This window comes from Maridesulfovibrio pacificus (SeqCode) (assembly GCF_048612815.1).
GTDB lineage: Bacteria > Desulfobacterota > Desulfovibrionia > Desulfovibrionales > Desulfovibrionaceae > Maridesulfovibrio > Maridesulfovibrio pacificus.
Genome location: NZ_JBLZNE010000001.1, coordinates 1640514 through 1697395 on the forward strand (window position 1 = coordinate 1640514; position 56882 = coordinate 1697395).

General features: G+C 47.5%; 58 protein-coding genes (2 of these 58 cut by a window edge). 21 read left to right on the plus strand and 37 right to left on the minus strand.

All coding sequences use genetic code 11. From position 1 onward, the window contains the following. A protein-coding gene (locus ACNI23_RS07675) for a GGDEF domain-containing protein (RefSeq protein ID WP_420247678.1) crosses the window boundary here: on the plus strand, positions 1-647 show its end. It extends 1624 nt beyond the left edge of the window; 647 of the gene's 2271 nt are visible here — the last part of the coding sequence; its start codon lies beyond the left edge, outside the window; its stop codon occupies positions 645-647. A 29-nt stretch (positions 648-676) separates the two neighbouring features. Here the strand turns inward: ACNI23_RS07675 and recD2 are convergent, their stop codons facing one another. The 6 genes from recD2 to ACNI23_RS07705 form a co-directional block, all read right to left on the minus strand. Beyond that, positions 677-2869 carry an SF1B family DNA helicase RecD2 gene (recD2, locus tag ACNI23_RS07680; RefSeq protein ID WP_420247679.1) on the minus strand — a complete coding sequence of 731 codons (2193 nt, stop codon included), beginning with the start codon at positions 2867-2869 and terminating at the stop codon, positions 677-679. 179 nt (positions 2870-3048) lie between these two features. Further along, a complete protein-coding gene (recR, locus tag ACNI23_RS07685; RefSeq protein WP_420247681.1) occupies positions 3049-3654 on the minus strand; it encodes a recombination mediator RecR in 606 nt (201 codons plus the stop codon). Between the two features lie 118 nt (positions 3655-3772). After that, positions 3773-4084 (minus strand): YbaB/EbfC family nucleoid-associated protein, encoded by a 312-nt coding sequence (locus ACNI23_RS07690; RefSeq protein WP_320008753.1) that lies wholly within the window; start codon positions 4082-4084, stop codon positions 3773-3775. 68 nt (positions 4085-4152) lie between these two features. Continuing rightward, positions 4153-6081 carry a DNA polymerase III subunit gamma/tau gene (gene dnaX, locus ACNI23_RS07695; protein ID WP_420247683.1) on the minus strand — a complete coding sequence of 643 codons (1929 nt, stop codon included), beginning with the start codon at positions 6079-6081 and terminating at the stop codon, positions 4153-4155. A 107-nt stretch (positions 6082-6188) separates the two neighbouring features. Continuing rightward, the gene (locus tag ACNI23_RS07700; protein WP_420247684.1) at positions 6189-7112 is read right to left on the minus strand and encodes a branched-chain amino acid transaminase; all 924 of its coding nucleotides are present in this window, start codon (positions 7110-7112) and stop codon (positions 6189-6191) included. A gap of 233 nt (positions 7113-7345) precedes the next feature. Further along, a complete protein-coding gene (locus tag ACNI23_RS07705) occupies positions 7346-7654 on the minus strand; it encodes an isoamylase early set domain-containing protein (RefSeq protein WP_420247685.1) in 309 nt (102 codons plus the stop codon). 339 nt (positions 7655-7993) lie between these two features. Here ACNI23_RS07705 and ACNI23_RS07710 point away from each other — a divergent pair, with 339 nt between their 5' ends. The 5 genes from ACNI23_RS07710 to ACNI23_RS07730 all read left to right on the plus strand — a co-directional run bounded on the left by ACNI23_RS07710 (position 7994) and on the right by ACNI23_RS07730 (position 13074). Continuing rightward, positions 7994-9169, plus strand: a complete 1176-nt coding sequence (locus ACNI23_RS07710; protein ID WP_420247687.1) for an aminotransferase class I/II-fold pyridoxal phosphate-dependent enzyme — start codon at positions 7994-7996, stop codon at positions 9167-9169. 92 nt (positions 9170-9261) lie between these two features. Then, entirely contained in the window at positions 9262-10551 is a 1290-nt protein-coding gene (locus ACNI23_RS07715; protein ID WP_420247689.1) for a homoserine dehydrogenase, read from the plus strand. A 9-nt stretch (positions 10552-10560) separates the two neighbouring features. Continuing rightward, positions 10561-11742 (plus strand): cofactor-independent phosphoglycerate mutase, encoded by a 1182-nt coding sequence (locus ACNI23_RS07720; RefSeq protein ID WP_420247690.1) that lies wholly within the window; start codon positions 10561-10563, stop codon positions 11740-11742. Positions 11743-11744: 2 nt separating this feature from the next. Further along, entirely contained in the window at positions 11745-12155 is a 411-nt protein-coding gene (locus ACNI23_RS07725; protein WP_420247692.1) for an acyl-CoA thioesterase, read from the plus strand. Positions 12156-12288: 133 nt separating this feature from the next. Beyond that, positions 12289-13074 (plus strand): amidohydrolase family protein, encoded by a 786-nt coding sequence (locus ACNI23_RS07730; protein WP_420247694.1) that lies wholly within the window; start codon positions 12289-12291, stop codon positions 13072-13074. A gap of 30 nt (positions 13075-13104) precedes the next feature. Here ACNI23_RS07730 and ACNI23_RS07735 read toward each other — a convergent pair whose 3' ends face one another. From ACNI23_RS07735 to gpt, 9 genes are all read right to left on the minus strand, one after another. Beyond that, complete coding sequence (locus tag ACNI23_RS07735) at positions 13105-13611, minus strand: DUF2867 domain-containing protein (protein WP_420247696.1); 507 nt, start codon at positions 13609-13611, stop codon at positions 13105-13107. After that, complete coding sequence (locus ACNI23_RS07740; RefSeq protein ID WP_420247697.1) at positions 13608-14075, minus strand: pyridoxamine 5'-phosphate oxidase family protein; 468 nt, start codon at positions 14073-14075, stop codon at positions 13608-13610. Before ACNI23_RS07740 ends, ACNI23_RS07735 begins: the two co-directional genes overlap by 4 nt. A gap of 16 nt (positions 14076-14091) precedes the next feature. After that, positions 14092-14661 carry a TetR/AcrR family transcriptional regulator gene (locus tag ACNI23_RS07745; protein ID WP_420247699.1) on the minus strand — a complete coding sequence of 190 codons (570 nt, stop codon included), beginning with the start codon at positions 14659-14661 and terminating at the stop codon, positions 14092-14094. 153 nt (positions 14662-14814) lie between these two features. Further along, the gene (locus ACNI23_RS07750) at positions 14815-15312 is read right to left on the minus strand and encodes a cytochrome c3 family protein (protein WP_015852319.1); all 498 of its coding nucleotides are present in this window, start codon (positions 15310-15312) and stop codon (positions 14815-14817) included. Between the two features lie 508 nt (positions 15313-15820). Further along, complete coding sequence (locus tag ACNI23_RS07755) at positions 15821-17362, minus strand: ABC transporter ATP-binding protein (protein ID WP_420247701.1); 1542 nt, start codon at positions 17360-17362, stop codon at positions 15821-15823. 9 nt (positions 17363-17371) lie between these two features. After that, positions 17372-18292: an ABC transporter permease gene (locus tag ACNI23_RS07760; RefSeq protein ID WP_420247703.1), complete on the minus strand. Its 921-nt coding sequence runs from the start codon at positions 18290-18292 to the stop codon at positions 17372-17374. A gap of 12 nt (positions 18293-18304) precedes the next feature. Next, positions 18305-19363 carry an ABC transporter permease gene (locus tag ACNI23_RS07765; protein ID WP_420247705.1) on the minus strand — a complete coding sequence of 353 codons (1059 nt, stop codon included), beginning with the start codon at positions 19361-19363 and terminating at the stop codon, positions 18305-18307. Between the two features lie 6 nt (positions 19364-19369). Further along, complete coding sequence (locus ACNI23_RS07770; RefSeq protein ID WP_420247707.1) at positions 19370-20446, minus strand: BMP family ABC transporter substrate-binding protein; 1077 nt, start codon at positions 20444-20446, stop codon at positions 19370-19372. Between the two features lie 175 nt (positions 20447-20621). Then, on the minus strand, positions 20622-21092 hold the full coding sequence (gene gpt / locus ACNI23_RS07775; RefSeq protein ID WP_420250560.1) for a xanthine phosphoribosyltransferase: 471 nt from the start codon (positions 21090-21092) through the stop codon (positions 20622-20624). A 358-nt stretch (positions 21093-21450) separates the two neighbouring features. Between gpt and ACNI23_RS07780 the strand changes: the two genes are divergently transcribed. Both ACNI23_RS07780 and ACNI23_RS07785 read left to right on the plus strand, forming a co-directional pair. After that, entirely contained in the window at positions 21451-22533 is a 1083-nt protein-coding gene (locus ACNI23_RS07780; RefSeq protein ID WP_420247709.1) for a diguanylate cyclase domain-containing protein, read from the plus strand. 4 nt (positions 22534-22537) lie between these two features. Then, the gene (locus tag ACNI23_RS07785) at positions 22538-24466 is read left to right on the plus strand and encodes a S9 family peptidase (RefSeq protein WP_420247711.1); all 1929 of its coding nucleotides are present in this window, start codon (positions 22538-22540) and stop codon (positions 24464-24466) included. Positions 24467-24540: 74 nt separating this feature from the next. Here ACNI23_RS07785 and ACNI23_RS07790 read toward each other — a convergent pair whose 3' ends face one another. From ACNI23_RS07790 to ACNI23_RS07820, 7 genes are all read right to left on the minus strand, one after another. Continuing rightward, complete coding sequence (locus ACNI23_RS07790; RefSeq protein WP_420247713.1) at positions 24541-25863, minus strand: deoxyguanosinetriphosphate triphosphohydrolase; 1323 nt, start codon at positions 25861-25863, stop codon at positions 24541-24543. Between the two features lie 18 nt (positions 25864-25881). After that, complete coding sequence (locus tag ACNI23_RS07795) at positions 25882-26652, minus strand: substrate-binding periplasmic protein (protein WP_420247714.1); 771 nt, start codon at positions 26650-26652, stop codon at positions 25882-25884. A gap of 63 nt (positions 26653-26715) precedes the next feature. Next, positions 26716-28149: a dihydrolipoyl dehydrogenase family protein gene (locus ACNI23_RS07800; RefSeq protein WP_420247716.1), complete on the minus strand. Its 1434-nt coding sequence runs from the start codon at positions 28147-28149 to the stop codon at positions 26716-26718. Between the two features lie 12 nt (positions 28150-28161). Then, positions 28162-29118, minus strand: coding sequence for a glucokinase (locus ACNI23_RS07805; protein WP_420247718.1), 957 nt, complete (start codon positions 29116-29118; stop codon positions 28162-28164). Between the two features lie 211 nt (positions 29119-29329). After that, positions 29330-30199, minus strand: coding sequence for a motility protein A (locus ACNI23_RS07810; protein WP_420247720.1), 870 nt, complete (start codon positions 30197-30199; stop codon positions 29330-29332). A gap of 11 nt (positions 30200-30210) precedes the next feature. Continuing rightward, positions 30211-30933, minus strand: a complete 723-nt coding sequence (locus ACNI23_RS07815) for an OmpA/MotB family protein (protein WP_420247722.1) — start codon at positions 30931-30933, stop codon at positions 30211-30213. A gap of 243 nt (positions 30934-31176) precedes the next feature. After that, positions 31177-32133, minus strand: a complete 957-nt coding sequence (locus tag ACNI23_RS07820) for an MBL fold metallo-hydrolase (protein ID WP_420247723.1) — start codon at positions 32131-32133, stop codon at positions 31177-31179. 158 nt (positions 32134-32291) lie between these two features. On the opposite strand from ACNI23_RS07820, the gene ACNI23_RS07825 reads away from it, so the two are divergent. The 5 genes from ACNI23_RS07825 to ACNI23_RS07845 all read left to right on the plus strand — a co-directional run bounded on the left by ACNI23_RS07825 (position 32292) and on the right by ACNI23_RS07845 (position 37455). Next, positions 32292-32894, plus strand: a complete 603-nt coding sequence (locus tag ACNI23_RS07825; protein ID WP_420247725.1) for a Maf family protein — start codon at positions 32292-32294, stop codon at positions 32892-32894. 2 nt (positions 32895-32896) lie between these two features. Continuing rightward, positions 32897-33901: an Lcl C-terminal domain-containing protein gene (locus ACNI23_RS07830; protein ID WP_420247727.1), complete on the plus strand. Its 1005-nt coding sequence runs from the start codon at positions 32897-32899 to the stop codon at positions 33899-33901. 178 nt (positions 33902-34079) lie between these two features. Further along, positions 34080-35837 carry an AMP-binding protein gene (locus ACNI23_RS07835; RefSeq protein WP_420247728.1) on the plus strand — a complete coding sequence of 586 codons (1758 nt, stop codon included), beginning with the start codon at positions 34080-34082 and terminating at the stop codon, positions 35835-35837. A 187-nt stretch (positions 35838-36024) separates the two neighbouring features. Then, complete coding sequence (locus tag ACNI23_RS07840) at positions 36025-36780, plus strand: substrate-binding periplasmic protein (RefSeq protein WP_420247730.1); 756 nt, start codon at positions 36025-36027, stop codon at positions 36778-36780. A gap of 426 nt (positions 36781-37206) precedes the next feature. Next, positions 37207-37455, plus strand: a complete 249-nt coding sequence (locus ACNI23_RS07845) for a helix-turn-helix domain-containing protein (protein WP_420250561.1) — start codon at positions 37207-37209, stop codon at positions 37453-37455. Here the strand turns inward: ACNI23_RS07845 and ACNI23_RS07850 are convergent. Beyond that, positions 37440-37829 (minus strand): VOC family protein, encoded by a 390-nt coding sequence (locus ACNI23_RS07850; RefSeq protein WP_420247731.1) that lies wholly within the window; start codon positions 37827-37829, stop codon positions 37440-37442. The genes ACNI23_RS07845 and ACNI23_RS07850 overlap by 16 nt on opposite strands. 267 nt (positions 37830-38096) lie before the next feature. On the opposite strand from ACNI23_RS07850, the gene ACNI23_RS07855 reads away from it, so the two are divergent. From ACNI23_RS07855 to ACNI23_RS07870, 4 genes are all read left to right on the plus strand, one after another. Continuing rightward, the gene (locus ACNI23_RS07855) at positions 38097-38687 is read left to right on the plus strand and encodes a hypothetical protein (RefSeq protein WP_420247733.1); all 591 of its coding nucleotides are present in this window, start codon (positions 38097-38099) and stop codon (positions 38685-38687) included. 40 nt (positions 38688-38727) lie between these two features. Continuing rightward, positions 38728-39582: a GNAT family N-acetyltransferase gene (locus ACNI23_RS07860; protein ID WP_420247735.1), complete on the plus strand. Its 855-nt coding sequence runs from the start codon at positions 38728-38730 to the stop codon at positions 39580-39582. A 394-nt stretch (positions 39583-39976) separates the two neighbouring features. After that, the gene (locus tag ACNI23_RS07865; RefSeq protein WP_420247736.1) at positions 39977-40903 is read left to right on the plus strand and encodes a hypothetical protein; all 927 of its coding nucleotides are present in this window, start codon (positions 39977-39979) and stop codon (positions 40901-40903) included. 220 nt (positions 40904-41123) lie between these two features. Next, a complete protein-coding gene (locus tag ACNI23_RS07870; protein ID WP_420247737.1) occupies positions 41124-41744 on the plus strand; it encodes a LysE family translocator in 621 nt (206 codons plus the stop codon). 10 nt (positions 41745-41754) lie between these two features. Here the strand turns inward: ACNI23_RS07870 and ACNI23_RS07875 are convergent, their stop codons facing one another. Then, a complete protein-coding gene (locus tag ACNI23_RS07875; RefSeq protein WP_420247739.1) occupies positions 41755-42492 on the minus strand; it encodes a substrate-binding periplasmic protein in 738 nt (245 codons plus the stop codon). A 156-nt stretch (positions 42493-42648) separates the two neighbouring features. Here ACNI23_RS07875 and ACNI23_RS07880 point away from each other — a divergent pair, with 156 nt between their 5' ends. The 4 genes from ACNI23_RS07880 (at position 42649) to ACNI23_RS07895 (ending at position 44955) form a co-directional block, all read left to right on the plus strand. Then, complete coding sequence (locus ACNI23_RS07880) at positions 42649-43260, plus strand: hypothetical protein (RefSeq protein ID WP_420247740.1); 612 nt, start codon at positions 42649-42651, stop codon at positions 43258-43260. A gap of 10 nt (positions 43261-43270) precedes the next feature. Further along, positions 43271-43912, plus strand: a complete 642-nt coding sequence (locus tag ACNI23_RS07885; RefSeq protein WP_420247741.1) for a cyclase family protein — start codon at positions 43271-43273, stop codon at positions 43910-43912. 229 nt (positions 43913-44141) lie between these two features. Continuing rightward, positions 44142-44390 carry a phage regulatory CII family protein gene (locus tag ACNI23_RS07890; protein WP_015852347.1) on the plus strand — a complete coding sequence of 83 codons (249 nt, stop codon included), beginning with the start codon at positions 44142-44144 and terminating at the stop codon, positions 44388-44390. 100 nt (positions 44391-44490) lie between these two features. Beyond that, a complete protein-coding gene (locus ACNI23_RS07895) occupies positions 44491-44955 on the plus strand; it encodes a phosphatidylglycerophosphatase A family protein (RefSeq protein ID WP_420247742.1) in 465 nt (154 codons plus the stop codon). Positions 44956-45072: 117 nt separating this feature from the next. Here ACNI23_RS07895 and pal read toward each other — a convergent pair whose 3' ends face one another. From pal to gpmI, 13 genes are all read right to left on the minus strand, one after another. After that, a complete protein-coding gene (pal, locus tag ACNI23_RS07900) occupies positions 45073-45663 on the minus strand; it encodes a peptidoglycan-associated lipoprotein Pal (protein ID WP_420247743.1) in 591 nt (196 codons plus the stop codon). A 153-nt stretch (positions 45664-45816) separates the two neighbouring features. Beyond that, the gene (locus ACNI23_RS07905) at positions 45817-47190 is read right to left on the minus strand and encodes a protein tolB (RefSeq protein WP_420247745.1); all 1374 of its coding nucleotides are present in this window, start codon (positions 47188-47190) and stop codon (positions 45817-45819) included. Between the two features lie 15 nt (positions 47191-47205). After that, positions 47206-48150 carry a cell envelope integrity protein TolA gene (tolA, locus tag ACNI23_RS07910; protein ID WP_420247746.1) on the minus strand — a complete coding sequence of 315 codons (945 nt, stop codon included), beginning with the start codon at positions 48148-48150 and terminating at the stop codon, positions 47206-47208. 23 nt (positions 48151-48173) lie between these two features. Then, positions 48174-48590 (minus strand): protein TolR, encoded by a 417-nt coding sequence (tolR, locus tag ACNI23_RS07915; protein WP_015852352.1) that lies wholly within the window; start codon positions 48588-48590, stop codon positions 48174-48176. Between the two features lie 3 nt (positions 48591-48593). Continuing rightward, the gene (locus tag ACNI23_RS07920; protein ID WP_015852353.1) at positions 48594-49313 is read right to left on the minus strand and encodes a MotA/TolQ/ExbB proton channel family protein; all 720 of its coding nucleotides are present in this window, start codon (positions 49311-49313) and stop codon (positions 48594-48596) included. Positions 49314-49343: 30 nt separating this feature from the next. Next, a complete protein-coding gene (locus ACNI23_RS07925; protein ID WP_420247748.1) occupies positions 49344-50090 on the minus strand; it encodes an SIR2 family NAD-dependent protein deacylase in 747 nt (248 codons plus the stop codon). A 9-nt stretch (positions 50091-50099) separates the two neighbouring features. Next, positions 50100-50756, minus strand: coding sequence for a histidinol phosphate phosphatase domain-containing protein (locus ACNI23_RS07930; protein ID WP_420247749.1), 657 nt, complete (start codon positions 50754-50756; stop codon positions 50100-50102). Positions 50757-50765: 9 nt separating this feature from the next. Beyond that, entirely contained in the window at positions 50766-51245 is a 480-nt protein-coding gene (locus ACNI23_RS07935) for a bifunctional nuclease family protein (RefSeq protein WP_420247751.1), read from the minus strand. Then, positions 51239-52615, minus strand: coding sequence for a tRNA (N6-isopentenyl adenosine(37)-C2)-methylthiotransferase MiaB (gene miaB, locus ACNI23_RS07940; RefSeq protein WP_420247753.1), 1377 nt, complete (start codon positions 52613-52615; stop codon positions 51239-51241). Before miaB ends, ACNI23_RS07935 begins: the two co-directional genes overlap by 7 nt. Before the next feature lie 109 nt (positions 52616-52724). After that, on the minus strand, positions 52725-53039 hold the full coding sequence (locus ACNI23_RS07945; protein WP_420247756.1) for a hypothetical protein: 315 nt from the start codon (positions 53037-53039) through the stop codon (positions 52725-52727). 3 nt (positions 53040-53042) lie between these two features. Beyond that, complete coding sequence (locus ACNI23_RS07950; RefSeq protein WP_420247759.1) at positions 53043-55037, minus strand: RHS repeat domain-containing protein; 1995 nt, start codon at positions 55035-55037, stop codon at positions 53043-53045. A 189-nt stretch (positions 55038-55226) separates the two neighbouring features. Continuing rightward, complete coding sequence (locus ACNI23_RS07955; protein ID WP_015852362.1) at positions 55227-55469, minus strand: hypothetical protein; 243 nt, start codon at positions 55467-55469, stop codon at positions 55227-55229. 3 nt (positions 55470-55472) lie between these two features. Further along, a protein-coding gene (gpmI, locus tag ACNI23_RS07960; protein ID WP_420247761.1) for a 2,3-bisphosphoglycerate-independent phosphoglycerate mutase crosses the window boundary here: on the minus strand, positions 55473-56882 show its 3' portion. Its footprint extends 123 nt past the window's final position; 1410 of the gene's 1533 nt are visible here — the last part of the coding sequence; its start codon lies beyond the right edge, outside the window — the gene reads right to left on this strand; its stop codon occupies positions 55473-55475.

Sequence of the window (56882 nt, forward strand, 5' to 3'; positions counted from 1 at the left end):
CTTATGATGATGTCATAGTTACTTTGCAAGGCCAGCTTTTAGGTACTGTATCCGTGCAACGGTTGCTGGACACTCTCGCCCATGTGCAGGTTGAGATGGCTAAAGGCACCAACCCGCTCAGCGGGTTGCCCGGTAATCTTGATATTGAAAAAGAGATAGACCGCCGCATGAAGGCTAACGAGAAATACAGCATCATTTACGCCGACCTCGACAACTTCAAGGTGTACAATGACACATACGGATTCAAAAACGGTGACAAAATAATTCTTCAGATCAGCAAGATCATCGCATGGGCCAGTAAAAAACATGGCGCAAACGGTGACTTTGTCGGTCATATCGGAGGAGATGACTTTGTCATGGTTACCAAGCCTGCAAAAGCCGAACGTATCTGCAGATCGATAACCCGCATTTTCAAAAGGCTGGTCAAAAACAACTACAATGAAAATGATGCCACGAACGGCTGGATGGAAGGCAAAGGTCGCGATGGGTCCATATCAAAATTTCCACTGGTTTCCGTCTCATTAGCAATCCTCGACTGCGAACCGGATCAGCATCTCATGGAAATCGGAGAACAAGCCGCGTCCCTGAAAAAATGGGCCAAGTCAATCGAAGGAAACTGCTGGGTCCGCGAAAGACGCAGGAGATAATATTTTGATACCGCCGGAGGCATTCCAGCCTACAATAAATTCTCGTCGAAAATTTGTTTAATGCGATGCCGCAGATTGGTAAATCTTTTGCCTGCGGTCACGTTATTCAAGCCGATTGTAAAGGCCCGTTTGCTGCCGATAAGCACTGCCAGCTTGCGGGCTCTTGTCAGTCCGGTATAAAGCAGGTTGCGCTGCAAAAGCATGTAATGCTGCGAAACAATCGGCATAACCACGGCAGGATATTCGCTGCCCTGTGATTTATGTACGCTGACCGCATAAGCGAGCGTCAATTCATCCAGTTCGGAAAGCTCGTAATGCACGATATTACCGTCGAACTCGGCTGTGAGTTCATTATCCTCGGTATTGATGTACATGACCCGACCAAGGTCGCCGTTGAAGACTTCCTTTTCGTAGTTGTTGCGCAGCTGCAATACACGGTCACCAACGCGGTATTCAACAAAACCGCGCTTCAACCCTTTCCCGTTGCCGGGATTAAGCCTTTCCTGAAGCACCGCGTTCAACTTCTGGGTACCGACATCACCTTTATGCATGGGAGTCAGCACCTGCACATCAGTCATGGGATCAAGCCCGTACCGCTCGGGGATACGCTCGCAGACGGTCTGGACAATCATATCCTGAACTTTCTGGGTAGACTCCTGCGGAATCCAGTAGAAGTCTGCTTCAGGTGCATCTGCCGGATGCGGCATGGGGAATTCCCCGTCATTGATGCGGTGAGCATTGACTACAATATAGCTTTCCTGTGCCTGACGAAAAATATGGTTCAGCACAGCGCTCTGGACCTGCCCGCTTTGCAACAAATCAGACAGAACGTTACCCGGTCCAACTGACGGAAGCTGGTTAACATCACCCACAAAAATTACGCGACAGGTCAACGGCACAGCGCGAAGCACCGCAAGACAGAGCTGAGCATCAAGCATGGAAGCCTCATCAACAACCAGCACATCCGCTTTAAGCTTCTGGTCTTCATTGTAATAAAAACCGCCGTCCTCTGGAGTGAACTGCAACATGCGGTGAATGGTGGAGGCCTGACGTCCGGTAGCCTCGGAAAGCCTTTTAGCCGCACGTCCGGTAGGAGCGGCAAGCTTAATCTTCAGCCCCACTTCCTTGAGGGTCATGACCACGGCTCTGGTGATGGTAGTCTTACCTGTTCCCGGACCACCGGTAATAATGAAAAATTTATTAACGCAGGCTTCAAAAACTGCCTCACGCTGTTCATCCGAGAGTTCAAAACCAAGCTCGGACTCAACTTCGGGCAAAGCCTTCTCGACCTTCTCTCTGCTCACCGGGGAAGGATGGCTGATCAGACCATGCAGCCGATTACAAATTTCTCGTTCAAAACGGTAAAAATGCATCAAGAAAACCGCTTCATCAATATCCTGTTCCGGAAGGTTTTCCACCCGCACACGCTTACGTTCTTCAAGTGAATGAATACCTTCGCTGATCAATTCCAGATCAATGCCACCCAGCATCTTGGCTACGTCTTCAACGAGTTTGACCTTGGGCGAGAACATATGTCCGCCCCGCTCGCTCACAGAAAACAAAGAGTAAATAATGGCAGCTTCAATACGCTGAGCAGAATCAGGTGCAAACCCAAGCTTGAGGGCCATAGCATCCGCGGTTTTAAAGCCGATACCGCGAATTTCATAGGCCAGTTCGTAAGGGTTTTCGCTTATCTTATTAACAGCCTGAGCGCCGTAAAGATTGAAAATTTTAGCCGCATATGTGGGCGGCACTTCGTGGGTGTGCAAAAAGAGAATCAGATTCTTAATTTCACGCTGGGATGACCAAGATTCCTTGATCGCTTCCAATTTTTTCTTGGAGATACCTTTGATCTTGAGCAGCTTTTCCGGTTCATCATCCAGAATATCCAGCACATCAATGCCGAATGTCTTGACCATATCCGTTGCGATTGCTTCACCGATGCCTTTGATGGAAGACGATTTCAAAAAACGGATAACCCCGGCTTCAGTTGCCGGACGGACCCGCTCATAAAAATCGGCCTCGAACTGTCGACCGAATTTGGGATGCTGTTTCCAGCGACCGTGCAATTCCACGGATTCGCCGGGCGTGAGTGACCCCAGAACTCCCACAACTGTAATATGCGAAGGCTCGTCCTTGGACGCGACACGGGCTACGATATAGCCGTTCTCTTCATTATGATAAACAACTGCCCGGACTTCACCAGTAAGCGTATCTGACATTATTTGTCCTATGATATGCCTCCGGCGGCCTCGCGGGGGCGTAATTTAGACGCGCTATGCGCTTTTATTGAAAATATTTTGCCTCCGGCGGCTTAAACCATTTTCCAAAAAGGTTCAAGAATCCCAAAACGTTTTAGTTTTTTAATTGAGGCTGTTCATAAATTTGTGAGTTTTCTTATCTATAGCTTTTGACGATATTCCAGCGACTGCCGAAGTGTTTCTTTATCTGTATATTTCACTTCAGACCCGATGGGGATACCCTGCGCAAGACGGGAAAGATCAATTCCGGGGTATTTGGATTCAACCATATTCTTGATGTATGAAGCAGTCGCCTCGGCATCAACTGTGGCACCCAAAGCAAGAATAAGTTCCTTTACTTCACCCTTTGCAAGTCGCTCTTCAAGTTTCTGAAACTCAAGCTGCTGCGGTGTAACCCCATCAAGCGGTGAAAGAAGACCGCCCAACACCAGATAATAACCGCGATATAACCCCATCTCTTCGATCGCAAGCAGAGAATCCCATTCCGAAACAAGGCAAAGCTTATCATGCTCACGCTTGGGGTCGGAACAAATCCTACAAGGGCAGGTATCGGTAATGCTGGCGCACTGCTCACAGATACAAAGCTTCTCGCGCAGATCAATAACACTCTGCCCGATGCCCGTAACTTTCTCTTTGGGCATCTTCAACATGGTCAAAGCAATACGAAGTGCGGACTTAGGGCCAAGACCGGGAAGTTTCGCCAGTTCCTGCGCAACAACCCGTAACGGCTCAGGTAAATTTTCCATAAAAAATAGTTTTTCCAAATACGGACGCGAAGCCCGCTAAAAGTTTTGGAAGGGGGAGTCCAGAGGGGGAAACTTTTTACAAAAAGTTTCCCCCTCTGGTCGCCGAAGGCAAAAATAATTAGAACATGCCAGGGATGTTCATTCCGCCAGTGATGGCAGACATTTCGGACTCCATCATGGCTTTTGCTTTCTTATTAGCATCGTTCACTGCTGCGAGTACGAGATCCTGAATCATTTCAACATCACCGGACTCAACGATGGTAGGATCAATTTTAATTTCAAGCACTTCTGAAGAACCGTTAACTTTAACGTTAACCATACCGCCACCAGCGGAGCTTTCTACTTCGCGAGTCTTGAGATCTTCCTGCAGAGCAGTCATTTTGCGCTGCATAACCTGAGCCTGACGTACGAGATCATTCATACCTTTCATTATATTACTCCTTGAAATTATTAACTTGTTAATTACCACACAGGACTGCCTGACAAACGGAAGTCCTATTAAACATCTTTGCGCGGATCAATAGAAAGAATACTCGCCCCGAAGGCTTCCATCACCCTTACAACATCAGGATGGGCTTCCACCTCGTCACGAATTTCCTGTCTGCTCCTACGCTTACCCTTGGAACTGATCTGGACTTCCAGCTCAATTTCAGGGCCGAAATAATCTTTCACCATTCGTTCAATAACACCACGTGATTCGCGTCCGGCAACCTGCCCCTGATGAAAGGAGTTGGCACAGGTCAAAACCAGCTTACCGTCTATGAGCTCGCCCTTACATTTGCTCAGACCGGAAGTCGATCCGTTTGCACCGCTGTCAGCGACATATTGCAAAAAGCCCTCAAAATCACGCGGACCACCGACCGATGCCGGAAACGCAGGCTTAGCCGGAGCTGGTTCAGGAACTCGCTCCAGCGGCGGAATCGATTCCGGCGCAGGATTTTCCGATTGGGGCACAGGGGGATTTAAATCACTATCGGTCTGTAAACCTGCCGCGTCAGGAAGGGAGGAATCATCAGCTCCCATATCGTTCGTAGAACGGTTACCCGCCGGAGAACCGGATTCAGTGCGTCCCATGGGACGTCCGTTTGCCCCCATGCCCTGCGGCTGCATTCCCTGATTCTGGGGCGGAACCTGCTGCTGGGCCTGCGGCTGCATTCCCTGCTGCGGATTGTTCTGCCACGGCGGAGTCTGTCCGCTGGGCTGTTGACCCATGGACTGATTTGGCGGAGGGGTCTGCGGCGGAGCCTGATTGGGTGCTGCCGGAGCCGATTGCGGTGCTTGTTGCGGACTGGGTGCAGCCGAAGCAAGCGCACCGGCCCGTTCCATGGAAATAAGGTCGGTAAGGCTGGCCATATTAAGCAAAAGCAGCTCAAGTGCCATAGCCGGTTCGAGGCTGGTCATGACCTTACGCTGTCCGTCAACGGTCATCTGCCAGCAGGCATGGATGAATGAACGATCAAAGGTCTGGGCCCATTTCATGAACTCAGCTGCTTCCTCGGATGAAAGGCCGAGTAAAGGTACTGCCCTCTCACCGGACTGGTTGAGCAGAAACATATTCCGCCAGCAGTTACCCAGTTCACGAATGAAAAATCCAAGATCAAGTCCGCGACCAAGTACCTGCTGTACTGTATCCCCTACAGCAACCAGATCACGTCCGTGGATAGCCTGCATAAGCGTAAAAAATACATCCCGCCCGGCAAGGCCTAAGATCGAGCGGACATCTTCTTCCAGCAGTTTCTCGCTGCCCAGAGCCAATACCTGACCCAGCAGGGACATGGAGTCACGCACACTGCCTGCGCCGCGTTTGGCGATAAGATCGACAGCTCCCTGCTCAAATTCGATCTTTTCCAAATTTAAAATATGGGAAAGATGCGCGATCAGCTCATCATTGGTGAGCATCTTGAATGCATAATGCTGGCACCGGCTGATGATGGTGGCCGGAAACTTATGCGTTTCCGTAGTTGCCATGATGAAAGTTGCGTGCGGCGGCGGCTCTTCAAGGGTTTTAAGTAACGCGTTAAATGCCTGCACGGTGAGCATGTGCGCTTCATCGATGATAAAAACCTTGTAGCGGAATTCAATGGGCGCGTAACCGATATCTTCCTTGAGCCTGCGGGCGTCATCAACTTTACCGTGTGATGCGGCGTCAATCTCAACCACGTCTACACCGACACCTGCTGTAATCTGGCGACAATTGTCACACTCGTTACATGGCTCGGCGGTGGGTGCGTTTTTACAGTTCAGCGCCTTGGCGAAAATTCTGGCAATGGTGGTCTTGCCTACCCCGCGTGTACCACTGAAAAGGTATGCGGGAGCAACCTTGTCCTGCGCTGCCGCACGGGAAAGGATTGTTTTGACTGCTTCCTGTCCTGCCACTTCACCAAAAGTCTGGGGACGGTATTTTGCTGTCAGATTGGATGTACTCATAAATTAAGATGCCTTCGGCGACCCTTTTTGATGCGCTTCGCTTCTGTTAACAGATATAACAAATCAATTTTGGGGACCTGTGCATCAGGCCCCCAAACTATTAATGACTAAATTTCGTAGTAATCCAGCCAGCCTTTGTACTTGTCATTACCGCCTTTAACGGCATTAAAGTACTCTTTCTGGAGGAGAGTACCGATAGGACCGCGCTTACCTTCACCGATAACACGGTTATCAACTTCGCAGATAGGGGTAACTTCAGCAGCAGTACCGCAGAAGAAAGCTTCATCAGCAATGTAGAGTTCATCACGGGTGAAGAGCTGCTCTACTACTTCGTAGCCGAGATCGCGGGCAACCTTCATGAGACTGGCGCGTGTGATACCGGGCAATACGGAAGTAAGCGGAGTTGTTTTAATAATATTGTCTTTTACGATGAAAATGTTCTCACCGGTTGCTTCAGAAACAAATCCGGAGGTATCGAGCATGAGAGCTTCATCATAGCCGTCTTTAACAGCCTCAACCTTTGCGAGGATGGAGTTGACGTAGTTACCGCAAGCTTTGGACTTGGTCATCATGACGTTTACATGATGGCGGTTGAAGGAAGAGGTCTTAACACGGATACCCTTTTCAAGAGCTTCTTCTCCAAGGTAAGCACCCCAAGGCCATGTTGCAATGCAAACACGAATAGGGTTGGAGCCGGGATGTACGCCCATGGCACCGTCACCGATGAATACGAGGGGACGGATATAACCTTCTTTCAGGCCGTTCACTTTCAGAGTTTCAAGAATCGCATCGTGAATTTCTTCAACAGTGAAAGGAATAGTCAGGCCGAGGATTTTTGCGGAATCGAAAAGACGAACCACGTGTTCGCGCAGCCTGAAAACAGCGGATTTGCCGTCCACAGTGGCATATGCGCGAATACCTTCGAACACACCGGCACCGTAGTGCAGAGTATGGGTCAGCACATGAACCTGTGCGTCATCCCAATTCACCAATTCACCGTCAAACCAGATTTTTTCTGCTTTTTGAACCATTATGTCCCCCTAATTTTCTTCTATAAATATAAAAAGCGCAGGCAGTGTGTAAGCCCCGCTTGATAACAACAGCGAACAACAGAATAAATGAAGCTAAAAAAAAGAGGGTCCAAGGTCAAGAAGGAACGGAAAGATCAAACTCAGGAAATAATTAAAAAGCACAAAAAAGAACGCACGAAATGGACGGGAACTGACTAGCTCCCGCCCTTATATGCGAACCATCATTGACAGAATCAAACGCTTACAACCGAGTTTTCACCATCTCCGTATGGAGTTATTTCAGTGCGGTCCGGTTCGGTATCATTAAACCAGACATTGTCCCCGGCCAGATAACGGAACTGGTAGTCACGCCCGGTTTCAAGATCAACGGTCACGGTATATTTACCGCTTTTCAATTTTTTCATGGGAGTAGAACTTTGATCCCAACCATTGAAATCGCCAACCAGATGAATAGCCTCACCGTTTTCAACCTGATCCTTATCCACTTCAAACTTAACCTTGCAAACAGGTTTGCTTTTAAGGAATTTCTTGGAAAGAGCCACCGGATCCTCCTGATGGTTTTATAATTTCAAAATGTCAGTGATAAAAAAATTTCTGTTATTAATTAATCGTTATTTTTTTTTAATGTCAACATAACTCTAAAAAAATACATATAACCGTCATCTACCCAATTTGATTAATTATTCTAAAAAAGAAGTTTTTCACCCTATTATAACATGCATAAAATTCTTAGTTTTCGAATTTAATTCTGTAAAACCAACTTAATAAAACTTTTTTTCTCCATAAACATTGTCCTACACACAAATATTAGTTTTGACAGCGATGGACACCATGGTTACAAATCACCTTTAAGTTTATATTTTTATTTAGGAGTAACGACCATGGACAAGTTTCCAAGAGTTCACCGGCTGCCCCCCTATGTGTTTGCCAAGGTGAACGAACTGAAAATGCAGATGCGCCACGAAGGTGAGGACATCATCGACCTTGGCATGGGGAACCCAGACCTCCCCACCCCCCAGCACATTGTAGACAAACTGGTTGAAGCGTCGCAGAAGCCCGCCAACCATCGCTACAGCGCGTCAAGGGGAATCAAGGGACTCCGCAGGGAAATGGCGCTTTGGTACAAAAGAAGATATGGCGTTGAACTGGATTATGATCAGGAAGTGGTCGTTACCATGGGCGCCAAAGAGGGGCTGGCGCACCTGGCGCTGGTCATGCTTTCACCCGGTGATGTTGTTTTCGCACCGGACCCGTCTTATCCCATCCACCCGTACGCAAGTATCATTGCCGGAGCAGATGTAAGACGTATTCCCATCGGTGCTGACCGTGATTTCTTCGAAGATCTGGAACTGGCAATGCGCCAGACCTGGCCCAGACCAAAACTTCTGATCATCAACTACCCGCACAACCCTACCGGAGTCACTGCGGATATTCCGTTCTTTGAAAGAATCGTCGACTTCTGTAAAGAAAACGACCTGCTTGTAATTCACGACCTCGCATATGCCGACTTCACATTTGACGGCTATGAGGCACCCAGCTTCCTGCAGGCTCGCGGCGCTAAAGACGTAGGGGTAGAATTCTTCTCCCTTTCCAAAAGCTACTCAATGCCCGGCTGGCGTGTGGGATTCTGCTGCGGTAATCAGGAAATGGTACAGGCCCTGACCCGCATCAAAAGTTATCTGGACTACGGCCTGTTCCAGCCCATCCAGATTGCGGCCTGCCATGCCCTTTCCGGACCGCAGGAATGCGTTCGCGAAATCATGGATATCTATCAGGACCGCCGCGATGCACTTTGTGAAGGATTGCAGCGCATCGGCTGGGATGTAACCCCGCCCAAGGCTACCCAGTTTATCTGGGCACCGATCCCTGAACAGTTCAAACATCTCGGTTCGGTTGAATTCTCCAAGCTGCTGCTGCGCGAATGTAAGGTGGCTGTTGCCCCCGGACTCGGCTTCGGACACTACGGAGATGACCATGTCCGCATGGCCCTTGTAGAGAACAGGCAACGCATTAATCAGGCCATACGAGGCATGAAAGACCTATTTGCAAAAGGGTAAAAGATAATTATTCAAATTTCTGGCAGGTTGCGGTATAAAGCAGCCTGCCAGTTTTTTTTGAAACATTTGAGAAATGAATTAATGAGGTTTTAATGCAGACTGTTAAGCTTGCCATTGCCGGATTCGGCACTGTCGGAACCGGACTCGCCCGGATTTTGGAAGAAAACGAAGATGTGATTCTCGCCCGCTGCGGGAAAAAATTCGAAATTACATCCGTTCTAGTCCGTGACGTTAACAAAAAAAGGGATTTCCTGCCCGGACCTGAAGTAAAATTCACCGCCGACCCCGATGAGTTCACATCCAGTCCGGATGTAGACATCGTAGTGGAACTGATGGGCGGCACTACCGTGGCCAAGGAAATTGTTATCAAAGCCCTTAAAGCAGGCAAGCACGTAGTAACTGCCAACAAACATCTGCTGGCTGAACACGGCATCGAACTTTTTAATATCGCTGCCCAGAATAAAGTCGGCCTGTACTACGAATCCAGCGTTGCCGGTGGCATTCCCATCATTCAGTCCATCAAGGAATCATTGGCCGGAAACCGCATCAAATCCATTGTCGGAATTCTTAACGGAACCGCCAACTATATTCTTTCTGAAATGTCCACCAACGGTCTGGAATTCGAGACAGCACTGTCACAGGCTAAAGAACTGGGCTATGCCGAAGCTGACCCGACCTTTGATATTGAAGGCATCGATGCAGCGCACAAAGTGTGTGTGCTGACCCGCATTGCTTACGGCAAGGATTATCCACTTTCCGATCTGCCCATTGAAGGCATCACCAGAGTTGAAGGTCAGGACATCCGTTTTGCACGCGAGTTCGGTTACCGCGTCAAGCTTATCGGCGCAGTGCAGGATGTAGGCGGAAAACTGGAGGCCGGAGTATTCCCCGCACTGGTCAAATACACCCTGCTGCTTGCTCGGGTTGGCGGCAACTACAACGCCGTCCGCGTTGAAGGCAACGCAGTAGGTCCCGCATTTTTCCACGGTCAGGGCGCAGGCTCAATGCCCACCGGAAGCGCAGTGCTGGCTGACATCATGGCCCTCGCAAAGACCGACACTCCTGACAACACCGGATTCTGCAATGCTCCCATAGAGAAAGCAAACATCCTGCCCCCGGAACTGGCTACTTCGGAATACTATTTCCGCTTCACAGTTCAGGATAAAGCAGGTGTCATGGCTGCTCTTTCCAAGTGCCTTGCCGAACATAATATTTCCATTGCGCAGGCTGTGCAGAAAGGCAATCCTGATGAAAAGGACATCCCGGTAGTATTTACCACCCACAAGGCCAGCACCAAGGACGTGCACGCAGCCATCGAAGAAATCGATAGCATGCCCTTTATCACCAAGCCGACTATGTCCATGCGCATTTTAAAAGGATAGCTTTTACTTATGAAACTTCTTTTTCTCATTGCTGACGGAATGGGCGGTTGGCCCATTGAAGAACTCGGTAACAAGACCACCCTAGCTGCCGCCAATACTCCGAATATGGATATGCTGGCCGGGAAAGGTTTGATCGGTACCTGCCGGACCGTGCCCAAGGGTATGGCTCCCGGTTCCGATGTTGCCAACATGTCATTGCTTGGTTTCGACCCCGCCACCTACCACACCGGACGCGGTCCCATCGAAGCTGCTGCACAGGGCCTTCAGCTTGACCCTGATGATTTGGTCTGGCGTATGAATCTGGTTAATCTTTCCGAATTCGACGAAAGCGGAACCATGTACGACTACTCTGCCGGACACATCGGAACCGATAAATCAGTGCCGCTGGTGGAAAAACTGCAAGCCGAGCTGGGCAATGATGAATTCACTTTCTACCCCGGTATCCAATACCGCCACCTGCTGGTCCATAAAGGTGGTGCCAAGAAGATGGAAGCGGGTCTGAATATCCGCCCCCCACACGACCTGACCGACAAACCCATTGACGAAGACATTCGCGAATTCGCCAAAAGCCCGCTTATGGACAAGCTGGTCCGGGATGCAGTGGAAGTACTTGCCGATAACGGTACCAAAGCTGTATCCATTTGGCCTTGGGGACAGGGCCGACCGCTGATCCTGCCGCCTTTTGAAGAAAAGTTCGGCATGAAGGGTGCTGTTATTTCTGCAGTTGACCTGATCAAAGGACTGGGTAATGCTTCCGGCATGGAAGTGATTGACGTGGAAGGTGCCACCGGACTGGTGGATACCAACTACGAAGGAAAGGTCGAAGCGACCCTGAAATTCCTTGAGCATGGAGATTTCGTCTACGTGCATCTTGAAGGCCCGGATGAATCCGGACACATGGGCAGCGTGGAAGATAAAATCAAATCCATTGAACGCTTTGATTCACGCATTGTGGCTCCCCTGCTGGAAAAATATCCGCTCGACAAAGCCAATTACGTGATCACCTGCGACCATTTTACCCCAATTGAAACCAGAACCCACGATGAAACCCCGGTTCCCTTCATCATGACTTCGCCGCGACTTATTCCTTCCGGCGAGAAGTCATTCACTGAAGAAACAGCCGACCGGGCCGGAATCATCATCCCGGATGGACACGATTTCATGCAGTGGGTGCTGAATAAGACAAGATAATCATGAAGACTGAATTCCCGACACCGCATTCATGGCTGGCCCACAGTGTTTCCTATGGTGAAACAGATGCCATGGGTGTGGTTTATTATGCTGAATACCTGCATTTTTTTGAGCGGTCCCGTTCGCTTTTCATTCGCGAACGGGGCATGAGCTATGCCGAAGTTGAAGAGCGCGGCATCTACCTGCCCGTACGCGAAGCCAATTGCCGTTACCGTATCCCGGCCCAATATGATGACCAGCTTGATATTCAGGTAGGCATCAGTGAATGGAAACGCGCTTCCATCAAGTTCACCTACAACATCTACAAAGATGAACGCTCAACGCTAATCGCAACCGGATTCACCGAGCACGCCTGCGTAAATAAAGACGGCAGGCCGGTTCGTGTCCCGGAATGGCTACGCGAAATTTTCTAATCAAACTTTTAATCCCCACTCGAGACTCTCGTCATTTTTCCTGACTTCAGATTCCCGTGAGAGGAAATAAGCAGAGTGTGAATATTCAATATTCACACTCTGAATCAGTAATTTCAAACACGGATATATACCCATGTACTACGACGTTCATACCCATGCATTCCACCCTAAAATTGCCGACAAGGTCATCCAGCAACTCCACGACCACTACGGCATTACAGCTGTAGGCAACGGTCACCCTGAAGACCTACTGAATCGTGCTTCACGCGCAGGATTGGACAGGGTCATAATTCATACAGCGGCAACAGCGCCGGATCAGGTCATTCCTGCTAACAACTGGTCCATTGAACTGGCAAAATCAGATGAGCGCATTGTTACCTTCGGGACCATGCACCCGGATTACGCCGACCCGGAAAAAGAATTTGCACGACTGGAACGAAACGGCATCAAGGGGCTGAAATTCCACCCTGACTTTCAGGGCTTCTTTATGGATGACCGCAAATTCTACCGCATCATGGAAATGGCGCAGGACCGTTTTGTATGCATGTTCCATATCGGGGATAGACTCCCGCCTGAAAAGAACCCATCCTGCCCGCTCAAGCTTAAAAAATTGCTCCAGAACTTCCCCCGTCTTAAAGCCATCGGCGCGCACATGGGCGGCTTGTACCATTGGAAAATGGTTGCCGAAGAACTGGCAGGAATGGATGTTTATTTCGATACATCAAGCTGCCTGCCCTTCATGGATAAAAAAGTACTCTACGAAATAATCGACAGGCACCCGCGCGAACGGATTCTGTTCGGCAGCGACTACCCTTTATTTGATCCACTGGATTCAATGAAGGAATTACAGCACGCACTCAAACTGAAAGACAGCGAACTGGAACAACACATGAGTGCAGTAGAAGAATTACTCGCATAAAATTAAACGCACAGGGGGAACCTTGTGCGTTTATTCTTTTGCAGCGTGCTTACCCATGAAATAGACCACCAAATGACTGAACGGCCTGATCAAATTGAAATAAACCGGACCGGTCCAATGTTTATAATGAACGATTGTAAATACATGGTAATGGTGCAAACCGGTTTCAACTGGTTCCGAGACTACGCCGATATATCCGATAAGATGCTTATCTTCGGCAGCACCAATCCAAAATCGGTCAGCTTCAAAATCAACTGAATTAAAAAAATCCACCTGCCCGCCACGACGAAAATCATAATCAGAGACTTCAAGACCGTGATCCATGAACTCATCATGTTTCAGCCCCATCATTCTAGCCAACACGCCCCTGACTTTGTAAAGACAAGTAAGCCACCCCGGTTTATAGGCCATCAATCGGATCAGAAAATCTTCCATATCGCGACCACTGTCAAAGCCCACTCCGTAGACATGATCTGCATCAACGCAGATTTTCTCCAGTTGGGGAATTGAACTTACGATTGCTGCTGACTGACTCATGGATTCATCCTCCCTGCTTCAAGGCCTTCAATACGCAACACCTCAAATTCACGAACCATATTCATATCTTTCCAGAGTAAATCATGTCCTTTGAAAAAACGGTACATACTTACTTTACCAAGGAAATTATCAATCTCATTCTGTGTTGCTTTTCTCCTCTCCCCTGTCCGGCAAAACAGTCGCAAGGCAGACTGAGAGGGGAACCGCCCTTTCCACAATGATTTAAGCCAGAATCCAGCTCCCGGGTGAGCTGCCATAAGAGTCATGCGAGCATCGCGTTCAATGTTTTTACGCATTGTTTTGGGAAATTTTTCAAAATAATATCCCTTGCCCTCTTCTGTGAAAGAGACTGAACCAATAGGTGAAATCCGAGGGAAACCATCAGCATCCACTGTTCCGAGTGACGCATGCTTAACTTCAGCAAATAAATCTTCAACCTCATTCCATAAAATATCTGACTGCATGATACAAACTCCCATTTTATTTCGCAGGTATTTTGTACAACTCCTGCTTCATTGTTTTGAGAATACAGCTATGGTCTTCTTCCGAGATATTGACCCCCATCATTCGAACACCTAGAAACATGGAATAACTTATTTTTGAAAGCAGAACAGCCCTATCATGGTCTCCACCTACCTCTTCAAAAATGGAACGCAAATATTCAATTCGCATACCGTCAACTCGCTCAATATACTTCTGTGCAAGCGGATCATGTAAAGCCCACGCCCTGATACTTGTCTCAGTCCCTGATGGCAGCTTATGTGATTTTTCAACAATCAAATTGAAGCGTTCAACGGCATCAACGCCCTTGTCTGCTGCTTCAATACTGGCAAGCGTCCAGCCCTTCACCCAATGCTCAAGCATCCTCTCCAGAAAGTCTGCGCGATTCTTGAAGTGATGGTAAAAGGACCCCTTCGTAACTTTCAGCTTCCGGCAAAGGGCATCAATTGTTAGTTGCTGCACACTGTCAGTTTCAAGCAACTTCAATCCCGCACCAAGCAGATCTTCAGCACAATGCCGGGATTCACTCCTCTCCGTTTTCTTTGACATCCTTACCTCCATCTAACGATACCATACCGTATGGTATGTTTAAATTATACAAAACATAAAACCAAGTCAATATATAAACACAACAAAAAAGCCGTCTGTGGGGCAACCACAGACGGCTCTAGCGAACAACTTCGAAAAGTTATGAAATACTTTCTAGTTGTGTGCTCTTTCCTGCTTGGGGTGACATGCGTTGTTTGCACAAGGAGCAGTAGCGATGTCAGTCTCGCCAGCCTTGTTCATCTTCACATGACAGCCACGACAGCTGATATCACTCTGAAGGGTATGAAAAGCCTTGAAGTAAGAGTGAGGTGCTGCTTTCTGTTTCAGGTTGTCATGACAACCGGGAGCCGCACAGCTTTTGATCTGAGACTTACCGTCCCAAGTGTGGTGACACTTAGAACAGTTAACGTCCTGGTGGTCAAAGTGAGAGAATTTGACCGGAGTAAACCGGACCTGATTCAGTACTTCAGGACGTTTGAATTCGAGATTTACGGGAAACCTAACAACCAGCTCTTCGGAAACGATTTCTACCTTCTCATTACCGGATATGCTTGCAATCTCCTCACTAAGATTGCTGGTCGCAGTTGAGTACACAATTACGAGAACGGCAAAAACAACAGCCGCTCCAACATACAGAAAATTAGTCTTCATTCTATTCCTCCTCATGAAAGTCGTACCTTCCTACTCAAAATCAGGGATTATTTCAATAAAAATACGTAGATGTACATACTATGCAACGCCCTAAAACAGCGGTTTGAGGGACTACACAACACAGATTGGGAAAATTTTCACACAAGTCGTTTTTATGCAAAACTAACACAATAAACCATAAAACAACTATAACTAAGCATATAAATATAATTTTACACAGCTCAACTGACAAAAGTTATATTCAGCAACCCTAGATTTAGTAAATTTTACACAAAACCATAAGCAAAATTACCAAAATCAATATCTACTTACTTCACACTATAATCAAAAAAAACTTCACATTTTTTCTATAATGACGCAAAAACCTTCCCTGTCCTGAATAACGGACATTCATAGACGGGAATTTATACCCCGCTTTATATTCAAAACAATAAAAAGCCCCTCTTTGTTACACAAAGAAGGGCTTACAATTATTAATCGTATATTTAGATCGAAAAAAACGAAGAAGCTACTCGCGTACCCCTGCCATAAGCAGACCAATGTTATCGACTTTCGCTTTGTCGTTGACTGAGAATTCGTCCATGATCTGCCCACAGTACATTACTGCCACGCGGTCAGCCAGTTGCAATGCTTCGCCAAGGTCTCCGGTAACAAGCAGGACACCTGCCATTTTGCGGGCCTCCAGCAGTCTATTCCAGACTTCCTCAGTTGCAGAGATGTCCAGCCCCTGTGTGGGCTGTTCAGCGACAATGAGATGCGGCTGACGGTAAAGTTCACGTGCCAGCACCATCTTCTGCAGGTTACCACCGGAAAGCTGCCATGCCAGAGCTCGGATACGCCCGGGACGCACATCATATTCCTCGACCAGATCTTCAGCCACCTTGGCAGCTTTATCGTGCTGCAACAGCGGTCCTGCGGAAAATCCCTGACGCGTGGTCAAAAGCAGGTTATCCACCAGATCAAGGTTACGGGCGGTAGCAAGATCAAGACGGTCTTCAGGGATGTAAGACATGGAATTATTCCATTTCATCTCAGCAAAGAACTTCCGCCACGGCTTGCCCATGATGAAAATTGTGTCCTTGGGAGGCTTGCGCATACCGCAGACTCCTTCCACAAGCTCCTGCTGTCCGTTACCGGCAACACCGACAATGGCAACAACTTCACCCTTGCGCACATCAAGATTGATATCGCGCAGGCCGATTCCGGTCATATTCTTTACTTCCAGAACCTTCTCGCCGACCTCGACCTCTTCCTTGTCCACTTCGAGGATGACTTCCTTGCCGACCATACGGCAGGCCAGATCAGCCTTGGAAGTAATCTTATCGCGGGGAACCTCGGCATCGATATTACCACGGCGAAGAATGGCGACCTCATCGGCAATGGCCATAACTTCTTCAAGTTTATGACTGATGAAGACCACAGACTTCCCCTGACGGGTCATTGCCCAAAGAGCCTCAAAAAGACGGAAAGCTTCACGGGGAGTGAGAACCGCGGTGGGTTCATCGAAAATCAGCACCCTGCTCTCGCGATAAAGAAGCTTGAGGATTTCCACGCGCTGTTTCTCACCCATAGAAAGGGTGGAAACTTTAGCGGAAGGATCAATCTCAAGTTCGTAATCTTCTGCAAGCTTACGTACTCTTGCTTCCATCTCCTTGGGGTTGACGAAAAATCCGCCTTCCTGACCAAGCAGCACGTTTTGGGCTACGGTCATGGTATCAACCAGCATGAAGTGCTGGTAAACCATTCCGACCCCGGCTTTAATCGCGTCCTTGGAGTTGGAGAAGTCAACGCGCTTGCCGTCAACTTCGATGTATCCTTCGTCAGGACGGAAACGCCCTGCAAGCATGGACATGAGAGTACTCTTACCCGCTCCGTTCTCACCAAGCAGAGCCTTGATGCGGCCGGGATAAAGATCAAGGGAAATATTATTGTTAGCGACAACCTTACCGAAACGCTTGGTAATTCCCTTCAAAGAAATAAGCGGAGCGCAACCTTCAAAACCGGTAGCCTTCTGGCATTCGGGACGGGTGAAATCCTGATGAGAACTCATTGCTGCCACCTATCCTTCAGGCTCGATGTTGATTCCCAGATGTGCGGGAGCATTACCGCTGCGTCCGCGCATAGCGGAGAAGATCAGTACCAGAATGGTCAGGGCATACGGCAGCATCAACAGCAGGGTGGACGGAATATGGGTTCCAACAGCCTGTAAACGGAGCTGGAAGGCCATGACTCCACCGAAAAGGTAAGCACCGAAAACAGCGCGGCCCGGTCTCCAGAAAGCGAAAATAACCAATGCAACCGCGATCCAGCCTCGTCCACCGGAAAGGCCGTTGGCCCAGAGGTGGGTGTAAGCGAGGGAAAGGTAAGCCCCCCCCAGACCAATAAAAAAGCCACCGCCCAGCAAAGCAATCCAGCGCAGACGAATGGCCTTGAGTCCCACGGCTGCGGCTGCTGCAGGCTTCTCACCTACAGCTGAGATAGCCAGACCGAGACTGGTGCGGTTAATAAACAGCATAAACAGCACAGGAATCAGATAAGAAACATATACAAGTGCATCCTGCTTGAAAAATATATCCCCGATATAAGGAATGGCGGAAAGCACGGGAAAGCTGAATTTGTCGAAACCATCAGTAGCGGTACCGATATACGGAGTGCCGAGGAAGTTGCACAGCCCTACACCGAGGATAGTCAGTGCCAGACCGGAAACAACCTGATTACCGAGACAGGTAATGCAGACGAAACCGTGCAGCGCAGCCATAAATGTTCCGGCAATACCTCCGGCGATGAATCCGAGCCACGGATTTCCGGTGGTCATGGTAACAAAAAAGGCCGCAAAAGCCGCCATGCTCATCATACCTTCGACACCGAGGTTGAGCACCCCGCCCTTCTCAGTGAGAATCTCACCGAGGGTGGCGTAGAGGATCGGTGTACCGGACTGCACTGTGGCAGCCAGCAGGGGGACAATAAAACTTTCCAACATTATATCACCCGACTACTTCTTCTTAACAATCTTATATGTAACCAGCATCTGGCCCGCAAGAACGGACATAAGGATCAGACCTTCCATAATGGAACCGAATGATGCCGGTGTCTGCAGTTCAAGCTGCATATTCTCAACACCTACGCGCAGTGCTGCGAGCAGGTAGGCGGAAATACCTATGTACAGGGGGTGCAGTCTAGCAAGCCATGCAACAACAATAGCAGTGTAACCGTAACCGACCATGATGGAGGGCTGCAGCCTGTTGATGGTGGCGGAAGCTTCAATGCATCCGGCCCATCCGGCTAGTGCGCCGGAGATAGCCATAACCAGAATGGTCAGCTTTCCGTAAGGCAGGCGGGAATACATGGCGATACGCTCGCCCTCCCCAGCAACCTTGATCTCAAAACCGAGGCGGGTGAAACGCATGAACGCCCACATGGCAAAACCGGAACCGACACAAACCGCGAAACCCCAGTGCAGACGGGTCTCGCCGATCTGACCGATGATAGCACCGGGAGAAAATTCAGGGGTAACCGGAAAACCGAAACTGGCCGGGTCTTTCCATGCGCCGAACACGAGGTATTGGAGCAGCAGGATGGCAATGTAGTTTAGCATCAGGGTTGAGATAATCTCATTGACCTGCAATTTGAGCCGCAGAATAGCCGGGATATAAGCCCAGAAAGCCCCGAAGATCGCAGCGCAGATAAACATGAGCGGCATGAGCAGGAAGCCGGGCAGATCAGGAAAAGTAAGCGCGGCCCATGTTGCCCCGATTGCGCCGAGCGCAAACTGGCCTTCAGCCCCGATATTCCAGACCTGCATCCTGAAGGCTGTAGCAACACCCAGTGCACAGAGAAAAATGGGAATAGATTTTAAAAGGGCGTCTTCCAAAGCCCATGAAGCACCAAAAGACCCCTGCCAGAGCACGAGGAGTCCTTGTACAGCAGATTTTCCCTGCAATTCAAGCAGGAGCGCGCTGATCCCGAAAGATAGAACCAGAGCGCCCACGATAATAATCGGGGCGCCCCAGTTCCAGGGTTCGTCACGCTTTTGTAAGCGATAACCCAACATAAATTATTACTTGGTATTTCCGATTACGCCTTCAACAAACCACATCATACCGAGCATTTCAGGATCGGTCATGGTTTTTCCGGCCGGAACCATTTCTTTGCCGTTCTGGTCCTTGAGAGGACCTACGAAGATTGCGTTTTTGCCTTCAACAATAGCTTTCTTGGCTTCAGCAACTTTGTCCTTAACATTCTGGGGAACCATGGGACCGTAAGGAGCGATATCTACGATGCCCTGATCCATGCCCCACCACAGGGACTCATTACCCTGCCAAACGCCGTCGCGCAGCTGCTCAACAGCATTCTTGAAGAGAGGAGCCCAGTTCCAGACAGCAGCGGTCAGGTGAGCCTTGGGAGCCATTTTGGACATATCGGAGTTGTAAGCGATGGAGTATTTGCCGCGCTCCTGAGCTGCTTCCTGAGGACCGGGGGAATCCTGATGCTGAGTGATAACGTCAGCTTTCATATCCAGAAGGGAGATAGCTGCGTCTTTTTCCAGTGCAGGATCGTACCAGGTCTTGGTCCATACGACGCGAACGCTCGCTTCGGGATTAACAGCGCGTACACCGAGGGTGAAAGCGTTGATGCCGCGGATAACTTCAGGGATGGGGAAAGCTGCAACGTAACCGATTACGTTGGACTTGGTCATCATACCAGCAACAATACCGGTCAGGTAACGAGCCTGGTACATGCGGCCAAAGTAGTTGCTCATGTTAGGGGTGGTTTTGAAACCGGAGCAATGCATAAATGCGGTCTTGGGAAATTTTTTGGAAACTTTAACCATGGGGTCCATGTAGCCGAAGCTGGTACCGATAACCATGTCGTAACCTTTGCGTGCGAAGTTCAGTACTACGCGCTCGGAGTCCGGACCTTCAGCAACGGATTCAACATAGGAAGTCTCAACCCAGGGAAGGGCGTCGATAGCCTTACGGCCCTGATCCTGTGCATAAGAGTAACCTTCATCACCTACGGGAGAAATGTAAACAAAACCGACTTTAACTTTGTCCTTCTTAGCACCGGCAAACGCAACGGATGCCAGCATCACGGACATGGCTGCAACAACAGCCATAAGCAGAACTTTACGCATCATCCACTCCTTGAGAATTTGTTAGTAAACCCTGTTGAAGTTCCGTATCAACGAACCTTCCCCTAAATGTGAAAACAAAAAAACAAATACACAACCAGCCCCCGGACTCCCTGCGTCCGGCAGCTGGAAATGCAAATGTCTGTAAACCTGAACCGAATTAAAGCCGTGGAAGACTTTAACTATTATTTTCCTGAGAAACCTTCACGATGGGCTGGGCAAATTGAGTTTCGCTGTCCCATGGGAAGAGAATCCAAGTATCCTGACTTACTTCTGTGATGAAGGTATCCACTAAAGGACGGCCTTCCGGTTTGGCATAAACCGTGGCGAAATGGGCCTTGGGAACCATTTCCCGGACCAGTCTGGCAGTGCCTCCGGTATCAACGAGATCGTCGACCAGAAGCCAGCCTTCTCCATCGCCTTTGAAATCTTTAAGTACAGTGGCTTTCTTTTCCTGAACTTTCCAATCATAAGTGGAAATGCAGACGGTGTCGATAAGTCTTATATCGAGCTCGCGCGCCAGAATCGCCGCAGGAACAAGCCCGCCGCGGGTAATGGCAAGGATACCTTCAAAAGGACCTTTTTCAAGCAACCGCCAGGACAAAGCCCTGCAATCTCGGTGCAGCTGTTCCCATGAAATGGGGTACATTTTATTATATCTGTCTGCCTTCGACAATTTATCTTCTCCTTAATTTCCATGCATGCACGCGGTTTCCCTAGCCCAAGGAATGGACAAGAGCAACATAAAAATAAACGCAATTCCACATTTATGGAAATTCAGGTATCTTTTCTCTCAGCTCAGATCGGCCTCAATTACCGTAAAATAACACTTTAAACAGCAACCAATCTTTTAACAGCAGAAAACTCATCCCGTCTACCCTGAACGGTCACTGCGAACACCGTTGAAGCCATTATTTATTTTTGATTTTACATAAAACACAGGCAAGGATAAAAGAATAAGCGGAGCTGAGAAAACCCGATCAAATCAAAATTAAAGGTTAGTACTTATGATATTTCATGATGCCGCCAGATTGCGCTACAAAATAACCATCCCGCTTATTCTTGTGCTGGCTCTCGCTGCACTTTATCTTTTTCACACTATAGTAATAGAGCGCAAAAACCTGCTGGATACCCAGAATCTACTCAGCGGATTGCGCACAACATCCGTAGAAATACTGACAGCACCCGCAGGCATGCAGCATGAATCGACTATAAGGATTTTCAAATCCATTCTTGAAGAATTACAAAGCTACCCTGCGGACAGCCGCTTAACCAATCTGCTGAACAACGAAGAGTCCAACTTTTTTACTTCGGCGGACACTTTTCTTAAAGCCGCTGCATCAGGCGACAATAAAGTGATTAACATCGCTACACGGGAACTGGATTCATCCATAGGCATGGTTTCAGGAGATATCACCAAGATCTCTGACGACCTTCATGTAAACATGGTGAAATATGAATATGGAATCCTTTTCATGATCTGCATCCTCGCGGCATTGCACCACTTCCTTGTGGACTCCCCCATGCGAGAAGAATTAATCCGGTGCGCCCGGGAAAAGGAAGTCAGCAAATCAACTATCAAGAAACTTGCTGAAAGGGATACCCTGACCAACCTTCCCGGCAGGATGAAATTCTACGAGGAAGCGGAAAAGGCTGTATCCTCCGCTACAAGATACGGCTCAGACCTCGCCCTAATAAAAATGGATATTCACGACTTTAAAACCATCAACCAAAAACACGGTCAGAAGGCCGGCGATAAGATTCTGGCAGGATTTGCACGCTTGGTGCGTAAAAATTTAAGACGACCGGACAGCTTCTTCCGGGTCGGAGGGGACAAATTTATCATCCTCGCTCCACATACAAATGTAACCAACGCTAAGAATCTTACAGAAAAAATCAACAAGCTGGCTTCGACCGCTAAAATCCTGAAGGCCATCCCATTCATGATGAATACCGGAATCGCCATGTGCGATCACGAGGAAACAGGTGAATCCCTGCTTAAAAAGGTTGATCTGGCTTTGAATGAATCCAAAAAATATGGTCCCGGAACCGTTTACACCCACCCTGAACCTGTAAAACCTGCTGAGTAATAAAATGAGAAAGCCAAGAGTTATTGTTGCTGTCTTTGCTGTCGTCCTTTTTCTGGGCCTTGCAGCCTGTTCCACCCACAAACCTGTTCCTACCCCGGCAAAAACGGATCTTAAACTCAAAGCAGGCCGGATTCCCCTGCGCGATTTCTTTAAAAATCCCGAAGCAGCAGGCTTTACGATCTCCCCTGACGGCAACAAGATTGCTTGGCTGGCACCTTGGAAAGACAGACTGAATATTTTTATCAAAGACCTTTCCAGCGAAAAAACAACCAGAATTACCAGCGCGACCAAAAGGGATATTTACGGCTATTTCTGGGCTGGCAGCGAACGTATTGTCTTCGGGCAGGATTCAGGTGGAGATGAAAACGTGCACACTTTTTCCGCCGCCATTGACGGAAGCGGAGAAAAAGACCTGACCCCGTTTGAAAACACACGCACCAACCTGCTGGACGAACTGGAAGGCGATGATGACCACATCCTGATCACCATCAACAAGGACGACCCCAGACTCTTTGATGTCTATAAATTGAACGTGATCACCGGAGATCTTGAACTTGAAGCCCGTAATCCCGGCGATGTCAGTCGATGGATGACTGATCATAACGGAACAGTGCGCCTTGCTATTGCCAGCCGCAACGGTCAGAACGTCATCCTCTACCGGAAAAATGCAAATAATTTATTCCGGCCCATCATGAGTATGGATTTCAGGACAGCGTTTACTCCCCTGCTTTTTGATTTCAAAAACGAAAAATTCTACGTCAGCACGGACATCGACCGCGACAAACAGGCTATTTATCTTTTCGACCCGGCGACCCTGAAGTTGGAGCACCTTGTTTTCGAACACCCGGATGTGGACGTTGTACAGCTCCTTTATTCCAAAACACGCAAGGTAATCACCGGAGCTGGATTTTATACAGATAAGCATCATTACGTCTTTTTTGATGATAAACGAGAAGAGGTTCAAGCCGATTTGGAGGCAATGCTACCCGGATATGAGGTGATCATCACTGATGCGAACAAGGATGAATCCAAATGCATTGTCCGTACTTACTCTGACCGCAGCCTCGGTGCCGGTTATATATATGATATTGAGAACAAGCAGCTCAAAAAAATTGCGGAAGTCAGCCCGTGGTTTGATCAGTCTAAATTGGCTGAAATGAAACCGGTATCCTTCACTTCGCGTGACGGGTTGACCATCAACGGATATTTAAGCCTTCCGAAAGGAAAAGAGGCTAAGAACCTGCCGGTACTCATCAATCCTCACGGCGGCCCTTGGGCCAGAGATTATTGGGGATTCAATCCCGAAGTGCAATTCCTGACCAACCGCGGTATTGCGGTGATGCAGGTTAACTTCCGGGGCTCTGTGGGATATGGCCGAGAATTCTGGGAAAAAGGGTTCAAGCAGTGGGGCCTCAACATGCAGAACGACCTGACTGATGCAGTCAACTGGCTTATAGATCAAGGCATTGCCGATCCTGAGCGGGTTGCCATTTACGGCGCATCATACGGAGGATACGCCTCTCTTGCCGGACTGACCTTTACCCCTGACCTGTATGCCTGCGGCATAGACTACGTCGGCCCGTCCAACCTGTTCACCCTGCTGGAGACCCTGCCTCCGTACTGGGAGACCGAAAGGGAAGAATTCTACATCAAGGTCGGTGATCCAGTCCGTGACTACAAACTCCTGCGCAAAGTCTCACCGGTATTCCATGCGGACAAGATCAAGGCCCCGCTTTTTGTAGCTCAGGGAGCTAATGATCCGCGCGTTAAAAAAGCCGAATCCGATCAGATAGTCAAAGCCCTGCGGGACCGCGGCGTGGCTGTGGAATACATGGTTAAGGACAACGAAGGCCACGGTTTCCATAATCAGGAAAACCGCTTTGATTTCTATGAAGCCATGGAAAAATTCTTGGACGAGCACCTGCTGCAGTAGGTTGATAATACCTAAAACAAACGCCGCCTTCTCAATGAAAGCGGCGTTTGTTTATTCTCTAAAATGTAATCGACTTATCTGCGCAACAGGGAAATCCCGGAAATCTTATTAAAGGTCCGCACTGCAAAAGTATCGGTCATACCGGAAACGTAATCCACAATCTTCTGGGTATTCTGATATACAGTAGCCTCAGTAGACGGAGCGTAAAGTTCCGGCAACAGTTTGACGGACTTTTTACATTTCGCACCCAGCTTACCCTTGGTATGAATTTCGATAACTATGCGTCCCAGAAAATCCAGAATCTTCCATAGCACCTCATAAGCAGCAGCCTCGGTTTCAATAACTTCTGTGGAATTGTATACCTTCTCGATTGCAACTTTCTTGAGTCTGCTGAACTCCTTGGCCTTTCTGATTTCCTCAGTCAGACTGGAATTAAATTCTCCAGCAAGAATTTCCTGTTCATGATCGAAAAAGACTCCACACGAACTTTCCACCAAAGCATTAATGGTGCAGGCCCGCAGATATTCCACCTGTTCTTTCTTGCCGGGAATGCGGTCAACTCGATCAATGATATCCGCTTTATTTTCAAGGATATCCAAGAAAATGCTGCGTAGTTCATCGAAAGAAATCAGATCAAGACGGTGCCCGTCTTCAATATCAATGACGTGATAGCAAATGTCATCCGCAGCCTCTACCAGATAGGCAAAAGGATGACGTACCCATTTTTTATCTTCCAGTTCAATCAACCCAAGATGCTCGGCAACCTCAGCGTAAATGTCAGCTTCACTGGCGAAAACGCCAAACTTCTTCTTATCCTTGATATGCCCGGAGACATAAGGATACTTGGTAAAAGCGGCCAAGGTTGCACAAGTCAGTTGCATACCCCCTTTACTGTATGGTCGCTGCAAGGCGAGGATATTACGCAATCCCTGCGCATTACCCTCAAACCAGATGAAATCATTTCGCTGTTCTGCATCAACCATTGAGCAAAGCTCTGAACCAATTTCGGAAGATTGGAACCAATCCCGGATAACATCCTCACCGGAATGTCCGAAAGGCGGGTTGCCGATATCATGAGCAAGGCAGGCTGTAGCCACCACTGTTCCCGGTTCAGAGGAAATCAGATCAAGGTCGGGATATTTTTCCACCAGCCGACTGCCGACCATATTACCGAGAGAACGGCCCACGGAGGAAGTCTCAAGACTGTGGGTCAATCTGGTTCGCACATAATCACTGCGCGAAAGCGGAAACACCTGTGTCTTGTCCTGCAATCTTCTGAAAGCCGATGAAAAAATTATGCGGTCAAAATCGCGCTGAAATTCACTGCGGTCCTTATCTGCGTAGTCTGATTTTTCTTTTCCGATTCTCTGCTTGCTTAATAACTTATTCCACTTCATTTACATTTTATCCTTTGACTACTCATCAAAATATTTTTTCTTTATCCGATCCAAAGTTCCATCCACACGCATTGCCTCAAGGGCAGCGTCAAATCTATCACGCAGACGCCCCAATTTGCGTTTTCTGGAAAAAGCAACATAAACAGCACTTATATTGACAGGAGGACCCAGCCTTCGAATCTGTCCCGCTACTCCCATTTTATGCATGGTATTTAAGGAGGAAAAAGTATCACCTACATAGATATCAAATCGGCCTCGAATAAGCTTAGCTATATTCATTTCCGGTGAAACGCCTACTTCAACCTGTGATTCAGAAACTTCGTTTTTAAAGAAGGAATCTACTTCCTTCCCATAACTGTACCCACTAACCACTCCGAAAGAGCAATTCCTAAGTTGATTTAAATCACCGTTAAAAACAAGGGGAGAGTCTTTGCGCACAAAAAAAGAAATCTTCTCTGCGCGCACAGGTTCACTGAAAAACATTTTTTCAACACGTTCAGGGCGCCTGAATATACCAAAAACCCCATCGGTTTCCCCGGCCATCCCCATTTTCAATGCCCGTGACCATGGGATAAGCTCAATATCCAGATCTTCACCCATGCGGCGGAAACATTCTTCTATGACTTCAATATCGTAGCCTTTAAAGGAACCATTCTGAGTATATGAATACGGCTCATACTCCAAGGAAACCAAAGAATAACCTTCCGCCCAGCCTGCTACGCTTACAAGTAAAACGCAAACAAACAAGGCGGCTAATAGTGCGCTATTTTTAAATGTCTTAGGAGTCATAGACTATTATTACCCTAAACCTACTCCCGATACAATGGATGTACTAAAGCGCGCAAAAACTGCCTACCCCCGATAAGAAAACAGAAACTTCAAAATACTGCGCACCCGGTCAGAAAATATTTTCTCGCCAAGCAATTTTCCGGCAACCTTCTTATTCATCTCCGCGAGAGTCGGATAGGGATGAATAGCCCCGGCAAGCGTTGCAAGCCCCACCTTACCGTTCACAGCAGCCACCCACTCAGAAAGCAACTCTCCTGCATGAACCGCAGCAATCTGGCAACCGATGGGCTTCTCTTTTTCATTGAGCAGCAACTTGATCCGGCCCCGTCCCTCACCTTCTGCAAGGGCACGGTCACTGGATGAAAATTCTTCAATTACCGTCTTATACTTAACGCCCTCCTCCCGGGCTGCCTTTTCATTCATACCCACACTGGCAAGTTCCGGGTCGGTATAAGTACACCACGGCAGCCATGTGTAATCAGCCTTGCGCGGGATTTTAAAGACTGCATTTGAAACGACTATTCCGCCTTCATATCCTGCGGCATGGGTGAAAAGATGCTGACCAGTCACATCGCCGGCAGCATAGATATGTGGAACAGAGGTACGCATGCGGGCATCCACCACAACTGATCCACGCTCAGTATCTATACCTATATCCTCAAGCCCCATCCCGGAAGTATTGGACCTGCGCCCCATGGCGACCAATAACTGCGAACCGGTAACGGTCAATTTTTCCCCACCTGATTCCAGCAGGACTTCAACTCCTTCATCGCTGTTCCTGACCTCATGGACCGTTGACCCAAGAATGAAACGCACCCCATCCTCAGCCATACCTTCCATGACGTAACTCGCCATATCCTCATCTTCCCGGCTGAGAATCTGATTGCTGCGCTGGATCACCGTGACTTTACTGCCCAACCGTTGAAACGACTGAGCCATTTCCACGGCTATGGGACCACCACCGAGAACAACTAATGATTCAGGGAGTTCCTGTAAGGTAAATATATCTACATTGGTCAGGTACGGAACTTCATCAAGCCCTTTGATAGGCGGCGCTGAGGGAGAAGAACCTGTTGCAAGCACCCACGAACGGGCCGAGACACTGCTCCCGTTTAAGGAAACCGCGTGAGAATCTACAAAACATGCTTTCCCGAAACGGACTTCAACGCCCAAAGAATTGAACCGTTCCACGGAATCATGGACCTGAATAGTGTCGATGACCTCGCTGATGCGCTTGGCAACCTGTGCGAAATCCACCGGGGGCAGCTCAACTTCGGGCAGGCCGAAATCCCCCGCATGTCCCATGAGATGACGGACTCTGGCACTACGGATCAAAGTTTTGCTGGGAACGCAGCCATAGTGCAGGCAATCCCCTCCCAGCTTATCTTCCTTATCGATCAGCAGGACCTTCACGCCAAGCTGTGCGGCCCCGGCAGCAATGGTCAGTCCGGCAGCTCCACCGCCAATGATGCCTAGGTCGTAATCATACCTTGCCATACTCTCTCCACTTTAAATATGCAGCACACCGCGTAAGGCAGCTCCGTAAAGCCCGCTCTCCTGATTGTCATTTAAAAAGACTGGAATCTGTTTCAAAAGATCACCCATGGAACTGGAATCGAGAAATTCTTCCATAAACACAGGCTGATCAACCACAAAAGGATTCTTAGCCACAATGCCTCCGGCAATGTACAACCCTCCGGTGGCGCAAACAGTAATGGCATAATTACGGCAGCAGCGGGCAGTAAAACGAGAATACCATTCAAGAGTCTTACCGCCCTGCTTCATCTTCTCGGCAACCTGCTTCGGTTCAAGATCTTCCCCGGTAAGGTAAAGGTGCAGCATGTTCAAGCCGCGTCCGGTGAGCACTTCATCACCGCAGCAATAAGAAATCTTACGTTTATCCATAACAAATCTACAAAAATCCAGCTCGTCTGCTGTCTGGCAGGGGAAGCTGATATGCCCGCCCTCGGACGGAACAGGAACATACCCCAGTTCGGAAACTGGAACAGGAACCAAAGCGCAATGCCCCAGTCCGGTACCGGCACCGATTACTCCCACCGTACCAATTGGTGAGATCTCGACATCATGGATGATCCGGCACCCCTCCACCGCCGGGGTGCGACAGGCATAGGCCTGAGCGGCAAAATCGTTGATCAGCACGGCAGCGTTGAAACCGTACTTTTTATAACCGCCCCGAAAATCCACATCCCAATCAACATTGGTAACATTGCAATAAACACCGCCAATCACCGGACCGGCCACGGCTATAACCGTGACATCAAAATCTGACGGCGAATACGGAAAATCACTCGCTGCCAACATTTTCATGAGATGATCAAAACTGCGTGCTTCAACACTAGAGAGCCAGACTGTTTCCTTCATGACCAGCTTATGGCCCGGACCGGACTCAAATGCGGCAAACCTGCTGTTTGTGCCTCCAATATCAACGGCAAGAACAAGTCCCATTATAGCAATCCCCTGCTCTGAAAATTAATTATCTTTTCCCGATAAACTGACCGAAATTCTAATACATTCATAGAAATAAATAAATGAGATTGATTCACTGCTCTTTATCTTGTCAAAATCCGGACACAGAAAAACCCGGTACGGACTGTTCCCTTTCGGGACGCCGTACCGGGATATTATTCAATTATGTTTGGAGATCTGATCTATACGCCTATGAAGCCTTAGCTTTCACTAAAGGGACTTCATGCAGAATCTTGTCCTTGGACTTCTTCTCCTCCCGGCGCATCTTGATATACTTGCGGGTTATATTCCTGAGAGCTTCAGCCTTCTCTTCGCGGTCATCCACAACTAGAAAAGCTGCAAGTTTTCTTTCCAGTTTGTAAGGATTCTGTTCATTTTTAATAGCAATTACGCCATCAAGTATCATCTTCTGGTTAATCAGTTCGTTACGGGTCCGGCAGCGTACTGTCTCAGCCATAGGGGCAAAGATCATGTTACTGAAGATTACGCCATAGAGGGTTGAAATAAAGGCAACCGGAATATGTTTAAGAATCATTGCCGGATTATCGATGCCCATAAGCAGGCCGATCAAACCGATTACTGAACCAGCAACACCGAAGGCAGGGGCAAAACGGGCCATGGACTGAAATACACGCTCGGATTCCCCGCGGCGCATATTGAAAAATGACATTTCAGTCTTCAGGCAATCCTTGATTTCATCTTCCTCAAAATTATCTACCAACAGCATGAGCGCATGGCGCAAGAAAGAAATCGTAGTTTTTTCGCCCGCTTTTTCAAGGGAAAGCATACCGTCCATCTTGGACCGGACACTCAGGTCAAGCAGGGTCTCAACAATCTCCTCATGGGTAGCCAGACGGCTGGAATAAGTATCCTGCACCACCCGGAATGCTTCACGAAGTTGCTCTACCGGATAGCTGAGCAGAACCGCAACAGCCAAACCAGAAAGGACAATGGCAAGGGCCGCGGCGTTCCAGTAGAGGGCAATTCCACCGCTAAGCCAGAAGCTACCGGCAAAGATGGACGAGGCGACGATGACACCGATTAAATTCTTTTTATTCATTACAGACCTCCTTACTGGGCATTGACGTCAGTATTAATAACCACGATCTCAACTCTGCGGTTGTTGCCTTCCACCTTGCCCATATCTCCGGGCAGTTCAGGGGCAACCCCGCCGCGTCCGCTGACTATAATGCGAACCGGATCGATTGATTTTGTATTGATCAGATATTCTGCAACCTTGGCGGCGCGTCTTGCGGAAAGCTCGAAAGCGTTCTGCGCGCCCACTTTAGCAGCATCAGAAGAGTCAGTATGACCTATAATATGAATGGCATGCTTGCTGGTCTTGAGAACCTCGGCAACTTCAGCAAGATATTGACGGGTCTTATCTTCAAAAACATTCTGTCCAGAAGCGAAAAAGGCGTTACCGCGCATGACGATTTTAAGTTCGCCATCTTCTTCTTTCATGCTCACGGCACCGTCATCGCTGCGGTACAACACATCTTCGGGAGTCATGATAACTCTGGCGGAACTGGACATGGCATCACGGTGAAATGAAATCATTTCAATCAAACCGTCAGCAGGATTCATTGCAACCTCTGACTGGGCGTTACCTTCGAAAATGACCTTTATATTTTCCTTCGATTGACTGTAGATAAACAGCACTACGAAAAGAACGAACATAACCATCATCAGGTCAGACCACGGAACAGCCCAGCCATTCATGCCGGAAGTGTCCGTATCTCCTGAATTAAACTCCAAAAGGTCAAGTTCACATTTCATTTCATCTAATTTCATACCATGCTCCATCGTCTGATGAGTTCGGGATAGCCCCGTGGTTCTCTTTCGATTCATGAAGCAAGGGTAATGCCAATCTCCGTAACAGTGTATATTACAGGGGCTAAGAAAGACTATTTTTACTTAAGGAAAGGATAAAAATTGAAAAAGTCAAAAATAGGACATAAACGGATGATCCGAAAAAAAAGACGCTCACCGTACTCGGCAAGCGTCATTCAATTCATCTGCTATACTGGAAAAATGCTACAGGTCGATACACAACCCGTCCTGAGCCATGATAATTTTATCCGGCCTGAACTCGGCAAGCTGTGAAAATTCAATGGTATCATCCAGAAACTTCTGGAGCTGGAAATCATCCCGCACCGGTTCCTGATGAAAAAGGCAAAGAGTTTTAACCTTAGCCATACCGGAAAGCTCAACCGCAATGATGTTGTTGGAATGTCCCCAGTCTTCTTTGATGGAATTAGCCTCGGCAAAAGAATACTGGGCGTCCATGATCAAAAGATCAGCTTCCTTAAAGAACTCGACAAACCCCTTATCAGCGAGGGCTGTTGCACTCTTGTGCTCACAATCAGTTGAATAGACAGCGGACTTGCCGTCTTTTTCAAAACGATATCCGAAGGAACCGCCCGGATGGTATTGGGCTTTAACCTCAATATCTACCCCGGCGAGTTGAAATTTCTGCCCGGTCTTTAAGCGAACGAACTCAAATTCTGCAGCCAGGTTATCAAAATGAACCGGAAAACAAGGTTCACTTTGCTGATTACGCAGAACTTTTTCAATACTAGGATGCCCGCCGTAGAATGTTATTTTATTACCGGGAATGTAAGCGGGGACAAAGAAAGGAAAGCCCTGAACATGGTCCCAATGCAGGTGGGACATGAGAATATGAAAATGCGCTCCCGGTGCACCATGACGGTCAGCCATAATCTTGTTGCCCAGATCACGCAATCCGGTTCCGCAATCGCAAATGATATATTCATCGCCCTGCCCTTCAATCTGGATGCAGGGGGTATTGGTTCCATAGGAACCTCGAACAGGAAAAGGGAGCTCATTGTCAATAAACAGGTCAAGATCCGTAGTTGAATCGATTCCCTTTTCAACTGCGATCTCAAGTGCGGCCTTGACTTTAGCTCTGGCTCTTTCGGCATTGAATGTGGCAGACAGGGAACCGCGCGCTCCCCAGATGCATACCTTCATTAATTACTCCTGCTCAAAAATTTATTAATTATTACATCCAGAAGCACAAAAGAGCAACAAAAGTGTATAAAAAATAACATGATCCCGACCAAGAGCATTCACATTTAATCATTTTCAAATTATCAACCAAAAGTATCAATTACTAAAAAGGAATCATCATGAGCATATATAAAACTGTAAAACCGCTGACACTTGGATCAGGCTCTCCGCGCCGCAAGGATCTGTTGCAATCAGCAGGACTGGAATTCGAGATTAAACCAGCAACATGTGAAGAGCCAACCCCGACCCCCGGTCAGGCTCCGGAAGACTACGCCATAAAAATGGCTGAACTGAAAGCCATAAACGTAGCTGAAAACAATCCCGGAACATACATACTCGGTTCTGATACCATAGTAGTCCGTGACCGCGACATCCTCGGCAAGCCCGTAAACCGTGAAGAAGCCTACGAGATGGTGAAGTCCCTTTGCGGACGTAAGCACAAGGTAATAAGCGGCTGCGCAATTATTTCCCCTGAAGGTGAGGAACTGAGCTATGCAGTCTCAACTGAAGTTGAATTCATAGATTTCAACGAAGCGGCAGTACGCGCCTACGCTGCCACCGGAGAACCGGACGACAAAGCAGGAGCATACGCCATTCAAGGACAAGGAGCATTTCTGGTCAAAGGAATCAGCGGATCATACACCAATGTTGTCGGACTGCCTCTTGCTCGCGTGATTGAAAGCTTGATGGATTGGGGTGTGGTTGTTGCGGGAGATGGATAAAGATGAAACCGGTATCTAATATTATCAGCACAGGACTCCGACATTGCTACACTGCGTCTGGCGAGCAGATTCCGTGTGATGGTAGTGGGCAGGATGCAGAGTACGGCATAGGAATCGTCACGGAAGGCAACCGCTTCGACGAACAAGAGAACTTAGTCCATGACAAGCTGACAGGTCTGACTTGGCTTAAACAGGCGGACGTCTTCACTTACCCGCTGGCATGGGACGAGACCCTTGATGCTGTTACCCAGCTAAATAAAGATAAATTTCTGGGATATAGTGATTGGCGACTGCCAAATAGAAGGGAATTGCGCAGCCTTATTTCGCACGGAGATAAAAAGCCGGCTTTGCAAAAAGATCATCCTTTTCGAAATTTATTTCTTGGCTGGTATTGGACTTCTACGACCTCTGCCCTTGCTCCGGCTTATGCTTGGCGGGTCCACTTTGAGGGCGGGCGGATGTTTTATGGCAACAAGAAAGATCCAAGTATGGGCTGGCCTGTAAGAGGGGAAAGCTCCATTCTGGCGCAAACAGGACAAAAGAACTGCTTTAATGTCACAGGGGACAGGATCAAGAGTGAAGGCTCATTTCAGGATGGCGCCTTACAGATGGGAAAGGCATGGCCCGATCCTCGGTTTAAGCTCACCTCGTATGGCGTGTTGGATATGATGACGGGGTTGATTTGGGCCAAAGAGGCAGATCTTGCCGGATTGGTCGACTGGCAGGGAGCATTGGATAGGATCAAAGACCTGAACATTAATTCTCAGTTAACTTGGCGCCTGCCCAACATTAATGAATTGGAATCTCTGATTGACGCATCACAGGCCAACCCCGCCCTTCCGGTCGGGCACCCGTTTGAGAATACAAACGAGGCATACTGGTCCTCGACCACGAGTTTCTTCGAAACGGACTGGGCTTATGCGTTATACTTGCACAAAGGGGCTGTGGGTGTAGGTTTCAAAGAAAAAACAGAATTCTATAGCTGGCCTGTAGCGGGGCCATTATGAGTAAACGCGGAGCAAACTTCTTTCATTTAAAAGCTCGATGAATTGGGGTGTTATTGCGGGAGAGGGTAAAAAACATACATTCGTGATGTTTTACTGCTGTGGTTCCTCTTGACCCAACTTAATTTAGCAGTCACACTGGCGAACCTATTTATATATAAGGATATGAGGAGGCTAGATCGTGAATCTGCAAGACACCCCGACCCTGAAAAATGCGCTGGCACTTAGTGCCGAGAAATATAGAGACCGCCCCGCAGTCTGCTTTGTGGGCGAAGCCCCTATAACCTACGGCGAATTCAAAAAGCTAGTGGACGATATTTCCCTGCTGCTCCACAGCCGCAGCATTACCAAAGGTGACAAAGTTGCCATCCTGAGCGAAAACATGCCCAACTGGGGGGCCGCATATCTTGCCATCACCTGCATGGGTGCTATTGCCATTCCGATACTCACCGAATTTCACGAAGGTGCAGTGCATCACATTCTACGCCATTCCGAATCCAAGGCCATCTTTGTTTCCGAACGTCTGCAGCACAAAGTGGATGAGTACGAATCAGACAACCTCCACACCATCATCACTCTCAATGACTTTTCGCTTTCCACAAATGAAGGACTGCGCCAGACTTTCAAGGAAGGCATGGTTCATGCTCGCAAATCTTTTGAACAAGTCAAGGAACAGGTCAAAGAACGAATCAGTAAGGAACTTGAAAAATACACGGATAAGGGCAAGGAATATATGCGTCCGTCTACTGAAATCGACGTTGATGATGTTGCCGCTATCCTATACACCTCCGGCACCACCGGAAGTTCAAAAGGCGTCATTCTCACGCACCGCAACATTGTATACAACGCCATTGCAAGTGCCAATATCGTTGACGTCAATACCGAGGACCGCCTAGTTTCAGTCCTGCCGCTGGCGCACACCTTTGAATGCACGCTGGGCATGGTCCTGCCGCTCATTCACGGAGCTTCCATTCATTACCTTCGTAAGCCGCCTACGCCCAAAACACTACTTCCAGCCATGGCCATGGTAAAACCAACCATGCTGCTCATCGTGCCATTGATTATCGAGAAAATTTTTAAGAACCGCGTCCAGCCCAAACTCAAGAGCTCCGGCATCATGCGCAGTGTCATGAAGTTTGGTGCCGCTCGCAAAAAGCTCTATGCGGTTGCCGGTAAAAAGCTCATGGAAGCATTTGGCGGACAGCTTCGTTGCATGCCTATCGGAGGTGCATTCCTGGCCCCGGAAGTCGAGGAATTTCTCGTAGATTCAGGGCTGCCTTATACCGTTGGCTACGGCATGACCGAAACCAGCCCGCTCTGCACCGGTGAGCCATCTAGCTCCACCCGTTTCCGTTCAGTCGGCCGCCTACTTGAAGGTATGGAAATAAAGATAGATAATCCCGACCCCGAAACCGGTGAAGGAGAGATTCTAGTCAAGGGCCCCAACGTTATGCAAGGCTACTACAAAGCACCTAAAGTCACGGAAGAAGTGTTCACAGAAGACGGCTTCCTTCGCACCGGCGACCTCGGTTACATTGATAAAGACGGATACATTTTTCTGCGCGGTCGCCTGAAGAATGTGATCATCGGTCCCAGTGGTGAAAATATTTATCCTGAAGAAGTCGAATCCATTATCGGCGAATGCGACTACGTATTGGAATCGATTGTCTATCGCGCTGATGGCAAGCTCGTTGCCCGCGTTCATCTCGATTACGTCAAATTTGATGAAGAACTCGGTGCCGGCAAAATGATTGAATCAAAAGCCCGCGATGCTGTGCACAAGTATCTGGATTCCATTAAGAAGACCGTCAACGGCAGGGTCTCCAGTTTTGCAAAAATATCAAAGGTAATCGAACAAAGCGAGCCGTTTGAAAAAACGCCCACTCAAAAAATAAAACGCTATCTCTACATAGACATGGAAGAGAATCAAAAGCGATAAAACAGATATGATCTACACGTTACAGGCCAATTTAGCACAGAAAAGACCGTCTAGAAGACGGTACAGCTCAGATTTCCAACCCCGCCCCAAGAACTAACTGTCAGTTCTTGGGGTTGGCTTTTCAAGCATTTGATTGCTGCAAGAAAGATGTCATGTTAAAGTAAATTTTTAATTGCAGGGATAAAATATGTGCTATCAATGGAAAATAAATTTATGCAAAATTTTAATAATAATTCTTTTGCTTGGTATAGCTGGAAACGCCCAAGCTTATGAACTTACCATTTTTGCAGACAACTGGCCTCCATATAATTTTAAGAAGAACAATAAGGTTGTTGGGATTAGCACGGAACTGATAGAAGCGGCACTACAAAAAGCTGAAATTAAATATAAAATTGTAATTCGTCCTTTTAAACGCGCCTTAATTACTGTTCAAAAAAATCCAAACACTATGCTCTATACTGTGGCACGTGTTCCTCAGCGCGAAGATTTGTATTCATGGATCGGACCTTTACACCCCAGAAAAGTATATCTCTTTAAGTTAAAAAATAGAACTGACATACAAATTGATAACGTAGAAGATATTAAAAAATATTATACCGGCGTTCTTTTGGGCGGATCTATTGAACATTTTTTTGTCTCCCATGCTTTCCATAATAAAAGCTACTATTCAGTAAGCAACTCTGAACAATTATTAAAAATACTCTTTAAAAAACGTATCGACCTTATTCCGGGAGACCCATTAGATTTGGCCTATCAAATGAATACTCTGGGATATAATTATTCAGAACTTGAAATTGCATACCTACTAACCGAGGAAGGCGGTTATTACATGGTAGCAAACAAAAAAGCTCCGGCGAACCTCCTAGAGAAGATACAGAAATCATTAGAAGAAGTTTTGGCAACAGGTCTCAGAGATCAAATCATAAAAAAATATGTGAAGTAAGCTATAAAAGATAACAAAATGATTCATGAGAACCCAATATTGGCAACATGGTCTTCCGTAGCTGAGACCTCTAAAATATTTCCCGTAATGCCCGACGGCTGCCGCGACTTGATCATCAAGCAGAACCCGGGCAGCCCGCCGCACTTATTTGTCTCGCACCTCATGTCCACACCCCAGAAAATATTCGCTCAAAAGGGCACTACATTCATCGGACTTCGGCTCAAGCCCGGAACGTCAATTGCGATGCACAGACTCAGCGGGCATCCCCTGCCGGATTCCATACAAGGGTTGACCGAAATAGCGTATGATACCGCTTCTATGTCTGGTAATGTTTCGGATATGATGCGCTGCTTAGCTTTGGCTACGTCACCTGCAACAGCTGCCGGTGATTTGGGTGTTAGCCTGCGTACGTTGCAGCGCCACACGATGAAGGAGACGGGGCGGCCCCCCGACTTTTGGCGCAGGCTGGCACGGGCACGAAAGGCAGCCCGATTAATCTTATCCGGAGCTCTTTTGCATGAAGCTGCCCAAGCGTGCCCTTTTTCAGACCAGGCCCATATGACACGGGAGTTAAAATGCTGGTTCGCCATGACTCCCGGAGAAATAGCCGCAAGTCGGGATGATAGCCGCCATCCGGCGTGGAGCATCTGCCACCTCGGCTATGATGCCCCGTAGACCGGCGAACAGATTTCGATCAGGTAGCCGTTGATATCCACAACGTAAGCTGTCGTCTGCCCCCAAGCTTCCTCGCGCACCTCTTGCACCACAGTAGCTCCGGCAGACCGTGCATCCTCAAGTGCGGCAACCACATCATCCGTTTCAAAAGCTATTTCAAAAACCGGAGATGACGGGTCCGGTGTTCCGGGGGATTTACCGAGCTCAGTCATAAGACGGCGCGATGAAAAAGACAGTGTCGTACTCCCGGTATCCAACTCGCCATAGTCTCCGGACTCATGGATCATGGTGCGTTGCAGGCCAAAAGCCTGCTCATAAAACTCGATACTGCCGGTCACGTCCTCAACGTAGAAAATGGTATATTTTAATTTCATTAAACTCTCCTTTTTTTCCAACTTACTACCTGTCCATATTTTAGTCTTGAATAATCGCGACAAAATTTGAAATGTGCACTCTAACTACGTTCGAGGGCTGACGAACAAGCCCATTGACGCTCAAGTCTTAGCGTTTTAAAACCTTAATCAATGTAATTAACTGACCAATTGCACAACAAATTGAAAGCCTGATGAATTGGAGTGTGATTGTTGCTGAGCAAGTCCGATCGCGTATTTTAAAAACAATTATTTTAAACGTAACTAATCATGACTACTGACATTCATACATTGGCAAAACATAATCAACAACGAGCACGTCGTGTCATTGAAGACACCAATATTATGCATATCTGGGCTAATTCGGGCATGAAAGCCGAGCTTGTTGGTTCTCTGCGCATGGGACTGATGATGTGCAAACTTGATATAGACATGCATGTTTACTCAAATCCATTCTCTCTTGAAGCCGGATTTGAAGCGATAACCCGCCTAGCGCAGAATCCCCGTATCCGGCGCGTCGAATACAAGAACCTGCTGGACGCTGAAGATCAATGTTTGGAATGGCATGCTTGGTATGAAGCGGAGGATGGAGACACTTGGCAAATCGACATGATGCAAATCCATACAGAATCGCCATATGCAGGATATTTCGAACGTGTCGCGGATGCTATCAAAGCAAAACTGACTCCTGAAAGCAAACAAACAATCTTGGATATTAAATACAGTATTCCTGAGGGAATAAGTGTCATGAGCATCGAAATATACCAAGCTGTGATTCGTGACGGCGTAAGCAACTTAGCAGAGTTCATGGAGTGGAAAAGTCGAACCGCGGCTCAAGAAATAATCCAATGGATGCCTTAACTCTGCAATAATAGAGACAAACCTAAAACGGAGGCATTCAATGGAAGATTTTACTATTCGCCCCATGGCTAGAGACGAACTGGACTGGGCTGTGGATATGGCAGCCAATGAAGGTTGGAATCCGGGCTTGAATGATGCCGAAGCATTTTATGCTCAAGACCCGGATGGATTTCTTGTTGGGTTGCTTAATAATTCGCCTGTCGGATGCATATCTGCTGTAAGCTATGGAGGGATCTTCGGATTTATCGGGTTCTATATTGTTGCCCCGCCTTATCGGGGAAAAGGTTACGGCATGCAACTCTGGCGAAAAGCCATGGAAAGAATGCAGGGGCATGTTATCGGCCTTGACGGCGTTTTCGAACAACAGGAGAACTACCGAAAAAGCGGCTTTGACTTCCAGTACAGTAATATTCGGTTTGAATTCCGCAACACTTTGCATTCAGCACCAACGCAATTACCTTCAGGGTTGATTAAAGCCGATCCTGCTATGCTGGGAGAACTTGTAGCTTATGAAGCCAAACTGTTTCCCCACTCAAGGGAAACTTTTTTATCCAAATGGTTGAACCTCCCAGACTCTGTAGCTCTTGCATCCCGCACAGGAGGGCGCATCAACGGATATGGCGTAATACGAAAATGCCGTTCCGGGAGCAAGATCGGTCCCCTATTTGCTGACAATCAAGAAGTTGCTGAATTTTTATTCCAGAACCTTTGTGCAGAGGCGGATGCCAATTCACTAATATATCTCGACGTGCCGGAAATAAATGACAAAGGCTTAGCCTTGGCAGAACGGTACGCCATGAAAAAAGTTTTTGGAACAGCGCGCATGTATGCGGGGACAGCTCCCGATTTGGATGTGAATCGAATCTTTGGTGTCACAACGTTCGAACTTGGTTGATCAAAGGAAATATTATATTTTCAGCTAAGATTTTATTCTATTACCGGAGAGACAGTACAAATTTTCAAATGTAGAGGGAAACTTCGTTTGCGAATAATTATTCACGAACTCAACAATCCCACATTTTTTTCTCCATCACTTATCTTTATTTACTTCTGTTCGATTAGCCTGAAACTTTTACAAAAAAACACATCATGGCCCGTAGCTATTATAGTTACGGGCCATATTAATTATTCCCAACTCCGCCCAAAAAAAGACACTAAAACGTTGTCGCAGTATAAAGATTTCTTGGCTCAATCAGGGCTATCATGATAAATTTGTACAGTTGAAAAGCCTTAAAATATCCTACCGAAATGGGTTGGAAATTTTAAGAATATATTCCTTGGGGATAGACATGACCAAAATAGAAGAAATACAAAAAAGAATCACCACAACCCCGAGTCGCGAAGACGTTAAAACATGCCTTCGGGAAGCCATTTCTTTGGCTAGAGGCCAAGATGCTCTTTTAAGCATACATTATTTAGCCCTCTCAATCTTTGGACTCCTTAAAATCAAAGATCTGACTAAGCCGGAAAAGAATGCTTTCAATGATAACATTGGAAGAATCTTGGGCAGAATTGACCTCATGCCTATTGTGAAAGAAGCCACCCGCGACGAGGATTCCCTGCTGACTACCTTTGAAAACAAAGGCCTGAAAAACATATTCGCCAGACTGCAAAAACTGAATAAAGACGTGAAAAAAGCAGAAAAAGAAGCAAATAAAAGAAAAAAAGTAGAGGATGAACAAAAAATACAAGTAGAGCTGACTGCAATATCCAGAGAACTGGCGAAAGGGAATGTAGCTGCAGCTAAAAGCAAAGCTGATCGCCTGATTGATAGCAACCCCAAAAGCAAATTCGAATTCTTAGATAAAATTATACCTGTTTTCGAAGAAAAAGAGTCGATCAAAGGTTGGTGGCACTATCTGCAACTGCGCTATGATCCAAATGAGTGCAATCTGGATGAAGCTAAACATTGTGCCTCCAAGGTTGCCAAGATCAAAACCCTTGATGACCCCAAAAATGCACAGGACTGGTTTCGCAACAATCTGGATTACCGCCTCAGAGTTTGGGAGCTAACCCCTAAAGAAGATCAAGCTGAAATTGATTCGATAGTAGAAGCTTGTTACAATCTAGCGATTTGTGTTTATTATTGCCGAGATGATATTAACGGCATGAAGCCACGAATCTTTGGACGTGCTTTGATAGAAGAAGGACTTAAATATGCGCCTGATTCTAGCCACTTAAAAAAGATGGCGAAAACATTCGGAGTCAGGATTTAAAAGTAACGTAGTCCATACTTTAAATTATAAAGCCGCCCATTTCATGCGATGGGCGGCTTTGCTATTGATGGTCTGCCATAGGCAAAAGCTTGTCAGAATCCTGATTATCAATGAGGTTGCCCTCTCCCTGAACATGCAAAGGACAGTTCTGTTCCACTGCCACTTGCCTCAAACCATTTCGTAACTATTATATCTGCAACCTAACCCAATGGAGCGGAATATGATCAGCTATGAATTTCTAATTACAGCACTAGTGGTGGTACTTATACCGGGCACAGGAGTTATTTACACTGTATCCAACGGTCTATTCCTAGGTAAAAAAGCAAGTCTTGCTGCTGCGGCCGGCTGTACAGCCGGAATAATCCCCCATCTAACAGCATCAACTCTGGGATTATCCGCAATCCTTCATATGAGCGCACTGGCATTTCAATTTATGAAATTTGCCGGAGCAGCATACCTGCTCTACCTCGCATGGCTTACATGGAAAGATACAGGTGGTTTAAGTTTCAACAAACCCGGCGAAAAGAATGATCCCCGGCTGTGGCAAATTGCTAAGCGGGGATTTCTCATAAATATCCTCAACCCGAAATTGTCCATATTCTTCCTTGCTTTTCTGCCTCTTTTCGTTCCGCAGGAAGCAAGCAATCCAACCCTGCACATGATTACCTTGAGCGTTGTTTTCATGGCGATGACCTTTGTCGTATTCATTGCATACGGCCTTTGTGCATCAGGTGTACGCCATCAAGTCATATCTTCACCTAAGCTTATACTCTGGATGCAAAGGTCATTTGCGATCATCTTTGCAGCTTTGGGACTGAGACTGGCAGCGGCTGAACAATAAGTTGACAGCCTTAACGGTATTTATCGTAAATTTTCGTAATTGTCCCGTCATTCAAAAGCTTGTCGATTGCCTTGTTGAACCTTGGAAGCATATACTGCTTGCTGGGTTGAAAACGAATCATCATGTCGAGAGAATCATAAGCTTTACCGACTATAAGCTTATCCTCAAGACCAAGCTCCCTGATCTGGTACAAGGCTGTATCTTTATTCATAAAAGCCTGATCCAAACGCCCGGCCAGAAGCAATTGCAATAATTTATCCTCATTTTCCAGCACATGAGTGTTTATTCTCCCATCGGCAAAGTACGCACTGTACACGGGATACTGATACCCCCGGACAACTCCTATGCTATTTCCAAGCAAATCTTGAGGGGTAACATCAGGAATAAATTTCTCTGTTCTAAACAAAATAATGGAATCAGATACAGCAAAAGGTTTACTGAAAACACCCAAAACCTTTGCTGATTGACGCCATGCCGGGTTAGACATGGGTTCAATATCGATTTCTCCACGATCAAATTTTCGCTGTGATCTATTAAACGGACATCTTACAAACTCAATGGTGTCCCCGGTTTCCTTTGCAAAGGCGTTGAAAAGATCTTTTACAATACCAGTTCTGGAGTCTCCTTCCTTGTAGTAATACGGCGGCAATGAACCCTCATGCAACATAACACGCAAATTTTCCGCAACACTTTCCCTAACAGAAACAACACTGATCAATAAAGAGAATATGACAAAACAAATCGCCATCTGCCTCATTTTTTGTTACCCCTCCCTATAATCCCCTCTTTAAAAAACAAACATGCTTTATACCGTAAAACAGTCTTCAAAACAATAGGACTTTAACCTATATTGATGCAGTATTTTTAAATAATAACACGACAATTTCATTTCAGGAGAAATAAAATGCTAGAAGCATTGTTCACTTCGTCTTCCAAGCTTCATAAACTCGGTACTATTGCACATGAAGATGCTGTATTTGTCTTGCCATTTATAGATAAAGAATTGACAAACCGGCTTGTCGAAGTTCTTGTGCGCAGGGCGTTGCACCCCGGCCTGCTGGTTCTTGTCGATGACGACGAACGTTTGGGCTTTATGAAAATTGCCAATTACGTGTGTTCTCATTCATCATCACGCTACTTCGGTTATCTTGCACAGGATGCATTTCCCGGTGACGGCTGGCTGCGCGCAGCAATACAGACAATGGACCAAAGTGGCGCATCGCTTCTGGCATTCAATGACGGTCGCTTCCATGGAACACTTGCGGTTTTCGGTATGGCCCGACGAACATGGCTTGCCAGCCTTTATCATAAATATTTATTTTTCCCCGGCTACAACAGCCATTTCGGAGACACCGAACTTACAGCCATTGCCCTTCACCAGAATAAATTAATCTACAACCCCGGGTGCCTTATGATAGAGGTTGACTATGAAAAACATACGCGCAAGAACAACCCGGACGACCAAAGTCTATATAAAATGCGTGAACAAAAGGGCTTTGGCGGGATCATAAAATAAAGAGGACACAATGCCAGTAATAGATCTTTCCCATACAATTAAAAACGGCATGCCCGTCTTTCCCGGAACAGAAACGCCCACTATTGAAGAGGTCTTCTCCCATGATATGCACGGATTTAGAGAGCACAGACTTAATATATTTTCGCACATAGGAACCCACATAGACGCACCAAATCATATGATTCCTGATGGTGAAACTCTGGATAGAATGGAAGTCAGCCGCTTTATCGGACCAGGGATATGCATAGATTGCACTCATAAGACGCCGGAATCACCTGAAATTAATATTGATGACCTCATTCCGTATGAGGCTGAGATAAGTGAATGCGACTTCATCCTTCTGAACAGTGGCTGGTACAAGAATTGGGGTAGGAATAGTTATTTTACCCGCTATCCGGCATTGAATGAAGCTGCGGGGCGCTGGCTGGTTGATTTTGACCTGAAAGGGGTAGGAGTGGACGTTATTTCTATCGATTCTGCAGAGATCAGCGGTTATGGAGTACACAATATTCTCTTGGAACAGGGGACAATCATCATTGAAAACCTAAACAACCTTCACCAATTGCCGGAAGACGGCTTTATCTTTTCCTGCCTGCCCCTCAAATTTGAAAGTGCTGACGGATCACCCGTAAGAGCAATCGCTACTTACTAACAAAAATGTATGTATATAGGAAGAATCACTGTAAAAATACAAAAACACAAAAACCCATACCACCCACATTAAAAACCCTCCACCCTACTCAAAAACCCTACCTTCAAATACAGTTCTAATCAGCTAAAATACGGACTTTAGCCCGTTTACAGAGAATCCTCCCAGCCACATAATGTAGTTGAAAAATGAGGGCAGCGACTAATCAGCCCTGCATCAAAGGAGGATTAAAATGAGCTATGAAACAATCACAAAAGTGACCCAGGATATTGTCCTTGAAGGGACCAAACCGGCCAAAGAAGTGGCCCAATCCATTGGCAAGCCCTACTCCACACTGCTGCGGGAAATCAATCCTTTTGACAACAACGCTAAGCTCGGAGCCGCCACCTTGATGGATATCCTCAAAACCACTCAGGAAACCAAACCTCTTGAATTTATTGCCGAGTCAATAGGATATACCCTCAAACCCCGTGTAAATTAAGCAAACAACAGCGACACATTTATAAGAAGAAGCCGGATTCATAATGAATCCGGCTTCTTCATTTCTGGACTTTTAACTACTTTACACCGATACTGCCGCCATGAAAAAAGTCAGCATAAACCTTACGCATGTGGCTACCCTAGGCCCTGTGGGGCATCTGCCGAAGGCTCCTGGTACATGGGGATCAGCCGCAGCTCTTATTACCGCACCGTTTTTGTTTCTACCTTTCCAGCTTCCCATCAGAATTCTCATTCTTGGGTTGATTTTTTACTTCGGGGCTAAAGCCTGCTCCGTAGCCGAAAAACAATTTGGAAAGAAAGATCCGGGCTGCGTCGTCATTGATGAACTACTGGGACAGTGGCTGGTATTTCTGCCTTTTCCTGCTGTTGTGGCATGGCACCTGATTGCAGGTTTCATACTTTTCCGAATCTTTGACATCCTAAAACCTTTTCCCATCAGACAGTCTGAGAAATGGCTCAAGGACGGTTGGGGAGTAATGATCGATGATGCCTTTGCAGGGCTTTACGCCATGCTTGTTCTAGGTCTGCTCCGATACCTGACCTAGATTCATCTCTTTAAAATTTTTAGAAGCGTTCAAATTCGTCATCAGGATTTGCCCGCTCAATAGCAAAATCCCCGGCTTCCTATGGAAACCGGGGATTTTACATGCTTTTTGATTAAACTAGTAAGTCAAACGAAACTGGGCTCTTCTATTCTTAGCCCATGCGGTTTCATTCTGACCGGGATCAAGGGGATCCTCTTCACCGAAACTAACAATACTCAATCTCTCAGGTGTCACGCCGAGCAGAATAAGAAACTCGTATGCTGCACGGGCACGACGCTCGCCAAGAGCAAGGTTGTATTCTTCGGTTCCACGATCATCGCAGTAACCTTCGATAACCATAGTAACGTTATCGTACTTCTTAAGAATTTCAGCCTTCTGCTGCAGTAAGGGGCGATACTCCTGCTTGATTTCAAAGGAATCGAAATCAAAATGGATCATATTTCCAAGCTCTACAACAGCATTATCAAATTCCTTTTTAGCGGCAGCAGCCTGACGCTCTTCTTCAAGGGCCTGCTCCTGGAGAGCTCTCTCTCTTTCCAAACGGGCCTGTTCTTCGTTCTTAAGCTGTTCGTTTTCCTGCTGCTGGGACATTCTTTCCTCTACAGCAGGACTGGCCGGAGAAGATTCAACTTGTTTCTTGGAACAACCAGCACCAAGACCGGCAATCAACATGAATACAACACACAATATTATCGCTTTAGCTCTCATTTGCCCTCCTGAATAAGGAACTTTTAAGGACAGGAGTTTGTCCACCCGCCAAGATACAATACATTAACTTAGACTTACAATATAACGACCCTAAAGTGTTTTGTAAAAAAATCAAGTCATGCTTGCAACAAAACGGTTAAATCACTCCTCAATTTATGATTTATGGGCCTTACCCCATGCCGGGGCCTTCGCAACACCGTTACCAGTAGGAACTAACATGGCCGGATCGCCATGTCTGGTGGTCAGATAAATCTTGTACTTACCGTTTCTACTGGAAGAGAAAGCTATGAAATAGCCATCTGGACCAAATGCCGGATCTTCATCATTGCCGGGACCAAAAGTCAGCTGCCTTTCCTGTCCGGTTTTCAAGTCATGCACAAATATGCGATGTCCCAAAGCGGTTTGACGTGAAAACGCAACGTATCGGCCGTCAGGGCTAATGGTCGGGTTAGTGTTGTATTTCCCTTCAGTCGTAATTCTGGTGACAACACCACTCTTCATATCCAGCAAAAATATATGCGGGTTACCGAACCTTGCGGAAGTAAAGACCATCTTCTCTCCGGTCCGGTCAAAATCAGGTGAAACCTCAATAGCCCAGCTTTTGGCAAGAGCCTTCTTGGGTTTGTAGTTTCCGTTAATCAGGAAAATATCAGAGTTACCATTCATGGTCAGGGTTGCAGCCATATTGCCGTCCGGGAGAAACTCCGGTCCGATAACGGTATTTCCGGGAAAGCTCTTCTGATCAATCTTTCCGGTTGCACGGTCCCAGACACAAAGCAGATGCTGACGTGATCCAAGACGCGTAAAAACCAGCCGGTTGCCATCAGGAGACCAGTTGGGACTGAGATTAATGCCGCCAAGTGAACTGATCTGCCTGAGATTGCGCCCCTGCGGGCTGACGGTATAAATCTCCTTATCTTTTCCTGTCTTACGCACAAAGGCGATTGAAGACTCAAAGAATCCGTCCCGTCCGGTAAGGATACGCATCAAGTGGGAGCTGAAACGGTCGGCAATCCGCGGCAACATTTCTTCGGTGACCATGGAATACTTTTTACCCAGAATGGTGCGTCCGTTGAATGTCCCAATGCAACGAATGAGCAGATTCTTCTCACCGTTGGGCCTGATTTCCCAACCAGTGGTCACGGCGAGGTCCACCTTGGAAAGCCTGAGCGGTTTAATATCAATATCACCGGGCCTTACTCCGCGAGAAGGATCACCACCCAGAATATCAGCTACAGGCACAATATTCAAAAAAGGCAGGAAAGCCAGGTCCTTGGCGAGGTCCTTATTAAAGGACACTGCCTCAGCTGGCAGAGGCAGATCCTTTTCCGTGGAACCTTCATATTTTCCTGCAGGCACGGTCTTGGGCGGCAGCAGGATGATATTCACCTTACGCTGACCGGGACCGTAAATATCCACAGTAAGAGTATCCGCTGCAAAAACATTTCCGGCAGCCAGAAGCATAAGCAACATAACCACCAGCAATCCAAAAGCGGATTTTTTTATACTGAACTTATTTTCTTTCATAATTAAGAACCTGCCCTACTGATCAAGATCATGCAGGTTAAAGTTTACAATGATGTTTCTGATCGATGTCCCCGGAGGCTTGGGCAACACTTCGGTATCGCGCAAAGCAGTAAGTACCGAGTCATCAAAATCAACATTTCCCGATGAATCGAGCAGTTTAATGTTGCTGATTTCACCGCTGGATTTCAACTGTATCTGTACTCGGGCCGTAAGATTCTGTTTTTGCCCGAAAACCGGATATCTCCAATTCTTGCGCACCGCTTCTTTGACGATTGAAGCGTAAACCTGAACCAACCCGGAAGCACCTGCGGTACCTTCAGCGGAACCGGTTACAGCAGTGGCTTTAGCACTCTCAGTAAGCGCAGCCAGATCACTTGCTACAGCCTGACGTTCGGCCTTCTCCTGTTTTTCAACAATCTTGGCTAATGAGGCGAGATCAGCGGCGAGGGCATCTTCCGCCGAAATCTCAGGTTTCTTTTCGACTTTCTTCTCTACCTTTTTAGGCGGCGTCTTTTCAGCCACTTTCTTTTTAGGCGGAGTTTTCTTTTCAACAGGTTTTTCTGCCTTTTTTTCCGGCTTTTTCTTGCTTGTAGTCTCTACTTTCTTGGATGAAATTTTAGTTGTATCCGGCTTGGGCTTCGCTATGGGTTTTGGCTTTGGTTTGGGCGCAGGTTTAGGGGCCGGAGCTTTAACTGTCTCAGGTTTGGCTTTGGGTACAACTTTCGGTTTAGCCTCAGGAATTGCAACGGCATTCGGTTTGGAAAGCTTGGCAGAAGGTTTCGGTGCAGGTGCTTTCTTAACAACCGGAGCAGCAGGCAGAGGGGCAAGGCTGACCAGATCAACCTTGTATACGGGCATATCGAGTGAAATCTTCACCGGAGGAGAGATAGACCACGTCAGGGCTAAAAATATCAGACCGGCATGGAGCAGTAAAGATATGAAAAGGCCGATGATTTTCATCTATAAATTCGCCTGTACCTTAGCTATTTCTTTTTCTTTTCAACAGGTTCTGCTACTACGCCAAGTCTGTCGATTCCGGCAGCCTTGATTTCACCCATGACTTTAACAACTTCACCGTAGGCAACATTCTTATCCGCGCGGAGAAAAAGCATCTTATTCTGCTTCTTAACCAGCTTTTCAAGATGGGCCTGCAATTCATCAAAACCGACCTTGTACTCATCAAGGAAAATCTCGCCCTTATCGCTGATTGAAAGCACGAGGTGTTCATTATCCTGCGGTAAAGAGCGCACGGTACGGGTCTGAGGCAAATCAACTTCAACCCCTTGTGTCATCAGCGGGGCTGTAACCATGAAAATGATCAGCAGAACCAGCATGACATCAACAAAGGGGGTAACGTTGATCTCAGCCAACATTCCCCGGTTATTGGTGGAAAGTCCCATATACTACTCCTCTGAGGCTGAACTTTTACCGGAAGGCTCAACCCATGACACTTCTCGTTCCACACGGTTGAGGAAAGTACCTGCAAAGTTGACCAGCTCTGTCTCAATGCCGTTCAGCACGCCGAGGAAAAAGTTGTAGAAGATGGTTGCGGGAATTGCGACACCCAGACCGATGGCAGTTGCCACCAGAGCTTCAGAAATACCGGGAGCAACTGCTGCCAGTGCGGCTGATTTGGCAGAACCGATAGCATGGAAGGAATTCATAATCCCCCAGACAGTACCGAACAGGCCGATAAAAGGAGCACCGTTCGCGCAGGTTGCCAGAAAAGAAAGTGAAGATGTCAGCTTTTTCAATTCAGAGCTGACCTTGCGACGCAGAATTCTGCGCAAAGTATCTTTAATCAGGCGACGCTTGTGGCTGGCACTGACCGCAGATTTTTCCAGCACACGGTATTCCTTCACCGCTGCGGTTCCGATACGGTTCAATGGGGAGCCTTCAGTCTTGCTGATTTCAGTCAGACCGGAGGAAAGGGAATCAGCTTCTTCCATAATCTTGTTACCCTTAAGAATCAGGGTTCGTGCCCTGCCAAGGGAGATCAGTTTCCAGAAGATGATTGTCCAGCTCCAGAGGGACATGGCAGCAAGTAAGCCAAGCACACATTTGACCACAATGGTGGCCTGATCGAGCATCGCGAAAATTCCGCCCTGAGGTAAGAAATCCATACTTCACCGCACCTTTTAATATAATTTATTTCAGCTTAAGTTCTGCACAATTGCAGGCAGAACATCTTCCGCCGCGCCTTGAATAAACACATCGCTGAACGAGGTGTAGGCAGACGGAGCCTTGTTTATCTCAATAATTAAGCCCCCTGCCTCCTGTATCCTCGGCGGGATCAGGCTGGCGGGAACAACTCCACCGGAAGTTCCGGCAACAATGACCAGATCGGACTGGTCGGCAAGCTCAAAGGCCGCTTTATAGGCTTCGGACGGAATCTGTTCTCCGAAGAAAACCAGATCCGGCCTTATCACCCCGGAACATTGCGGACAGCGTACCGGCAGTTCACTCCCGGACTCAATCCGCTCGGCAGGAAATGGAGCAAAGCACTCCATGCAATAAAAATCGCTGCAATTTCCGTGAAATTCAATAACGTTCACTGATCCGGCCCGCTGGTGCAGACCATCGATATTCTGGGTGATCACTCCCTGCAGGTAACCGTCTTTTTCCAACTGAGCCAAGCCCGTATGACCTGCATTCGGTTCGGCACTTTTGAGCATGGAATCCGCTTCAAGCAAAAATTTCCATACCGTTGCCGGATCAGACTGCAAGGCCCGGATTGAAGCCACTTTTTCAGGATCGTGCTTCGACCACAGCCCTCCCGGACTGCGGAAATCGGGTATACCGCTGGCAACAGACATCCCCGCACCGGTCAAAGCAATGGCGCAACGTGCCTTTTTAATCAGCTCTGCTGCCTGCTCTATTCGGGGGGTAAGGTCGCCCATGCTGCAACCCTATGAACGTTTCATTATTTTCTGAACCAGCTCGCGGGAATTTTCCTCGGCCTGAGCATATTCTTCAAGGCTGAGCCCCGCGCCCAAAGCAATCTTACGGCGCATTTCAAGCCCGACCAGATCACCGGGAGCGTGAGCATCGTTGTTGATGACCAGCTTAGCCCCGTGCTTGCGGGCCAGTGACGCCACATGACCGTTAGTCAGGCTGTGCCCCTTGCGGGTGGTAATTTCCAGACAGACTCCATACTCAGCAGCCAGCTTTACTTCCACGTCGGTAATCAAGCCAGGATGGGCCAGCACATCTACCTTGGCCTCAATTGCGGCGAGGTTTGTACCTTCGGCAACAGGTTCTACTATGGTTTCACCATGCACAACCACAATCTGAGCACCTGATTTGCGGGCGTGTTCAGCCATTTCACCGATCAGCCCCGGAGGGACATGAGTAAGCTCTACTCCGGCAAAGACATCAACATCAAAATAGTGACCGTGTTTCTTTGCAAATCTGCGAATATTTTCAAGAATAATATCAATATTGCTGGAATCGGCATGATCGGTCATCGCCAAAGCACGGTACCCCGCAACTTTAGCCCGTCTTGCCAATTCCGCAGGGATAAGCTCCCCATCACTGAAAACAGTATGAGTGTGAAAATCTATCATCGGATTGCCCTACATTTTATATTTAAAGTCATCAGGAGAAAGTCCTTCGAGATCGTCTTCCCAACCGGACTTTTCCTCAACTTTTTCTTCAATATCCCTCGTTCCGGCCACATCAAGAACCTTTTGGCTCACACGTACCGGACAGTCGGCACGAACAGCGATAGCCACAGCATCCGAAGGACGGGAATCAATTGCCACCATCTCACCGTCCTTGCGGACCATGATTTCGGCATAAAAAGTTCCCTTCTCAATATCAACAATATCAACGGACACGAGTTCACCGCCAAAAGTGGCGATGGTGGATAAAAGCAGATCATGGGTCATAGGTCTGGGAAAAGACACTTCATTGAGTACCATGGAAATTGCCATGGCCTCCATCGCTCCTATCCAAATGGGCAGGACCACTCCCAGTTCTTCGCTTTTCAAAACCAGAACCGGGGTCTCAGTATCGTTTTCCACCGCCAGACCGTAAACCTGCATTTCTACCATGGTTCTCCCACCTTCGCCCCAACAAGGGAATGATTCTTGGCTTCGGTAATCTTCACCTTGACCAGTTTGCCTCCGAGCTTCTGCTCTTCACCATAACCCGCAAAGTGAACATTGACCACCCGGCCTCCCGGATCTTTACCGCGCCATGTCATTCCACCTTCTTCCTGTCGCTTGCTAAGGCGTTCCAGCAGGACCACAGTTTCATGGCCCTCTAAAGCTTCTAGACTTTTTCTAGTAATACGCTTTTGTCTTTCCTGCAAGCGGGCAAGGCGAGCCTGAGCAACATCTTCGGGAACTTTCGGCTTCATCTTAACAGCCGCAACGCCCGGACGGTCAGAATATTTAAAGGAAAAGCTGCTTTCATAGCGCACCCTTTCCAGCATATCCATGGTCTGCTCAAAGTCTTCGTCAGTCTCGCCGGGGAAGCCAACGATCAAATCAGTAGTCAGAGAAATATTCGGGCAGGCTTCTTTAAGCCCTTCTACAATTCCCAGATAACGTTCGCGATCATATTTGCGACCCATTTTCTTCAAAATACGGTCTGAACCGGACTGCACGGGCAGGTGCAAACTGGGGCAAAGATTAGGCAGCTCACCAAAAGCCTTGATCACTTCAGGTGCAATGTCCTTAGGGTGGGAAGTGGTGAAGCGGATGCGTTCCAGTCCTTCAATGGCAGAAATCTTATAGAGCAACTGCGCGAAAGAAATATCGTCGCCCTTTTTATCTATGCCGAAGCTGTTCACGTTCTGGCCCAGCAAAGTAATCTCGCGGACACCGGACTTAACCAAATATGCGCATTCCTTGATCACAGCTTCCGAAGAACGGGATTTCTGACGGCCACGAGTGTACGGCACGATGCAATATGCGCAGAAGTTATCGCAGCCCTGCATGATATTCACAAAAGCCTGACCGGGAATGGTTCCGATTCCCGGAGGAATCAGGTCCGCATTGGGCTGAACTTCACCGCCCTCACGTTCCGGGTAATCCCCAAGGAAATCGGTAAGGACCAGACGTTTTTCATGATTAGCTGCAAGGTCTTCCAGCGCGTCCGGCGTCTGAGCAATACCGTCGCTGCCGAAAACAAGACGCACGTGCGGAAACTTCTCAAGGAAGCCGTCACCGATCTGCTGCGCAACACAACCGCCCACAGCGACAAAGCTGCCCGGGTTCTTACACAGCGGAGCCAGTCGACCCAGCACGCTATAGACTTTCTGTTCCGGTTTATCGCGCACAGAACAGGTGTTAATAATAAATATATCTGCTTCAGATTCTTCAACAGCTGTCCAGCCACGGCTCTCCATGGCCCGGATCAGCCAGTCTGAATCGTGAACGTTCATCTGACATCCGAATGTTAGTACTGTAAATTTCATACCCGGCTCATACGCTATATAAATATGATGGTAAAGCTTGGGGAGGTGGGTTTGGGTGGCGAGTTTAGGGATAAAAATAGCCCCCGAACTGAAGTCCGGGGGCTGGTGATTATTTGATAATATTCTCTTCGCTGAATGGAATGCCTTTCATGCAATGACGACAGTACACCTTTGGTTCAGACGATAAGTAGTAAAATGCTGGTGTTAGGAACAAAAACTCAAAGGTATAGTGAATTGTATTTCCAACAATAATATCAAAAATCAAACTTGACCCCGATATACACAACCACGACACACCTAATTGTGTATATGTTGTAGCTTTAATTTCTTTTTTACATTCAGGACATTTGATTTTTTTGGTAAACAAAATACCATAAACAACAAGTAAAACAACTACACTAATAGTTACTGTCCCACTACTCATGACCTAATTCCTGTATCTATTCCTAAATTTATCAAAAGAATCGTCCTTAATTTTATCGCGTTGGTCTCGAAAATGTTCTTCAGCTTTTTCAGCTGCAACATTTCTAGATTTTTTTTGATCCTTAATCGCACCGCCCAAACCTTCCAACATACCTAACGCTCCGCCAACCATACCTAAAGGAGTACCTGCAAGACCATATTTCTTAAAGCCATCATACGCAAAAGAAATGCCCCTATTACGCCCTCCTTTCATCATCGCATTAAACATTCCCTTATTCTTTTCACTCACATAACTCTCAAATTTAATAGCATTCTTCTCATCACCTTGAAGAGTATCAATTGTTTTTGCAACTGCCTTACCTGCTGCTTCCCAACTTTCTTCCATAGCCTCGCCTACGCTATCGGCAACATCGGCAACTGTTGTAAAAAAACCTTTATCCTTTTTGTCCTCATCCTTATTCATAAGAGAAGCACGCCGCTGATTATCCAAATGTGCTTCATCCGCAGCCTTACGATCCGCCTTCGCCTGGAGGCTGGCATCAAATTGAGCCTGCTTTTGCGCCAACCCATGAGCCAGTGTGTCCGCTTTCTGCCCAGCCTGTGCGCTTGATTGATTCAGATGATCTAAAGATTGCTGAGCACCTTTCTCAAAGGTCGCGTTGTTTTTAGCATTTTGCCCACCATTTCTGGAATTTACATTCCCTCCTTTTCCACCGGGAGTACCCCCACCCCAAAGACTACCTGCGAAGCTCGAGCCGTCAAGATCAACACTAGATCCAACATAATCACTAAAACTCGGCCCTGCGTAACCTGTCTGTCCATTATAGCCACCAAGTTCCGATAGCGACGAACCACCGGAACTTGAAGACGCTCCTCCAAGGGTATCAGATTTAGCACTTTCCCCGCCTCCGGGAGAATTGCTACTTTCTGCTCCGTCATCTCCATCTTCACTCTCATCCTGCAACCCAATCCGATCAATAAAATTAACCGGATCATCAGCACAATACCCATAAACATCAACATCTCCGCCAGCCAATCCCAGCGGATCAGGAGTTATGAACCGCCCGATGGAGGGGTCATATTCACGGAATCCAAAATGAACCATCCCGGTATCCTTATCGTACAATCCGGCGGCAAAGCCGAGCGAGATGTCCATTCGTTTATTGGTATCGATAATCAGATTTCCAAACGAATCGCGTATAATCCGCTTTACCTCATTTCCATCAGCGTTAGCAACTATATTAATAGTTCCAACCTGATCGGTGGCGAAATAATAAACATTTTCGTTGAAGCACATGGCAGTAGGATCACCGTTTTCGTCATACGCGAACTCTTTGCGATTGCCATAATTATCAGTCACAGCGGCGAGGGAAATGAAATCATACCAGAGATAGCTTTCCAGCTCCTTACCATTGATAGATTTTGCGATCCGCTTACCTTCCGGATCAATGGTGTAGCTTATGCTTCTACCATCGGGCAGTTTAACCTGCTCCAACTGCCCGGAATGATGATAGCTGAATTCGGTTACTTCCGAGCCATGCTTTTTCTTAATCAGACAACCATATTCATCATAAAAAAATTTCACATTCCCAGCCTGTTCCAATCGCAAACCCAGACCGTAGCGAAAAGTGCGCTGCGGCATGCGCGCTGTGGAACTGAAATAACGTTCACCGAATTCTCCATACAAATATTCTTCAATCAGCCTTTCAGCACTCCAGACTTTATGCAGCCTGCCTCCTTCATCGTATTCGTATTTCAGGTCCTGATTGAAATTTCCAAATGCAATCTGTCGCTCGGAAATGCGCCCATTTCCATCACACTTAGTTCTCAGCATCGAAAACGGATCTGATGTTCCCGGCACTGTGAACGAAGTTACACGGACATCATCTCCGCTATTAAACTCAACATTATCGCGCTCAAATTCATCAAATAAATCTGCACCTGTTCCGGTCTGGGGTGTGCGTGTTCTTATCTCCTTTTGGAAATTGTTTAATGACATTATATCCCTCCGAATTAAAAGTTTTAGGATCAGCCCTGAATCACTATGATTCAAAGCGACTATTATCCCTCACACTTTTAATTTACCTCTCATCCCGGTCCTGAATCAGAGAACTCAGGTCCGCAACAGACAAAAAAAAGAGCTTCCTGCTCACGCAGAAAGCTCTTCTCAATTCATATTTACTACAATCTAAAAGAAATCAGGATCAACAGCAGCCTTGCCGTTTTCAAGCATGGTCTTGTAAAACCTGATAATCTTTTCATCCACCGGAACTATTGGAAAATTACGGCGGCAGGCATCGCAGGTCGCCATTGCTGGCTGAGTCGGTGCGATGTAAGGCACTTCCCGGCCGCAGAACGGACAGGGAAACATAAAAATTATCTCCATCCCGCTAGGCTTGACCGGAGATAAAGGTTTACGGGATTCAGACATCAATTATCCTTTTAAAAGATCTTTACCGGTCATTTCTTCGGGAACGGAAATGCCCATGTGATTCAAAATTGTGGGGGCGATGTCACAAAGCGCACCTTCAGAAGGAGTCACGTCTTCAAACGCTTCACCGATGAATACCAGCGGCACGTTGTTCAGGCTGTGCGCAGTCTGCGGGCCACCATTTGCGTCAATCATTTCTTCGGCATTACCGTGGTCGGCAGTCAGCATAATTACACCGCCCTGCGCTTTCACTGCTTCTACAATCCTGCCGACACAAGCATCAACAGTCTCGCAGGCTTTTATCGCCGCCGGGATGATGCCGGAATGACCGACCATGTCGAGGTTGGCAAGGTTGCAGATGCACAGCGAATATTTGGGCAATGCTTCAATCAGCTTTTCAGTCACTTCCTCGGCGCTCATCTGCGGCTTGAGGTCGTAAGTTGCAACTTCGCGCGGGGAAGGCACGAGGATACGGTCCTCGCCTTCGAAAGGCTCTTCGCGACCGCCGTTCATGAAATAAGTTACGTGTGCATATTTCTCGGTTTCGGCAATACGCAGCTGCTTCAGCCCGTTCTCCGCAATAACCTCTCCGATAGGATTGCTGATATTCAGCGGAGGAAAGGCATTGGGGAAACTGAAATCAGACTCATACTGGGTCATAGTCACAAACCCGCTGAACTCAGGTGCCTTGGGACGATTGAATTCGCTAAAATCTTTCATTGCAAGCACCCGGCAAAGCTGACGGGCACGGTCGGCGCGGAAGTTGAAGAAGAACACGCCGTCGCCGTCTTTCAAGGTTCCGTCTACACCGGAAACAAGGCGCGGCTTGATAAATTCATCAGTCTCTCCGGCAGCGTATGCTTCCTCAACACCTTTAACAGGATCGGAAACTTCCTGTCCTTCACCGAGAACCAGCGCCTTGTAGGAAAGTTCATTACGCTCGTAATGTTTATCACGGTCCATGGAATAATAACGACCGGAAATAGAGGCCACTTTACCGGCCCCGATTTCAGCCATTTTATCCACCAACTGCTGCATGTAAACCTTACCGCTGGTAGGTGAGGTATCGCGGCCATCCATGAAAGCATGGACGAATATTTCTTTGATACCGGCATCCTTAGCCACTTCAATCAATGAAAAAAGATGATTGATGTGAGAATGCACTCCGCCGTCGGAAAGGAGCCCCATGAAATGCAGACGACCGTCCGCGGCTTTGACATTATCCATGAGGCTGCTGATTACCTTATTGGCTGCCAGCTCTTGCTTCTCAATAGCAATGTCAATGCGGGTCATGTCCTGATAAACAACCCGGCCTGCTCCGATGTTAGTGTGACCTACCTCGGAGTTACCCATGAATCCATCAGGAAGCCCCACCGCACGTCCAGCACATTTGAGCTGGGTCCGGGGACAGCT

Excerpts from the sequence above, each read along its gene's own strand:
- recD2 (WP_420247679.1), bottom strand. The coding sequence starts at position 2,869 with ATGTCAGATACGCTTACTGGTGAAGTCCGGGCAGTTGTTTATCATAAT.
- recR (WP_420247681.1), bottom strand. The coding sequence starts at position 3,654 with ATGGAAAATTTACCTGAGCCGTTACGGGTTGTTGCGCAGGAACTGGCG.
- ACNI23_RS07690 (WP_320008753.1), bottom strand. The coding sequence starts at position 4,084 with ATGAAAGGTATGAATGATCTCGTACGTCAGGCTCAGGTTATGCAGCGC.
- dnaX (WP_420247683.1), bottom strand. The coding sequence starts at position 6,081 with ATGAGTACATCCAATCTGACAGCAAAATACCGTCCCCAGACTTTTGGT.
- ACNI23_RS07700 (WP_420247684.1), bottom strand. The coding sequence starts at position 7,112 with ATGGTTCAAAAAGCAGAAAAAATCTGGTTTGACGGTGAATTGGTGAAT.
- ACNI23_RS07710 (WP_420247687.1), top strand. The coding sequence starts at position 7,994 with ATGGACAAGTTTCCAAGAGTTCACCGGCTGCCCCCCTATGTGTTTGCC.
- ACNI23_RS07715 (WP_420247689.1), top strand. The coding sequence starts at position 9,262 with ATGCAGACTGTTAAGCTTGCCATTGCCGGATTCGGCACTGTCGGAACC.
- ACNI23_RS07720 (WP_420247690.1), top strand. The coding sequence starts at position 10,561 with ATGAAACTTCTTTTTCTCATTGCTGACGGAATGGGCGGTTGGCCCATT.
- ACNI23_RS07725 (WP_420247692.1), top strand. The coding sequence starts at position 11,745 with ATGAAGACTGAATTCCCGACACCGCATTCATGGCTGGCCCACAGTGTT.
- ACNI23_RS07730 (WP_420247694.1), top strand. The coding sequence starts at position 12,289 with ATGTACTACGACGTTCATACCCATGCATTCCACCCTAAAATTGCCGAC.
- ACNI23_RS07735 (WP_420247696.1), bottom strand. The coding sequence starts at position 13,611 with ATGAGTCAGTCAGCAGCAATCGTAAGTTCAATTCCCCAACTGGAGAAA.
- ACNI23_RS07740 (WP_420247697.1), bottom strand. The coding sequence starts at position 14,075 with ATGCAGTCAGATATTTTATGGAATGAGGTTGAAGATTTATTTGCTGAA.
- ACNI23_RS07745 (WP_420247699.1), bottom strand. The coding sequence starts at position 14,661 with ATGTCAAAGAAAACGGAGAGGAGTGAATCCCGGCATTGTGCTGAAGAT.
- ACNI23_RS07750 (WP_015852319.1), bottom strand. The coding sequence starts at position 15,312 with ATGAAGACTAATTTTCTGTATGTTGGAGCGGCTGTTGTTTTTGCCGTT.
- ACNI23_RS07755 (WP_420247701.1), bottom strand. The coding sequence starts at position 17,362 with ATGAGTTCTCATCAGGATTTCACCCGTCCCGAATGCCAGAAGGCTACC.
- ACNI23_RS07760 (WP_420247703.1), bottom strand. The coding sequence starts at position 18,292 with ATGTTGGAAAGTTTTATTGTCCCCCTGCTGGCTGCCACAGTGCAGTCC.
- ACNI23_RS07765 (WP_420247705.1), bottom strand. The coding sequence starts at position 19,363 with ATGTTGGGTTATCGCTTACAAAAGCGTGACGAACCCTGGAACTGGGGC.
- ACNI23_RS07770 (WP_420247707.1), bottom strand. The coding sequence starts at position 20,446 with ATGCGTAAAGTTCTGCTTATGGCTGTTGTTGCAGCCATGTCCGTGATG.
- gpt (WP_420250560.1), bottom strand. The coding sequence starts at position 21,092 with ATGTACCCCATTTCATGGGAACAGCTGCACCGAGATTGCAGGGCTTTG.
- ACNI23_RS07780 (WP_420247709.1), top strand. The coding sequence starts at position 21,451 with ATGATATTTCATGATGCCGCCAGATTGCGCTACAAAATAACCATCCCG.
- ACNI23_RS07785 (WP_420247711.1), top strand. The coding sequence starts at position 22,538 with ATGAGAAAGCCAAGAGTTATTGTTGCTGTCTTTGCTGTCGTCCTTTTT.
- ACNI23_RS07790 (WP_420247713.1), bottom strand. The coding sequence starts at position 25,863 with ATGAAGTGGAATAAGTTATTAAGCAAGCAGAGAATCGGAAAAGAAAAA.
- ACNI23_RS07795 (WP_420247714.1), bottom strand. The coding sequence starts at position 26,652 with ATGACTCCTAAGACATTTAAAAATAGCGCACTATTAGCCGCCTTGTTT.
- ACNI23_RS07800 (WP_420247716.1), bottom strand. The coding sequence starts at position 28,149 with ATGGCAAGGTATGATTACGACCTAGGCATCATTGGCGGTGGAGCTGCC.
- ACNI23_RS07805 (WP_420247718.1), bottom strand. The coding sequence starts at position 29,118 with ATGGGACTTGTTCTTGCCGTTGATATTGGAGGCACAAACAGCAGGTTT.
- ACNI23_RS07810 (WP_420247720.1), bottom strand. The coding sequence starts at position 30,199 with ATGAATAAAAAGAATTTAATCGGTGTCATCGTCGCCTCGTCCATCTTT.
- ACNI23_RS07815 (WP_420247722.1), bottom strand. The coding sequence starts at position 30,933 with ATGAAATTAGATGAAATGAAATGTGAACTTGACCTTTTGGAGTTTAAT.
- ACNI23_RS07820 (WP_420247723.1), bottom strand. The coding sequence starts at position 32,133 with ATGAAGGTATGCATCTGGGGAGCGCGCGGTTCCCTGTCTGCCACATTC.
- ACNI23_RS07825 (WP_420247725.1), top strand. The coding sequence starts at position 32,292 with ATGAGCATATATAAAACTGTAAAACCGCTGACACTTGGATCAGGCTCT.
- ACNI23_RS07830 (WP_420247727.1), top strand. The coding sequence starts at position 32,897 with ATGAAACCGGTATCTAATATTATCAGCACAGGACTCCGACATTGCTAC.
- ACNI23_RS07840 (WP_420247730.1), top strand. The coding sequence starts at position 36,025 with ATGTGCTATCAATGGAAAATAAATTTATGCAAAATTTTAATAATAATT.
- ACNI23_RS07845 (WP_420250561.1), top strand. The coding sequence starts at position 37,207 with ATGAAGGAGACGGGGCGGCCCCCCGACTTTTGGCGCAGGCTGGCACGG.
- ACNI23_RS07850 (WP_420247731.1), bottom strand. The coding sequence starts at position 37,829 with ATGAAATTAAAATATACCATTTTCTACGTTGAGGACGTGACCGGCAGT.
- ACNI23_RS07855 (WP_420247733.1), top strand. The coding sequence starts at position 38,097 with ATGACTACTGACATTCATACATTGGCAAAACATAATCAACAACGAGCA.
- ACNI23_RS07860 (WP_420247735.1), top strand. The coding sequence starts at position 38,728 with ATGGAAGATTTTACTATTCGCCCCATGGCTAGAGACGAACTGGACTGG.
- ACNI23_RS07865 (WP_420247736.1), top strand. The coding sequence starts at position 39,977 with ATGACCAAAATAGAAGAAATACAAAAAAGAATCACCACAACCCCGAGT.
- ACNI23_RS07870 (WP_420247737.1), top strand. The coding sequence starts at position 41,124 with ATGATCAGCTATGAATTTCTAATTACAGCACTAGTGGTGGTACTTATA.
- ACNI23_RS07875 (WP_420247739.1), bottom strand. The coding sequence starts at position 42,492 with ATGGCGATTTGTTTTGTCATATTCTCTTTATTGATCAGTGTTGTTTCT.
- ACNI23_RS07880 (WP_420247740.1), top strand. The coding sequence starts at position 42,649 with ATGCTAGAAGCATTGTTCACTTCGTCTTCCAAGCTTCATAAACTCGGT.
- ACNI23_RS07885 (WP_420247741.1), top strand. The coding sequence starts at position 43,271 with ATGCCAGTAATAGATCTTTCCCATACAATTAAAAACGGCATGCCCGTC.
- ACNI23_RS07890 (WP_015852347.1), top strand. The coding sequence starts at position 44,142 with ATGAGCTATGAAACAATCACAAAAGTGACCCAGGATATTGTCCTTGAA.
- ACNI23_RS07895 (WP_420247742.1), top strand. The coding sequence starts at position 44,491 with ATGAAAAAAGTCAGCATAAACCTTACGCATGTGGCTACCCTAGGCCCT.
- pal (WP_420247743.1), bottom strand. The coding sequence starts at position 45,663 with ATGAGAGCTAAAGCGATAATATTGTGTGTTGTATTCATGTTGATTGCC.
- ACNI23_RS07905 (WP_420247745.1), bottom strand. The coding sequence starts at position 47,190 with ATGAAAGAAAATAAGTTCAGTATAAAAAAATCCGCTTTTGGATTGCTG.
- tolA (WP_420247746.1), bottom strand. The coding sequence starts at position 48,150 with ATGAAAATCATCGGCCTTTTCATATCTTTACTGCTCCATGCCGGTCTG.
- tolR (WP_015852352.1), bottom strand. The coding sequence starts at position 48,590 with ATGGGACTTTCCACCAATAACCGGGGAATGTTGGCTGAGATCAACGTT.
- ACNI23_RS07920 (WP_015852353.1), bottom strand. The coding sequence starts at position 49,313 with ATGGATTTCTTACCTCAGGGCGGAATTTTCGCGATGCTCGATCAGGCC.
- ACNI23_RS07925 (WP_420247748.1), bottom strand. The coding sequence starts at position 50,090 with ATGGGCGACCTTACCCCCCGAATAGAGCAGGCAGCAGAGCTGATTAAA.
- ACNI23_RS07930 (WP_420247749.1), bottom strand. The coding sequence starts at position 50,756 with ATGATAGATTTTCACACTCATACTGTTTTCAGTGATGGGGAGCTTATC.
- ACNI23_RS07935 (WP_420247751.1), bottom strand. The coding sequence starts at position 51,245 with ATGGTAGAAATGCAGGTTTACGGTCTGGCGGTGGAAAACGATACTGAG.
- miaB (WP_420247753.1), bottom strand. The coding sequence starts at position 52,615 with ATGAAATTTACAGTACTAACATTCGGATGTCAGATGAACGTTCACGAT.
- ACNI23_RS07945 (WP_420247756.1), bottom strand. The coding sequence starts at position 53,039 with ATGAGTAGTGGGACAGTAACTATTAGTGTAGTTGTTTTACTTGTTGTT.
- ACNI23_RS07950 (WP_420247759.1), bottom strand. The coding sequence starts at position 55,037 with ATGTCATTAAACAATTTCCAAAAGGAGATAAGAACACGCACACCCCAG.
- ACNI23_RS07955 (WP_015852362.1), bottom strand. The coding sequence starts at position 55,469 with ATGTCTGAATCCCGTAAACCTTTATCTCCGGTCAAGCCTAGCGGGATG.